Genomic DNA, 55789 nt, shown 5'->3' with positions numbered 1-55789 from the left:
CACGTGGCCATCGACAGCGTCAGCTTCGTCGATCTCGGCGACGGCCGCACCAAGGTGGTCACCGACAGCCAGTTCCACACGCCGCAGGAACGGGACGGGATGCTCCAGTCGGGTATGGAGTCCGGGCTCAACGAGAGCTACCGCGCACTGGACGCACTGCTCGCCCGAGGCTGAGACCGTACGCTTCGGCTCCGGTCGCGTGAGCGGAGGAAGCGCGGGGTGCGCCATCTCGTGTCAGGGAATCGGCGGCCGATCCAGGCGCGTCTACCGACGCGAACGGCCGTCCGGCTCGGGACGGTGGCGGCGGCAACCCTCAACAGGTGGCGGTGCTGACAACAGCAGGGCCGCCGGGCGGAGCCGAATGAGATCGCGGCGCGGTTCAGTCCCTGGCCGGGCCGATCCGGCGCTTGCGCGGCTTCAGATGCAGTCCGGGCAGGGGCGGCGCGGGAATGCGCTGCCCCAGGGTGTGGCCCGCGATGTCGGCGAACCGGCTGACGTCGTGATTCTCCCAATCGGCGCGGGCGGCGACGATGTCCTCATGGCTGCGGCCGACGAAGTTCCACCACATCACCAGTTCCTCGCCGAACGGCTCCCCGCCGATCAGCGCGACGTGCGCGCCGCCGGAACTGGTGAGCTGGAGTTCGTCACGGCCGGTGCCCAGGTACAGCAGCGGTCCAGCCACGAGCTCGTCGCCCGCGACGGTCACCTCGCCCTCGATCACCAGCACAGCGTGCTCGAAACGAGGGTCGAGCGGGAGAGCGACATCGGCTCCCGGCTCGAGCCGCACATCGGCGCCGACGATGGGTGTGTAGGCGATGGCGGGCGAGGTCTTCCCGGCCAGCGACCCGATCAGCACGATCGCTCGCAGGCCGGGCGCTTCGACGACCGGCAGTTCGCGATGCTGCTCGAAATGCGGCGCGATGCCGGTGCGGTGGCCCGGCAGGGCGATCCACAGCTGCAAGCCGTGTCCGGCGGGCGCGCCGGGCACGGCGTACTCGGAATGGGCGATGCCGCGCCCGGACGTCATCAGGTTCAGCTGACCGGGTTCGATCTCCACGTCCGACCCGACCGAGTCGCGGTGCCGGATACGGCCTTCGAACGGCCAGGTCACCGTTTGCAGGCCGATGTGCGGATGCGGATCGATGTCCGGCGGCGCGCCGGTCTTGGTGACCGTCGGCGAGCCGAAGTGGTCGAGGAAACACCACGCGCCGACGGTGGGCAGGTCGCGCTGGGGCAGCACCCGTTCGACGTACACACCGCGCACGCCGCCGAGTGGCACCTCGCGGGCCGGATAACGCTCCGCGACCGGGCCGGGGCCGGGCGCGGGTTCACACAGCGTCTCAGCCGGGCGCGGATCCAGGTCACTCACCGATCGACGCCCTTGCCGATCACGTGCTTGTCGTAGTCGGGGTGCTTGTCCAGGTACGCCTTGATGAACGGGCACACCGGCCGGATCACCCGCCCCCGCTCGACGACGTCCTCGATCGCGCTCTTGGCCAGGACCGAGCCGAGGCCCTTCCCGGAGAACGCGCCGTCGACCTCGGTGTGCGTGAACACCGTCTCGTCGTCGCGTTCCTCGTAGTCGGCGAAGCCGGCGAGCTCCCCACCGTAGAACACCTCGTAGCGATGCCGCTCGTCGTTGCGGACGACCTTGGACTCCGAAGCCGATTCGGTCATGGTTCCCTTCTCCTTCCGTGCGCGAACCGGATGCCTGCTGAGAATCGAGACCCGGTTGAACGCGCCGATCGTGGTGGCCACCCAGATGACGACGGACAGCTGGTCATCCGTCAGATACCGGCGAGCAAAAGCGTACTCACGCTCGATGACGTGCTCGTCCGGGAGCGTCGCAGTCACTTCCGCGATCGCGAGCACGGCCTGCTCGAAGGGCGGGTACGTGCCGCCGCGCCGCCAGCCGGGCAGCACCGCGATCTCCTGCTCGGTGGCCCCGGCCGCCAGGGCCGCCCGGTAGTGCACGTCGAGGCAGTACGCACAACCGTTGATCTGGGAGACGCGCAGATTGATCAGTTCGATGATCCGGCGATCCAGCCCCACCGCCGCGGCGGCGGCCCTGACCTCGCTCGCGACGCCGTTCAGTGCGCGGAACGCGGTGGGCGTCCGTTTGTCGATCCAGACGCGATCTCGCGGGGATTCGGGGCTCATATTCATGGGATGTTAGCGGCCGCCGGTGAACGGCGCAGACCGCGCCGCCGGAGAAACGGACTTCGGTCCGGGGAAGCGTGTGGTAGGGAAGAAGTTCGTGGTGGTCCGGGCCCGCAGGCGACCCCGGACCACCGCCGCGCTCATCCGATCTCGGTGAACCGTCGCAGCTGGAACGGTTCGACCAGGACGTCCTGCAACGCCGTCGCCAGGGCCTTCAGGTGCGGCGTCTGGAAGTGCGCGGCCAAGGCGTCCTCGTCGGCCCACTCCTCGAGCAGCACCATCCGGCTCTGGTCGGTGGGATGCAGGTAGAGCTCGTATCGGACGCAACCGTCCTCGGCGAGCGTCGGTTGGATCATGCCTTGCAACAGGTCCTTCAACTCCGCCTCGCGACCCGGCTTGGCGGTGAAGCGGACGTTGAGCGTCAACGTCGACATGAGCGTCTCCTGATCTCGTGGTGGGTTATTCGCGGCCCGCCGACGTGAACGACATGTCCGCGTACCGGGTGCCGGTCACCCGGCTCGCGATCGGCTCCAGTGTCGCCAGTTCGTCGGCGGTGAGCGAAATGGTCGCGGCGGCCACGTTGTCGGCGAGCCGGGTGCGGCTGCGCGTGCCGGGGATCGGGACCACTGCGAGGCCGTGCACAGCGGCCTGTGCGTGCACCCAGGCCAGGGCCACCTGCGCCAGGGTGCTGCCGCGTGCCTCGGCGATGGCCCGCAGCGGGTCGAGCAGTTCGGCATTGCGCGCCGCGTTCTCGCCGGTGAAGCGCGGCATCGTGGAACGGAAATCGCTCCTGTCGGCGGTGCCGGTGAACGATCCGGTCAGGAAGCCGCGACCCAGCGGCGAGTACGGCACGAAGGTCACACCCAGCTCCGCCGCGGCGGGCACCACGGTGCGTTCGACGTCCCGGGAGAACAGCGACCATTCCGACTGCACGGCCGCGATCGGGTGCACCGCGTGCGCCGCCCGCAGTTCGGCGCCCGTCACCTCGGACAATCCGAGCGCGCGCACCTTGCCCTCTCGTACCAATTCCGCCATCGTGCCGACCGTGTCCTCGATCGGCACGGCAGGGTCCTTGCGGTGCATGTAGTACAGATCGATGGTGTCGACCCGCAGCCTGCGCAGGCTGCCCTCCACCGCGGCGCGGATGTAGGCGGGGGAGTTGTCGAACCCTCGGAAGGCCGGGTCGTCGGCCTTGCGGACGATGCCGAACTTGGTGGCGATCACCAGCCGGTCGCGCTCGGCGCCGAAGAAATCGCTGAGGAATTCCTCGTTGTGCCCGGAGCCGTAGACATCGGCGGTGTCGAACAGAGTGACACCCAGTTCCAGCGCCCGATCCAGGGTCGCCCTTGATTCGGTGAGATCGCTGGGCCCGTAGAACTCGCTCATGCCCATGCAGCCCAGACCCTGCGTCCCCACCTCGATGCCGCTGGTTCCCAGGGTGGTGGTGGGCAGGCTGTCCGTGCTCGTCATAGCTTGATTCCTTCGCTCTCGTGCGCGGTGACCATGGCCGGGGGAGCTGTCTCGACTTTGCCCTCGTACAGGGCGATCTTGTGGTCCAGCACGGCCAGGGTCTGACGGAGTTCATCGATCTTGGCGAGTACCTCGGCGCGGGTGTCCCGGAACATCTCCAGCCGCTGCGGGAGCGTGGCGTCTCCCGCCCGCACCAGCTCGGCGTAGCGGACCATGTCCGCCACCGACATGCCGGTCGTGCGCAGCCGCCCGATCAGCGCCAGCCATTCGAGATCCCGGTCGCTGAACCGGCGCTTGCCGGAGTGGTCCCGGCCGATGTAGTCCATCAGCCCGATCCGTTCGTACCAGCGCAACGTATCCCGGCTCAGCCCCGATCGCTCGGACACCTCGCCGATCGAATACCGCGGCAGCTCCCGGTCGTCACTCGCGGTCACCGGAAACGCGGTTTCACTCATGACTTCACTCGCTGACGCTCGTTCACTGCACTCGCCCTTCTCGTTGAACACTGACGACGCTAATCACCTGGAGTGCACTCCAAGCAAGACCCATTCTCCGGTTGTTTCTCCCGGCTGTCGCCGTCACCGCGAGACCGGCTTCGCGTCCTGTCGCGCGACGGTGTCGACGAAGTCGGCGACCAGCGGGGCGATCTCCGGGAGGAACTCCTCGAGCGCGAAATGGCCGGTATCGAAAACGTGCAGATCGGCGTCCGGTAGGTCGCGGAGATAGGCGTGCGCGCCCGGATCGGGAAAGAAGGCGTCGTTTCTTCCCCAGACGATCAATGTGGGTGGGCGGTGTGTCCGCAGCCAGCGCTGCCAAATGGGGTAGAGCTCGACATTGGAGTGGTAGTCCAAGCCGAGCGCGATCTGTGCCCGCTGCCGCTCGGGGCGGTCCAGGAAGTACTGGTCGAGCACCCATCCGTCGGGTGCGACGAGTTCGGAATCGGTGGTGCCGCCCAGGTATTGGCTCTGGGTCACCGGCAGGGTGAGGATCTGCCGGATGTTGTCCTCGGCGCCGGGCACGCCCGGCCGGTTGGCGACGGTCTGGCGCGCCAGTTCGGACAACCCTTCGGCGTAGGCGTTGGCGTTCTGGATCACCAAGCCCGCGATGCGGTCCGGTTGCCTGGTGGCCAGCCGGAACCCGACCGGGCCGCCGAAGTCGAAGACATACATGACGAACCGGGTCAGGCCGAGCGCCTCGACGAAACCCTCCAGGACGTCGGCGAGCGAGTCGAACGAATAGGGGAAGTCGGCGGGCGCCTCGGTGTGTCCGAAGCCCGGGTAGTCCGGCGCGACCACGTGGTAGCGGTCGCCGAGCGCATCGATGAGCCTGCGGAACTGGTGGGAAGCGGATGGGAATCCGTGCAGCAGGAGAAGCGTGGGCGCGTCGGCCGGTCCGGCCGTGCGATAGAAGACGCGCACGCCGTCGACCTCGACGAACCGGTGCGAGATCCGGGCGATGTTCACAGGACCACCTAAACGAGAAGAAGTTTGCATTAAGATCGTGGCAGGCCTGACGGATCGACGCAAGGGAAAGCTGTTCGATGGCAGAGGAGATCAGGCCCGGTGCGGTCCGCCCGGGCGGAAGGACGGCGCGCACGAAGCGGGCCGTGCTCGCGGCGACGCTGACGGAACTGGTCGAGAACGGCTACGCGGGAACAAGTCTGGAGAAGATCGCGGCGCGAGCCGGCGTCGCGGTATCCACCCTGTACCGGCGCTGGGGCGGCCTGGATCGCGTGATCCTCGAGGCCGGGATGGATGTCGGCACGGGCATCGTCACGCCGGACACCGGGGACTTCGAACGCGATCTCATCGACTTCGCCCGCGCCGTGGTCGAGGTGTATCGGAATCCGGTGGCGGAGCACTGGCTGTACGCGATGGTGGTGGCCGCGACCAGGGATCCGTCCGCTCGCGCCACGTTCTCTTTGCTGTTCGAGAACCGCTTCGCGGAGGTGGTCGTCATCGTGCGGCGCGCGCTCGAACGCGGTGAGGTGCACCCCGACACCGATCCGGCGGAGGTGATCCGGTTGGCAGCCGCTCCGATCTACTACCGCATGCTCGTCACCGGCGAGCCGGTCGACGACGCGGTGGCCGAGCGCGCGGCGCGTACGGCGGCGCTGGCCGCCCGGGCGGGGGTGCTCCGGGCGGACTGACGCGCGCCGGTCAGCTGCTGTAATCGGGCAGCTGCTGGACAGCCCATTTATTGCCGTCCGGATCGGCGAAGTAGGTGAACCGCCCCCAGGCGAGGTCCTCGACCGGCGCGGCGTCCACACCGGCGGCGATCAACTGCTGGTAGGCGTCGTCGGCGCTGGCGACCACGATCTGCATGCCTCGGACGCTGCCGGGTTCCGCGTCGGTGATGCCCTCACCGAGACAGATCGAGCATCCGGAACCGGGCGGGGTCAGTTGAACGAAGCGCAGGTTCTCGTTCACCCGGTGATCGTGGTCGGCGTTGAAGCCGATCTTGGTGTAGAAGTCCTTGGCGCGGTCGACATCGGTCACCGGAATGGCGACGAGTTCGATTTTCCAATCCATCCGGCGAGCATTCCATCGTGCACCGACAAAGTCCCGGATTCCGGCCTACCCTGGGCACATGCCTGGAAAGGACATCGACCGGATCAGGGCTCGTTCGGCCTGGGCGACGGTCAAGGAAAGCCCGGTGATCACCGCGATAGCGGTCGCGCCGTTCGCGCTCGCGCTCGGCGTGGTGTGGTGGTTGTTCGGGGGACTCGCCGCGTTCGCGCTGCTGCTCGTGCTCGGCGCGGTCGTCGTGGTCGGCGGCAGATTACTGCGCTGACCGCGCGTTTGGATCGCGTGCGGTCAGCGCGGGACGTGGAATTGCACCAGCTCTCCGGTACCCGGATCGACGTCCGCCCAGTCGCGGTCGAAGCGCAGTACCGCGAGCGCCGAAGTCGGAAACTTCCGGCTGAGTTCGACCGCGGGGACGCTGTCGCGATTGCTCGCCAGCTCCCAAGCCGTCCACGGCATGCCCGGCGCGTGGCCGACCACCAGCAGTGTCGCCACGTCGTCGGCGCTGAGGCGGACCAGCTCGATCAGCGTTTCCGGCGTGGCCTCGTAGATCCCCGGTTCGAAGACCACCGGCGCGGTGATGCCGGTCGCGGACAGCGTCTGCCTGGTGCGGGTGGCCGTGGAGCAGTGCACGGCATCGATCGGCGGCTGGGTCGCGCGCAGCCACTCACCCGCGAGTCCGGCCTCGCGCCTGCCTCGCGGCGCCAGCGGTCGCTCGTGGTCGTCGACGCCGTCCGGATAGGCCGATTTGCCGTGCCGCATGAGGATCAGAGTCCGCGCCATGGAGATACGGTAAGCCCTCCGGGCGAGAGGTCCCGACCACACTCGAGGCAAACTGAAAGCGGCATCACATCACGTGCTCCCGCGGGCGACCCTCGCGGCGGACGTGACGGACGCCGCTCATCTGTCCACCACAACCCCTGGGTGGCCACAGCCCACGTACTTCTTCGAGGATCAGCACAATATGGCCTACGTAATCACGCAGCGTTGTTGCAACGACGCCAGCTGCGTCTCCGAGTGCCCGGTCGACTGCATCCGTCCCACTCCGGACCAGCCGGAGTTCGCGACGACCGAGATGCTCTACATCGATCCCGACACCTGTATCGACTGCGGCGCCTGTGTCGACGCGTGCCCGGTGGAGGCCATCTTCTCCGAGGACGACCTGACCGCTTCGCTCGCGCGATTCCGCGACATCAATGCCGCCTATTTCCAACGGCATCCGCTGGAATCCAACTTCGATCCGATCGTCACGCCCTCGCGTCCGCCGAAGGAGCTGGGCACCCTGCGCGTCGCGATCGTCGGCGCCGGGCCCGCGGCGTGCTACGCGGCGGACGAACTGTTGCGCAGGGCCGACGTGGAAATCGAGATGTTCGACCGGCTGCCCACCCCGTGGGGTCTGGTGCGTGCGGGCGTCGCGCCCGACCATCCGGGCACCAAGACGGTCTCGGGCATGTTCGAGTCCGCGTTCCGCCGCGAGACCCTGCAGTATTACCTGAATGTCGAAGTGGGCACGCACATCTCGCACGAGGAACTGCTGCGCCACCACCACGCCGTGATCTACGCGGTCGGCGCCTCGAGCGATCGCAAGATGGGCGTCCCGGGCGAGGACCTGCCGGGCAGCCACTCCGCCACCGAGTTCGTCGCCTGGTACAACGGCCATCCCGACTACGCCGACCGGACCTTCGATCTGTCCGGTGAGCGCGCGGTGATCGTCGGCAACGGCAACGTCGCCTTGGACGTGGCGCGCGTGCTGACCGTCGATCCGGACGAACTCGCCAAGACCGACATCGCCGATCACGCGCTGGATGCCCTGCGGCAGAGCAATATCCGTGAGGTCGTCGTGCTCGGCAGGCGCGGCCCGCTCCAGGCGGCCTACACCTCGCCGGAGTTCCTCGCGCTCGCGCATCTGAAGGGCGTCGACGTCGTCGTGGAGGAGGCCGACCTGGAACTCGACCACGCCAGCCAGGCGCTCGTGGACGACCCGCAGGTGGAGCCGTCGCTGGCCTTGAAGTACACCCTGGCCAAGGAGTACGCGGGCGGTCGCAGGGCCGAGGGCAACAAGCGGATCGTCTTCCGCTATCTGACCTCGCCCACCGCGCTGACCGGCACCGATCGGGTGGAGTCCATCGAGGTCGTGCACAACGAGTTGTTCGACGACGACGGTCAGCTCGTGGCGCGCCCGACCGACCGCACCGAGAGCATCGAGACTTCGTTGGTGCTGCGCTCGATCGGCTACCGCGGCGAGCGGATCGGCGAGCTGCCGTTCGACGAGCGGCGCGGCGTCGTGCCGAACGAGCACGGCCGGGTCGTCGGCGACGACGGGACGCTGCTGAGCGGCGTGTACGTCAGCGGGTGGATCAAGCGGGGACCACGCGGCGTCATCGGTTCCAACCGCACCGACTCCGAGGAGACGGTGGAGCTGCTGCTCGCCGACTTCACCGCGGGCAAACTCGCAGCGCCGCAGGCCGACCGCGCCGCGCTGAAGGCGCTGCTCGCCGAGCGCCAGGCCGACTTGGTGGACCGGGCGGGCTGGCGAGCGATCGACCAGGCGGAAAAGTCCGCGGGCAAGTCCGCCGGCCGCCCGCGAGTCAAGTTCACCACCCGCGAAGACCTGCTCAAAGCCGCCCGCGGCTGACGACCCAGGACGCCGGTCGGCTCAACCCGCGACCCGACCGGCTCCGATCCCCAGGTCCCGACGTGGCCCAAGCATCGGCTGGAATAGACGAGGACGCCGACCAGGTGGATCTTCTGCGAGAACCGGCCTACTGATTTCGCAGGTACATGGGTAGCTCGTCGGGTACGCCCAAAACCCGAGCGGCACCCCCGCAAGACCTGAACGCAACTGCCGAGCCCCTGACCAGTACGGCCTGAAGACGCGGAGAGGCGGAGCAGCCTACTGATTTCGTAAGTACACGGGTAACTCACCGGGTACGCCCAAAACTCGAGCGGCACTCGACGCAGGACCTGAACGCAAATTCCGCGCCACCCGACTGGTACGGCCTAAATGCCCGGTTAGGCGGGAATGGGCATGATGCGGACCACGGTCGTGGTGGTCCCGCCGACCACGAACCACAGCCGCAACACCGGCTGGCCGGTCCGATCCCCGGGTTCGTACCGGCTGCGCACGCTCACGTGCTGGCGTGCCAGCACCGGCGCCACGTATTCGATCACCGCGCGGTGCGGACCCGCGAGCAGTTTGGGATATTCGACCAGGAACTGTTCCACCGCTTGCCAGTAACAGGCATTGTTGACGTGGTTGTACTGGTCGATATCGGTGGCCCGCACCGGGAACGGTAAGTCGGTGTCCGACTCCGGCGGTGTGGCGTCGGTCAGGTAGGGCCGCCACCGCAGGCGGTGTTCGGTGGACGTGCGGGCGAGGTAGGCGAGGCCCTCGTCGCTGATCCGCGCGGGCATGCCGGTGGACTCGCTGATATTGATCCAGAAGCCCTCGGTCTCGATCAATCCGCCGTTGCCGCTGGTGATCCGCACACGCATATTGGTCCACCGGGTGGACATCGCCGAGCACCACCGCAGCAGCTGCACGTCGTCCGGCCACAGGATCGGCCGGATGACGTCGATGACGGTGCGCCGGACGATCCAGTTCGGGTCCGACCGGTGGAAGAACGTGCTGTGCAGGTTTTCCCAGGCGATATCTTGCAGGTAGCGGGCGACGGCGTCGAACCGCAACCGGTCGTAGGGATCCACATCGCCAGCCCGGATGGGCCACGCCGAAGCAAAGCCCATGCCCTCCTCGGGAAGCGGGGCGAGTGGCTGATCGAGTGACACTTGTGCTCCTCGCGCTGCACGGTGTGCCGCGTTTTCTTCGTGCGGTGCTGTTGTGACGACTTTACGGGGCGTACGTCACACCCTCGCGTCGAGCCGTCCGTACCTCCTTAATAGTCCGTCTGCGGGGATCTGGGCCAGCAAAAACGGGGTCTTGCGCGCGCGAGAGAATCCGACGCACGGTCGCGGCGGCTCGGCGGGCGTGAAGCATGGCCGTGCGCGGGGTCAGTACCCCTGGTACGCGCCGCCCGAGTTCACGGCAGCGACACCCGGGACGTTGCCGAGCGAACCATAGCGGTCGATCGAGTACCGCACGCCGGCGATGATGTTGTCGACCGGGTTCCAGACGTCGTCGTGGCCCGGCGCCTTGTACGCGTTGAACGTGCTGTCGATGGTCTGCATCAGACCCTTCGACGGATGCCCGGCCACCCAGTTGCTGTCCCAGCGGTTCTCCGCGTATGGATTGCCCGCGGATTCGTGCTCGATGATCAGCGCGATGGCCCGCTCATCGATCTGCGCTGGGTCGTATCCCATCGCGATGAGCTTCTGCTTCGCCTCGGCGATCCACTGCGCGACGTCACCGGTCGGCATGGGCCCCGACGGCGCGGACGAACTCGTACCACCGTGATACGGCGTGCTCGACGAGGTGCCGTGCGGCGACCCGGAGTTGTGGTGCCCCGACGTCAGCTGGCTCGATTGGTGCGACGACGGTGCGGCGACGGGGGTCCCCGATGCGGCGGCCGGTGCGGTGGCGGCGGGCGTGGTGGGGGCCGCGGGCACGTTCGCGCTGGGCTCGCCGAGCCCGGCGAACGCCGCCTCCAGTTTCCCGGCCGCGCTCTCGACCTGCGTCTTCGCTTGGTTCGCCACGTCATCGGCGGTCTTCAGGGCGTTGGTCAGCTCCCACGTCCGCGAGGCCGCCTGTAGTGCTTCCTGGAAGACGAGCCCTTCGACGTCGGCTTTGTCCGCGTGCGAGCGCAGATAGTCGATGCGCGTCTTGGCGTCCACGGTGCCGTTGGGCGCGACGTCGAACGGCGGCGTCTGGTTCAGCGCGTCGTCGCGCAGGCTCAATACCTTGGCTTTCGCTTCGGCGAGGTTCTGCACCTGGGTGGTGAGCGCCGTCTTCAGCTCGAGCAGGGCGGCGCTCACCGCGGAAGCGCGGGTCTTCTCGGTCTGCATCCTGGCGTTCGCGGCGTTGCCGGCGGAACCGGACCACTGCTCGGCGTCGGCGAGTGCTTTCGTGTCGTCCGCGCCCTTGCCGACCGCGGTGTCCAGGCCCTGCGACATCCGTTCGGCGAGCGCGCCCGCCGCCGTGAGCTGCTCCGGCCGCCAGTTCTCGACGTCTGGGATGCTGAGCGTCATGGCACCTGGAGTCCTATGGTGCGAAGTTTCGCCGCGAAGTCGTCCTCGACCAGCTCGTACTTGCCCGCCGCGTTGTGCAGGTTGTCGGCGATCATGCTGAGCCGCGAGCCGATCCGCTCCAGGCAGCGGTGCGCGGCGTCGTTCGCGCGCTGGGCCGCAGGGCCGAACTCGGTGCCTGGCAGCGCCCCGACGACGGCGCCGAGACTCTCGCCGCCGCCGAGGTCGGCGACCGAGGTGGCCTCCGTACGGAGAGTCTGCGCGAACGAGCGCAGCGCCGCCGGATCGACTTGCATCGTCGTCGCAGGTTGCGATTGGTTTTGCTCGACCATGAATCCCCCTTCCCTCCCGACCGCGAGGTCGCGGCCAGCATAGCAAAATCGGGCGTCCGGACGGGCGTCGTCGGACCGCGCCGGTTATGTTGTCGGTGTGGCGCCGGCCGCGGATCAGGCCGGTGCGAGGACAGAGAGGTCGGCACATGCGCGCAGCCCAGGTCAGCAAGCTGGAAGGCCCGGAAGCGATCCGGATCGTGGATATTCCGGAGCCCGCGGCTTTCCCGGGCGGGGTCGTGATCGACGTGCACGCGGCCGGTGTGGCCTTCCCGGACGTGCTGATGACGCGCGGCCTCTACCAGATGAAACCCGAACTGCCGTTCGTCGTGGGCGGCGAGGTCGCGGGCATCGTCCGGGAAGCGCCCGAGGACGCGCACGTGCGACCGGGTGACCGGGTGATCGCGCTGACCATGCTGGGCAACGCGCTGGCCGAGACGGCCGTCGCGCCCGCGCAGATGGTGTTCCGGCTCCCCGACAACGTCTCGCTGGAGGCGGGCGCGGGCATTCTGTTCAACGACCTCACCGTGCACTTCTGCCTGCGTACCCGGGGCAGGCTGGCGGAAGGTGAGACGGTGCTCGTGCACGGCGCCGCGGGCGGCATCGGCACCTCGACGCTGCGCATGGCGGCGGCGCTCGGGGCAGGCAGGGTGATCGCCGTGGTGAGCACCGAGGCGAAGGCCGAGGTCGCGCGCGCCAACGGGGCCACCGACGTGGTGCTGACCGACGGCTGGCTGGCGGCGGTGAAGGAGCTGACCGGCGGCCGCGGCGTCGACATCGTGCTCGATCCGGTCGGCGGCGACCGCTTCACCGACAGCGTTCGGTCGCTCGGCTCGGCGGGCCGGTTGCTGGTAGTCGGCTTCACCGCAGGGGAGATCCCGACCGTCAAGGTCAACCGGCTGCTGCTGAAGAACGTGGAGGTGACCGGCGCGGCGTGGGGCGAGTGGGTGATGTCGCATCCGGGCTATCTGCAGGAGCAGTGGGCCGAGGTGGAACCGCTGCTGGCCTCCGGCAAGATCGCCCCGCCGGAGCCGGTGCTGTACCCGCTGGACAAGGCCGCGGAGGCGGTCGCCTCGCTGGACAACCGGACGGCCACCGGCAAGGTCGTGGTCACCCTGCGCTGAGGCATTCCGGCCGCGTCATGAAGCTGTCCAACCGGGTACTGAACCGGACCCTGCTGGCTCGCCAGCATCTACTCGAGCGCTCGCGTTTGACGGTGCACGAGATGTGCGACCATCTCGTCGGGTTGCAGGCGCAGGATTCGCTGCCGCCGTTCGTCGCATTGTGGAGCCGCGTAGCGGATTTCGATCCGGCGACGGTGTCGGACGCGCTGGAGGACCGGTCGTTGGTCCGGATCACCCTGATGCGCGGCACCATTCACCTGGTCACGCCGCCCGACGCGGTGCGGATCGCGCCGCACATACAGCCGGAACTGGAGAAGGTGCCGTTCCGGAATGGTTTCAACTACGGCGCCATGGTCGGACTGGATCCGGAGGAGGTGCGCGGACACGGCGAAGCCGCGCTCGCCGACGAGCCGATGTCCGCGGCGGACCTGCGCGCCCGCGCCGCCGAGTTGTACCCCGACCGCGACCCGGGCGCGGTGCTGCAGACCTGGCTGTACCAGCTCCCGGTGTTGCAGACCCCGCCGCGCGGCAAGTGGAAGGACAACAGCAGGCCGATCTGGTCGCGGGTCGAGCCTTGGTTGGGTGCGCCGCTGGACCCCTCGTATCCCTTGGCGGAGTTGATCTTCCGCTATCTGCGTGCTTTCGGGCCTGCGAGCACCATGGACATGCAGACCTGGTCGAAGTTGCTCGGGATGAAGCAGGCCGTCGCGGAACTGGGCGACCGGGTGCGCACCTACACCGACGAGCGCGGTCGGACGCTCTACGACATCGCCGACGGTGAACTCGCCGATCCGGACGTTCCCGCCCCGGTGCGGCTGCTCGGCTGGTACGACAACGCCTTGCTGTCGCACCAGGATCGGACCCGCATCGTGCCCGACGGCGCGGCCCCTCCGCTGCGCGCCTTCGCGGCTCAGGTCTCGCCGGTGCTGGTCGACGGCTTTCTCGCGGGCATGTACAAGATCTTCACGAACGCGGGAACCGCCCGGCTCCGCATCAGTCCGACCCGGAACTGGACCGGGGCGGAGCGCGCGGATGTCGAGGCGGAGGCGCATGCTCTGCTCGCCTTCTTGGAGGCGGACAAGCAGGGCAGCGTGGAAATCCTCGACGCGCACGCCGGCCTGCGTCCCTGACCGGGGTCGCTCACTGCTCGCGGGCTGGTCGGTAGGCGGGCGCTTTGATCGTCCCGGTCGGGCTCAACGTGCGCAACAGGGGCAGCGCCCGGCGGGACACCACGGTGGAAAGAACGATGACGCTGTGCGAGCGCACCACCGAGGAGGTCCGGTCGATGCTCAGCAGCACGGCCTGCAACCCCGCGTGCGAGTCGGCCCCGATCCGGCACAGCACGTCGCCGGTGCCGGTCGTGGCGTAGGCCTCCAGCACGCCGGGGATGGCGTCGAGCTCGGAGGCCACCGCGTCCAGCGCACCCTGGGCTATCTCCAGCGTGACGAAGGCCTGCACGTCGAACCCCGCGGCGGTGACATCGATCTGCGGGTCGTAGGAAGCGATCACGCCGGACTCCTCCATGCGCGCGATACGGGACTGCACGGTGGCCCTTGCCACTCTGGTCCGCCGGGACAGTTCGAGAATGCCCGCCTTCTGGTACTCGTGCATCGCGGACAGGATGGCGAGATCGAGTTCGTCGAGCTTCGCCGATGTGCGCGCCATGCCGGCCTCCGTTCGCCGCACCGGGCTCGCTGCCCGGCCCGCTCATGCTATTCAAATTGTCCAGCATGGCCCGCTACTTCCTAGCCGAATTCGCCACACTGACTACCGGAAATCGGCGCTGTTGCCTAGCCGACGGAACCGGCGATTTCCTTGGAACATGACCATCGAGCACCTGCCGGACACCCGGTCCGGCGCCGTTCCCAGCGACGGCGAGCTGCGCACGCTGGTGGGGCTGGTGGACCACGACAACAGCGGTGACCCGTTCCCGGTCATCGGGTGGGACGCTCTGGTCTGGGCGGTGGGCAACGCCACCCAGACCGCGCACTTCCTGGAATCCGCCTTCGGCATGCGGTTGGAGGCGTACTCCGGTCCGGAGACCGGCAATCGCGACCACAAGGCATTCGTGCTGCGTAGCGGTGCGGCGCGTTTCGTGATCACCGGAGCGGTGCACCCGGACAGTCCGCTGGCCGCCCATCACAATCGACACGGCGACGGCGTGGTGGACATCGCGCTCGAAGTGCCCGACGTCGACCGCTGTGTGGCGTGGGCGCGCACCCACGGCGCCACCGTCCTGGTCGAACCGCACGACGAGACCGACGACTTCGGCACGGTCCGCTCGGCCGCGCTGGCTACCTACGGCGACACCAGGCACACCCTGGTCGACCGTTCCGGCTATTTCGGGCCCTACCTGCCCGGCTATGTCGCCCGCCGCTCCAACTACCAGCGGCGCGACGGAGCGCCCAACCGGTTGTTCCAGGCGATCGATCACGTCGTGGGCAACGTGGAACTCGGGCGGATGGACGAGTGGGTCGAGTTCTATCGGCGCGTCATGGGTTTCACCAACATGGCCGAGTTCGTCGGCGACGACATCGCCACCGAGTACTCGGCGCTGATGAGCAAGGTCGTCGCCAACGGCAACCATCGGGTGAAGTTCCCGCTCAACGAGCCCGCCGTCGGCAAGAAACGCTCCCAGATCGATGAGTACCTGGAGTTCTACCGCGGCCCCGGTGTCCAGCACATCGCGCTCGCCACCGGCGACATCCTCGGTTGCGTGGACGTTTTGCGCCGGGAGGGTGTCGAGTTCCTGGAGACGCCGACGGCCTACTACGAGGATCCCGAATTGCGCGCCCGCATCGGCCGGGTCCGCGTCCCGGTCGAAGAACTCCAGCGGCGCGGCATCCTCGTCGACCGTGACGAGGACGGCTACTTGCTGCAGATCTTCACCAGACCGCTCACCGACCGCCCCACGGTCTTCTTCGAACTCATCGAACGCCACGGCTCCCTCGGTTTCGGCAAGGGGAACTTCAAAGCTCTGTTCGAGGCGATCGAACGCGAACAGCAAGCCCGCGGCAATCTGTAATCGGAGCCCGCGCCGCGACGGCTCGCCCGGCTGTCGCGGGCAGCGCTGCCCGGCCGTGTTCGCCGGACGGTCCGCCCGGAGCGCAATCGGTAGAGTTCTTGCCATGCGGATCAAGTCGGCGGTCGTGACCGCGGCAGCCTTGGTGCTCGCACTGGCGGGTTGCGGTTCGAGCGGAGACTCCGAGGACCCCGGTCCGTCGCGGCCTGCGCCCAAAGTGGTGGCCATGGGTCCGTTCGTCGGGGAGTGCGGGCACGTGACCGACGACGAGGTGCGCGCTCTTGGCGGGCTCGGCCGGATCTCCGGCGTCTTCCGCAATGCCGTCGGCTGCAATTGGCAGTCGGCCGGCATCGGTTCTGCCAGTATCACTTTCGCTTCCTATCGAGGGAGTCCGATCGAGCGTGAGCGGGCGTGGGTGACCGTGAACGGCCGAGCCCCCGATCCGATAAAGGTCGGTGGGCGCGAGGGTTTCGCCGCCTTGGATCCGAGTGGACAGATCTGCGACCTCGCCGTGCAACTCGGTGACGACTTCTTCGAATGGTCGACGAACATCGGAAATTTCAGCACGGGCTCCGGCAACCCGTGCGACCGCAGCCGTGCTCTCGCCGAGCTGACTCTGCAGCGGATGCAGTGAGGGGGAGGGCATGAACGTGCGACGAGTCCTGCGCGGGCGAGGCGCGGTGGCCGCCGCGGCGGTAGCGGTGGCGCTGTCCGTGGGCGGCTGTAGTCAGGTGGTGCCCGGTTCGCCGCAGCCGGTGGGCGGAAGCCAGCCGGTCAACACCAGGCTGGACAAGTTGCTGCGCGAATGCATGATCCTGTCCGAGGAGCAGATCGGCAAGGCCGTCGGCGAGGGCGTCACGGTCAGCGAGTCGTTCTTCGGCGCGGTGTGCATGTGGGATCTGATCGGCGCGCCCGGCGGCAACGGGATGGCCACGCTCAACTGGTACGAGAACGGGACGCTGAGCAACGAGAAGCAGACGAACAACAAGCTCGGCTACGAGACCACCAACATCACCATCCAGAGTTCGCTGGCATTGCAGATACGCAGACCGAAGGACCCTGATTCCTGCGGCGTGACGGCGAGTGCGCCGGACAACGGCGTGATCGGCTGGTGGATCAACTACCGCCCCGGCTCGGCGCATCCCGACCCGTGCGACGCGGCCAAGAAGCTGATGGAAATGACCTTGAACCTGGCCAGGTAGACGATCTTCGAACCCACCCACTTTGACCCTGTGTCCCGGCCACGGGTATCGTGGACCGCTGTGCCCGGAAGCATGCGGGCAAGTTCGTGCGTGACCGTAGGCCAGCGAGAGCGGCCGACGAATCCAGCGTGCCCGGAATAAGGGCTCCGCGCCGCGCGCGACACGCCCGACCTCGGGACGCGAGAAACGTGGCCGGACGTGCGAGTGAAAGCTCGATGACAGCGGCGTGAACGACGGGCCTCGAAGTGGAAGCTTGTCTCCACGAAGGGCCCCGGGAACGCCGCGAACTTAAAACAGACACCAAGTCCACACACCGCGTTAACTAATAAGGAAAGCCGGTCTATGCCAACCATCAACCAGCTGGTCCGCAAGGGTCGCCGCGACAAGGTCGCCAAGACGAAGACCGCGGCCCTGAAGGGGAGCCCGCAGCGTCGTGGCGTGTGCACCCGCGTGTACACCACGACCCCGAAGAAGCCGAACTCCGCGCTGCGCAAGGTCGCGCGTGTTCGCCTGACCAGCTCGGTCGAGGTCACGGCCTACATCCCGGGCGAGGGACACAACCTGCAGGAGCACTCGATGGTGCTCGTGCGCGGCGGTCGTGTGAAGGACCTCCCCGGTGTTCGTTACAAGATCATTCGCGGCTCGCTCGACACCCAGGGTGTGAAGAACCGCAAGCAGGCCCGCAGCCGCTACGGCGCCAAGAAGGAGAAGAGCTGATATGCCACGCAAGGGCCCCGCACCCAAGCGTCCGCTGATCAACGACCCGGTCTACGGTTCGCCGCTGGTCACTCAGCTGGTCAACAAGATCCTGCTGGACGGCAAGAAGTCCACCGCCGAGCGCATCGTCTACGGTGCGCTGGAGCAGGCGCGCGAGAAGACCGGCACCGATCCGGTCGTCACCCTCAAGCGCGCGCTGGACAACGTGAAGCCGTCGCTGGAGGTGAAGCCCCGCCGCGTCGGTGGCGCCACCTACCAGGTGCCGGTCGAGGTCCGTCCGGGCCGCGCCAACACTCTGGCCCTGCGCTGGCTGGTCAACTTCTCGCGTGCGCGCCGGGAGAAGACCATGGTCGAGCGTCTGGCCAACGAACTGCTCGACGCCAGCAACGGCCTCGGCGCCTCGGTCAAGCGCCGTGAGGACACCCACAAGATGGCCGAGTCCAACCGGGCCTTCGCGCACTACCGCTGGTGACGTCTGCCCGGCCCGTCGTCTGGGTCGGGAGGCACAGCCGGAGGCGGCACTCACCGGCCGCTTCCGGCGTTGACATAGAGGCGACCACAGGGTCGTCCCCGATAATCCCAACTAGCTACGAGCGGGGAAGATTTCCGTGGCACAGGACGTGCTCACCGACCTGAACAAGGTCCGCAACATCGGCATCATGGCCCACATCGATGCGGGCAAGACGACCACAACTGAACGCATCCTCTTCTACACCGGCATCACCTACAAGATCGGTGAGGTCCACGACGGCGCTGCCACGATGGACTGGATGGAGCAGGAGCAGGAGCGTGGTATCACCATCACCTCCGCGGCTACCACGTGCTTCTGGAACGACAACCAGATCAACATCATCGACACCCCCGGGCACGTCGACTTCACCGTGGAGGTGGAGCGGTCGCTGCGCGTGCTCGACGGCGCCGTCGCGGTGTTCGACGGCAAGGAAGGCGTCGAGCCGCAGTCCGAGCAGGTGTGGCGTCAGGCGGACAAGTACGACGTGCCGCGGATCTGCTTCGTCAACAAGATGGACAAGCTCGGTGCGGACTTCTACTTCACCGTGCAGACCATCAAGGACCGCCTCGGCGCGAAGCCGCTGGTCATCCAGCTGCCGATCGGCGCGGAGGACACCTTCGAGGGCATCATCGACCTGGTCGAGAACAACGCCAAGGTCTGGCGCGGCGAGACCAAGCTCGGTGAGCAGTACGAGGTCGTCGAGATCCCGGACGAGCTGAAGGAGAAGGCCGAGCAGTACCGCCAGGAACTGCTGGAGACCGTCGCCGAGTCGGACGAGGCGCTGCTGGAGAAGTTCTTCGGCGGCGAAGAGCTGACCATCGAGGAGATCAAGGGCGCCATCCGCAAGCTGACGGTGACCTCCGAGCTCTACCCGGTGCTGTGTGGCTCGGCGTTCAAGAACAAGGGCGTGCAGCCCATGCTCGACGCGGTCATCGACTACCTGCCCTCGCCGCTGGACGTGGAGGCCACCACCGGCCACGTGCCCGGCAAGGAAGAGGAACTGCTCACCCGCAAGCCGAGCGCCGACGAGCCGTTCGCGGCGCTGGCGTTCAAGATCGCGGTGCACCCGTTCTTCGGCAAGCTGACCTACGTCCGCGTGTACTCCGGCAAGGTCGACTCCGGCGCCCAGGTCATCAACTCGACCAAGGGCAAGAAGGAGCGTCTGGGCAAGCTGTTCCAGATGCACTCCAACAAGGAGAACCCGGTCGGCGCGGCCTCGGCCGGTCACATCTACGCGGTCATCGGCCTCAAGGACACCACCACCGGTGACACCCTGTGCGATCCGCAGAACCAGATCGTGCTCGAGTCCATGACCTTCCCGGACCCGGTCATCGAGGTCTCCATCGAGCCGAAGACCAAGTCCGACCAGGAGAAGCTGGGCACCGCGATCCAGCGTCTCTCCGAAGAGGACCCGACCTTCTCGGTCAAGCTCGACCAGGAGACCGGCCAGACCGTCATCGGCGGTATGGGCGAGCTGCACCTCGACATCCTGGTCGACCGCATGAAGCGCGAGTTCAAGGTCGAGGCGAACGTCGGTAAGCCGCAGGTGGCCTACCGCGAGACGATCACCAAGCCGGTCGAGAAGCTCGAGTTCACGCACAAGAAGCAGACCGGTGGTTCCGGCCAGTTCGCGAAGGTGATCATCGCGCTGGCGCCGTTCGTCGGCGAGGACGGCGCGCACTACGAGTTCGAGAACAAGGTCACCGGTGGCCGCGTGCCGAAGGAGTACATCCCTTCGGTGGATGCCGGTGCCCAGGACGCCATGCAGTACGGTGTGCTCGCCGGCTACCCGCTGGTGAACCTGAAGGTCACGCTGCTCGACGGCGCCTACCACGACGTCGACTCGTCGGAAATGGCGTTCAAGATCGCGGGCGCGCAAGCGCTCAAGGAAGCGGCTCGCAAGGCCGGTCCGGTGATCCTCGAGCCGATGATGGCGGTCGAGGTCACGACGCCCGAGGACTACATGGGCGACGTGATCGGCGACCTGAACTCCCGCCGTGGTCAGATCCAGGCCATGGAGGAACGCAGTGGTGCCCGTGTCGTCAAGGCGCTGGTTCCGCTCTCGGAGATGTTCGGTTACATCGGTGACCTGCGGTCGAAGACCCAGGGCCGGGCGAACTACTCCATGGTGTTCGACTCGTACGCGGAGGTTCCGGCCAACGTGTCGAAGGAGATCATCGCCAAGGCGACCGGCGAGTAATGGCTCCCGGGCGTTTGTAAACCCTTTCCCCGTTGTCCGCGGGGATGACCCCCGCACTGCTGCAATTGCACGCACCAACAAGTCCAGGAGGACAAAGAAGTGGCGAAGGCGAAGTTCGAGCGGACGAAGCCGCACGTCAACATCGGCACCATCGGTCACGTCGACCACGGCAAGACCACGCTGACTGCAGCGATCACGAAGGTGCTGGCTGACAAGTACCCGGATCTGAACGAGAGCTTCGCGTTCGATCAGATCGACAAGGCGCCCGAGGAGAAGGCTCGTGGTATCACGATCAACATCTCCCACGTCGAGTACCAGACCGAGAAGCGCCACTACGCGCACGTCGACGCGCCGGGTCACGCCGACTACATCAAGAACATGATCACCGGTGCGGCGCAGATGGACGGTGCCATCCTCGTGGTCGCCGCCACCGACGGCCCGATGCCGCAGACCCGTGAGCACGTGCTGCTCGCCCGTCAGGTCGGCGTGCCCTACATCCTGGTCGCGCTGAACAAGGCCGACATGGTCGACGACGAGGAGATCCTCGAGCTCGTCGAGATGGAGGTCCGCGAGCTGCTGGCTTCGCAGGAGTTCGACGAGGACGCGCCGGTCGTGCGGGTCTCCGGTCTGAAGGCGCTCGAGGGCGACCCGAAGTGGGCGGAGTCGGTGCTGGAGCTGATGGCCGCGGTCGACGAGTCGATCCCGGACCCGGTTCGTGAGACCGACAAGCCGTTCCTGATGCCGATCGAGGACGTCTTCACCATCACCGGTCGTGGCACCGTGGTCACCGGTCGTGTCGAGCGTGGCGTGATCAACGTGAACGAGGAAGTCGAGATCGTCGGCATCCGCGAGAAGACCACCAAGACCACCGTCACCGGTGTCGAGATGTTCCGCAAGCTGCTGGACCAGGGCCAGGCGGGCGACAACGTCGGTCTGCTGGTTCGTGGTCTGAAGCGTGAGGACGTGGAGCGCGGCCAGGTCGTCGTGAAGCCGGGCACCACCACCCCGCACACCGAGTTCGAGGGCCAGGCGTACATCCTGTCGAAGGACGAGGGCGGCCGCCACACCCCGTTCTTCAACAACTACCGTCCGCAGTTCTACTTCCGTACGACTGACGTGACGGGCGTTGTGACCCTGCCCGAGGGCACCGAGATGGTCATGCCCGGTGACAACACCGAGATGTCCGTCAAGCTGATCCAGCCGGTCGCCATGGACGAGGGTCTGCGCTTCGCGATCCGCGAGGGTGGCCGCACCGTCGGCGCCGGTCGCGTCACGAAGATCATCAAGTGATTCGCTGAATCGCTGAGAACGGCGCCGCTCCGAAAGGGGCGGCGCCGTTCGCGTTTTCGGGGGCCTTCGGTGCGGAGCTGCGCCCGACGATACGAAGGTACCGATCAATAGGCGGCAAGTGAGCGCGATCCACGCGGCGCTCCACTGCCTGCGGTGGCGGCGGATCTTTCCACAACCGCGGCAATCGCAACGCTGTGCGGCGGCAATGATCCGCGCTCTTGCGGTCTATCGCGACAGCTTGTCGAGGACTGGAAGGGCGAGTGCGCTGAAGAGACACGGATTTTCTCGGAGCCAGTCCTCATTCATCTCCTTGGTGTACTTACGGCTGTAATAGCCGTAGTGATGCAGGATGTGAATGGGTTCGGTATCAGCTTGATAGCCATCGGGTAGAAAAATGCGCTCCCACTCCCGCCAGTGCAAGGGGAAGACTTTGCTCAAGGGCGTCATAGCCGGGGCCTCGGCCCGCACAACATCCGTCCAGCGATAGACGATGGACTGGTAGACGCCGAGGTCCTTCTCCGGCATCGCGAGCAAACTGTCGAGCATGTTCACCGAAATCGGATGCGCTCGTGGCAATCCGACCACACCGAGGTAAACGATCTTTTCGTCCTCGAACAACAACACATCCGGCAGGTCATCGAGATCGCGCACCGTCAAGGTGTCCGTGTCGAGCACTATGCCGCCGTATTCCGCTAGTGCCGCGAACCCGACGAGATCGGATCGATGGGCGACGAACTGCATCGACTCGTACAACTGGGCATGCCGGCCTGACATCAGCGAATCGAGCCGCAGCGGCCGGACCTCGACATTCGAGATATCGAGCAGTCGATCGAAAAATGGGTTGTTCACCGGACGCTCGTCGACAAGGACAACCACATCCCCCGAGGTATGCACGGCTGCCGACGCAACCGCGAGATAATTCCCGAAGTCGAATTCTTGACCGGACCAGTACAGGAACACCGTCACGTGGCGATCGTAGGGTTCGGTGCTTCTATCGGGTAGTCACGCTTATGAGTGACATGAAATGGGTTCCCGGACTCCCTTAACGTGGCGATGTGGCCGCTCCCGTTCCTCCGCCCGCTTTACGTCCCGGTGATGCTGTCGGTATAGCGACTCCGTCCAATAGCATTGTGACCCCCCGTCGTCTGGAGCGGGGAGTACGAGCACTTACCGCACTGGGCCTGCGCCCTGTGGTCGGTCCGTTGGCTCTGGCCCAGCAGCCGTCTGCGGCACGGCGCGCCGAGGAGCTCAACGGATATCTGCGCGATCCGCAGATCCGCGGCGTTTTTTGCACCATCGGCGGCTACACGACCAACGGTGTGCTCGACTCGCTCGACTATTCTGCGCTGCGCCGCGATCCCAAAGTCGTAGTGGGCTATAGCGACATCACGGCACTGCTCCTCGCGGTGCTCACGCGAAGCGAATTGATGACCTTCCACGGTCCCACCGTTCTGCCCGAACTCGGCGAGTACCCGGCACCGTTGCCCTACACCGCGTCCAGCTTGATGCGCGCTGTCACGTGCCCCGAGCCGTTGGGTTTGTTACCTCCCTCGCCGGTGTACACCGATCAGTTCCACGCCTGGGACGAAGCCGACGATCGACCGAGAGATCTGCGCGCCGTCGCGGGATGGCGCTGGTTGAACTCCGGCGATGCCACCGGTCGCCTGCTCGGCGGGAACCTGGAGACCCTCTGCGCGCTCACGGGAACCAAGTACCTCCCGTCGTTCGCCGGTGCGGTGTTGGTCTGCGAAACCGCGAGCTCTCAACCCGATCAGATCAGTCGCGATCTGAACCATCTGGCGATGGCCGGTGTGTTCGACGACCTCGCGGGTGTCCTGTTCGGTCGGGCCTTCCGGGTACCGCGCGAGTTCGATCAGCGGTTGGACGAAATCGTCCTGGAACTGTTCGCGCCGCTCGGCGTTCCGGTGGTGACGCGCATGCACATCGGCCACGGGGATCCGATGCTCACGTTGCCGCTCGGCGCACGTGTCCGGCTCGACTCCGTGCGGCGGACCATCGAGGTGATCGATGCGCCAGTTCGTTGACAAGCTTCTAGCAGCGCACGGCTTCGAACGAATCCTGGATGTGCCCGCAGTGCCGACTGGCAACCGGAGCGGCGTCCGGTTACCGATGCAGGTGAAGACCAACAGTGGCACATGGCAGCTCCGTGCCTTCGGCACCGATTTCAGCCTGATATCCCGGCCATGGCTGCGGGTCGGCATGTTCCGGTGTTATTCCATGGGATGGGGGTTCGTCGACGAGCGCAGCAACGCCGATCTGCTTCTGGCGGAAGCGTTTCTGGCCGAGCAAGAGCAGGCCGAACAGTTGGGGCGCCGACTCTGCTTCGAGCTGTCCCCGTTGCGAAGCCGATGGCAGGTGGATCGAAAATGGAATCTGCACCGGCTACGGTTGGCGGCCGCACGAGATGCGTGAGTACGAACGTCTTCTCGCCGAGGCCCAGATCATCACACCGACGACCTACACCGCCGGTCTCCCGGTCTGGCGTGAGCGCGGGCTCGTTGCCGCGCGGCTGCTGATCGATCGCTACACGCAAGAAGTGTCCGAGCATCTCGGCAAGCCGCTGTTGGTAGAGCACCCGTTCACTCTGCCCGCCGCGCCATACCGGGCGATCTTCGAGGAATACCAGAACATCTATCGCGCGGAGGTTCCCGATATCGGCCAGGCGGTGCTGCGCCCCGACAACATGCACGCCAACGTGGATCTGCTGCGACGCACCGCTGGGCCGGGACCGGTGATCGCGACGGGGGGTCTCCTTCGCAGCATGCGGCGCGGCGCGTCGCCGCTTTTCCGGGACCGGTACATGTGGCCGGCCGTACAGCTCAATCAACTTGTTCCGCCAAGTGACAGCCGCTCTGTCTTGGACGTTCATCAGTCGGTGCTCGAACGAACTTTTCGAGCTGCCGGGCTACCGGTGGTCAGTGTCCAAACCGACGCCTTGAGCAGCTATGGACGCACCTGCTACCTCACCGTCTCATGCCTGCCGGATGGGCGTCCGACAGTGTTGTCGACGTCCTACATCATGTCCGATCGTTACCGCTCGGCCCTCGGTGGCAGTGACGACGTGATCGACATCGGATTCACCGGCAAGGTAATCGCCCTGATCGCACTGCATCATTGGGACAGTCATGGGCTACAGCTCCCGACCTCCCTCGCGCCGACGCAGGTCGGCGTAATCACCGATGGGGAGATTCCTTCGATCGACGCGGCGTACCAACAGTCAGGGCTTCGCGTGTCGATCCTTCGCACCCGTCAGCGACAGCGCGCCGAACGCCGGCTCTTTCGCATAGGCGTCCCGGTGCTGGTCGGATTGCACCGTGATGGGGGAGTTCGGCTGACCAGTCGCGCCCCCCTGAAACGTGAGCAGTATCGGACGGCACCTGCACCGCACCTGTTGCGAGATGAGCTCGCCGCCTATGACGATCGCCTGTTGTCGCGTGCACAACGCCGTTTCGACCGTGGGCTCCGCGATACCGCCCTGCTGCGCGGGATGTGCCGATCATGTGCCACATCCGCACCGGTATTCGGCTGGACCATCCCGGACCGGTTGCGCGAATGCGGCGACTGCGGGCTTCCGGGCCGCGAAGCGCTGGTGGCACCAAGTGGCAGGTTCTACTGAGAAGGCAGGATGGAACAAATCGATCGCCGCGCCTGGAATCATGAATACGAGTCGGGCCGATGGGACTATCTCGGCGATACCCGTGAAAAGATCCGTTATCGCACCCTGGGTGAAGAGATCGAGAAACAAGGTGTCGCGCCTTCCGTGCTCGATCTCGGCTGCGGTTCTTGCCTGCTGTACCAAACCCTCGGCGGGGCAGGGTTCGCGGGCCGCTATCTGGGTGTCGACTGGGCGAGGTCCTCCCTGCCTACGGGTCCCTGGCCACCCGGGCACGGCGTAATCTGCGCTGATATCTGCGACCTACCGGTCGCTGGGCATTTCGACGTCATCGTGTGCAATGAAGTGCTCTATTACCTCCCATCTCCCGTGACGGTGGTGACTGAACTTCAGAATCGCTTGACGCCGGGTGGGATCATGCTGATCTCCCTGTTCCAGCCGAAATTCAGCCGGTTACCGGAGTGGAGTCGGCATATCGATCGACTGGGTGCGGCGCTCGCCGACGCGAATGGCTATATCGGGCGGCGGATCGTCACCGCCGCGGGCCGCACCTGGCACCTCTACAGCATGCGAAGGATCTCTCGATGAGCTTGACCGAGACCACCGAATACCTCCGTTCCGCCGATTGTCCTGAGGTCGGCACGATCGCGATCGACGGGCAAGTCATCGAATACCGTCGGCCGAGACCTCTCGCGACCGCTCTCGAGTTGATATTCGGTCAGCGCATCTACGATGTCGATACCGCGCCGCGGGTGATCATCGACGGCGGTAGCTGGCTCGGGGTCAGCATTCTCCGATTTCGTACCCTCTTTCCCGGCGCGCGGATCATCGGCTTCGAGCCGGACCCGGAGATCTTCGCGGTGCTGCAGCGGAATCTGCGGCAGAACGACGCGACCGACGGCGTGACTCTCGTACCGGCCGCCCTGGCCGGCGTCGCGGGCCCGCGGAATTTTGTCGCGACCGGCAGCGACAGCGGAAGTATGCACGCGAGAGTATCCGGGCAGCGAATGACGGTCGACTGTGTGCGCGCCTCGAGCTATGTCACCGAGCCGGGCACATTGTTGAAGTTGAACATCGAAGGCGCCGAGTGCGAAGTGCTGGAGGAACTCGGCGATCAGCTGAGTTTCGTCGACCAGGTGCTGGTCGAGTACCACGGTTTCGCCGAGTTGCCGCAGACTTTGCACCGGATCCTGTCCGTGCTCGACGGCGCCGGTCTGACTTACATCGTCAGCCACTTCAACGAGCGCAACCGGGCCTGCGTCCCGCCTTTGCGGATCATGCCCGGCTACCGCTACTTCCTGCTCATATACGCCCGGCGCATGACCGGACCAATACCCCAGGGGGAACCGCGATGACCAAGCTGTTCAGCGACCATCAGCCGATGTTCGTAGAGGTGGAGACCACTACCTATTGCAATCGCCGATGCAGTTATTGCCCTAACAGCATTTTCGATCGTGGCCTGCGCAAGAATGAAGTGCAGATGTCGGAGGACCTCTTCTACAAGGTGGTTCACGAACTCGGGCAACTACATTTCTGCAACCAGTTCAGCCCGCACAATTACGGTGAGCCACTGGCTGACAAGCGAATGCCTGACCTGCTCGCAATGGCCCGTCGTGAGATGCCTGCTGCCCGGATCGCCCTGTACACCAACGGAGACTTCCTCACGCCGAAGTTGTACGAGACCATCGAGCCGAACGTCGACGCGTTGGTCATTACACAGCATGGTGAACGCATGCCTTCGGGCGTCGCGGAGCTGTTCCAGATCCATGGCGGCGCACCGCCGAAAACCCGATACAAAACAGCTTCCCAGATCCAGGCGAATGCTTCGAACAGGGGAGGGCTCATCCCGATGCAGGCAACGCTCAGAAAGGCTTGCGGTGTAGTGATGAATGAATTGCATATCAATGCGCACGGCCAGCTTATCCTTTGCTGCGAGGACTATCTCGCACGCAAGGTGTTCGGGAACATCTCCGACATGTCCATCGCCGAAGCATGGTCGATGCCGGAACGCCTTGCGGTGCATCGGAACAACATCCAGGGAGACTTCGCGCTCCCGAGTTGCCGCAGCTGCGGGTTCGGGAGAACCTTTTGATGCCCGGCTCGTCGTCGTACGGAACGCAGTCGATAGATCTCGTTGTCCAAGCCGACGATCTGGGCGCCAGCCGATCGATAACCGACGGGATCCTGTCCTGCTTCGCCGCCGGAGTGGTCAGCCGGTCATCGATCATGGTGCCGGGCCCGGATGCGGATCGAGCTGTACGGCTCGCAGCCCGGGCCGGACTACCGCTCGGCGTGCATCTCACCTTGGCTTGTGAATGGGACTATTGGCGGTTCTACCCGCTGACCGAGGCCCGTAGTCTGCGTGCTGCCGATGGAGCGTTTCTTCCACACGTCGCGCAGTTGCACGGGCGCGCGGATCCTGCTGAGGTGCGGGTGGAGCTCGCGGCTCAGGTCGAGTGGCTGAGAAACAGCGGCGTAGAGCCGATCCAGATCGATTCGCACATAGCGGTTTTCGACGAAGAACTGCTTCGTGAATTCCGCTTGCCCTGCCGAGAGCTGGATCCGCCGGATTCGATTTGGCATCTTTCGCATCAGCCCGTGGAGGACAAGATCGCCAACTTGGTGACCCACGTCGAAGGCCTGACACCGGGGCGGCACATGATCATCGCCCATCCGGCCAACGATGGTCCGGAACTGAGAACGTTTTGCCCCAGTACCTCGCGCCGGTACCGGTGGGCTCGCGATATCCGTTTGTCAGATCTCGCTGCGCTGACCGATCCACGGTTCCGTGCCGTGTGCGCCGAAAACGGCGTCCGCATCGAAGGCACGCCGGACCCGGCCGAGCACGGTGACGCACAGTCTGCTCGGATTGCCCGGCAACAGCACAGCGCGTAGCGGAGGCCAGCCGAACGGATCGAGCGGGGCGGCGGCTGCCCGCAACAGGTCTTCCTTGTTGCCGACGATCGCGCAGGCTATCTCGCCATGGTGTTGGCGAATGGTGTGATACTCGGTGCCCACAGGAGCTATTCGTTCGTGCATCTCAGCGATGCGCGACACCATGGCGGTGAGTTCGGCGTCCACCGTCACGACGTCGATCTCGGTATCGATCTCGAACTGCACCGGTTGAGTGGTGCGAAGATCCGGGCGCTTCGACAGCACCCGACGCTCCTGCGAGATCGGGGCGCCATCCCAGGGCACTATCCCGCCGGGAGGCAGATCGACTCCTGTGAGCAGATATATGACGACACTATGGGTAACGATCGCGACGCGCGCCGAGGGAGAACAGCTTTCGATAGCCTGGCATGCGCGAAGCCGAACCGCCTCGGCGCTCTCGGCGGTCTCGGGGGGATCGCCGAGCAGCAGCGCATTCAAAGCAGCGTGAAAAGCCGTTCTGTCCCACGGCGCACCGTCGGTGCGGCACGACCACTCGTGTAGCTGTGGAGCCACGGTCATCGGCACGCCGAGCTGTTCTGCCAGCAGGTGTGCCGAATGCATGGCGCGGGTCAACGGGGAAGAAAGCACCTCCGTCACATCGTGGGCCGCTAGCCTGCGCGCGGTCCCACGCATGCGATGGACGCCCATCGCACTCAGCGGGGCGAGATCCAGCATCGCCCCGCGCCAGCCGCGGTCCGAGACCGCTTCCCAGTCCGTCCACCCGTGGCGAACCAGCCAGACCGGATTCATCGGCGCGTCAGCACCCAGGTCTCACGAAGCGTGCCGATACCGACAGGACGATCGCTGTAATCGTCGCAAACCTCGACGAGGTCGAAACCGTGGGCTGCGGCGGCCGACAACAAGGTGTCATGCGGAAACCACCGCTGCACATGGTGGATCTCGTGCCGGTGGTACGCGCCGTCACCCTCGATGAACAAGCTGATCAAGAACTGCACGCGCCGCTGGTCCGGGTCATAGCGATTGCGCCAGACGTAGGCGAACTGTCCGAGATCATCGCCGTAGTGACTGTTACCGAAGATTTCTGCCAGCTTGTGTTCAGTGTTCACGTCGAAGAGGAACCGCCCGCCAGGACGGACCGCGCCGGCGGCGAAGCTGAAAAGCGCGTCGAGACCGTCATCCGCCACGAAATAGTTCACGCTGTCGAAGCAGCAGATCAGCGCGTCGAAGGTAGTTGGCGGCGCGCCCGGTCGTGAGAGGTCCTGCTGCCACAGCAACGTCCCCGGTTCCAGACTGGACGCGGCCCGGCCGAGCATCGCGGCGGAGCCGTCGACACCCGCAACCGAGAATCCGCGCGACTGCAGCAGCCGCATCATCGTTCCGGTGCCACAGCACGCGTCCAGTACCTGGGCGGAGGGCGGGATCCGGCGCTGGATGTAATCACACCAGGACTCGTAGTCATTGCTCGCAGTCCACCGGTCGTAGACTTCGGCCAGCTCTTCGTATTCGGGAACGGTCAACGGCGCACCTTCACCATGAGGTTGACGCCCCGTTCCGCCCACTCCGGACGTTCCGCCGCCGCGAGCTCGACCTCGAGCAAGGCGTTGAGATAATCATCGTCTTCGAGTCGTTTCGAGATCGCGCTGAGTTCACCGTACGGGTACCCGAAGTCCTCGCTGCCGGGCAAAGCCATGCAGGTGACGCCGAAGACTCCTTCGACGGTGAAACCCGCGCCGATGGCGAGGTCTCGAAGCTGTTGCGCGGAGTAGACCCGGAGGGGCGGTACGTTCGGCGCCCACTTGACGATTCCGGTACGCAGCAGCTCGCGAATTTCCTCCGCGTCGGCGCCGTCGCGGTTGATCTTCGAACTCACGGCGTTCGACAACGAGTGACTCATGAGTAGGCCGCGTCCCCCCGGCTTGAGTACCCGGTAGAAGGTGTCGAATGCGGCGGCCGGGTCATCGAGGAAGCTCAGGACACCGTAGGTGCTGATCAACGCGTCGTAGCCGGCATCAGGCAGCTCTGGCGCACCGTGCAGATCACATTCGGTCAACCGAACCGAGGAGACACCGGCTTCGGTGATGTTCCGCTTCGCTTCTTCCAGCATCGCCCGCGACTTGTCGGCCACGGTGACTTCGACATCGAACTGTTCGGCGAGCCAGAGTGCCCATCGGCCGGTGCCACCTCCGGCGTCGAGAACGTGATGGCCGGACTCCACCGAGAGGTGACGACGCACCAATTCCTTGATGAGTTCGTCGGCCAGCTTCCAGTAGCTGGCCTCGTAGAATCCTTCGACGTTCCCGGCATAGGGCTCGAAGAAGGAATCGAATTCGGTCTCGGACATGAGAGTCATCGAAATCAGTTTCCTTTCAGAAGTAACGACGGCGGTGCGACCAGCGTCGACAAATAGTCGCGATAGGAAATGTCCTGCGGCATCGGCACGGCGTGCACGCCATCCGGCACTTCGACCCACGCTCGGGTCGACCAATCGGCACAGAGTTCGTCCCAGTCCGGTGTGCGTGGCCATCCATGCGGTCGCAGGAATTCCGCGCGGATCGGCTCGGAGACACGCTGATAGCGAATGTCGGCCGACAACCGGACGCGGTCGCTGGCATTCGGCCCACCGGCGTGGACAGTGAAGCTGTGAAACACCACGATGTCCCCGATACGGAAACCCGCTGTTCGCCAACGCTCATCATCGAAGGGGACATTCAGGTACAGCGGGCGAGCACCGGGTAGCGATTCGTCGACAGGGATGAAACCGTCTCGGTGCGAACCGGGTATCAGCCGCAGTCCCTGATGCCGTTCGTCGCAGTCCGTGAACGGCAACCACACGGTGAGCACATCGCTCGCGACATGCTGCACGACGAAGTCCTGGTGTGCTCGCGTCGCGAAACTACTCTCGGCGCCTGCGGAAGCGATGATGCGGACGACCTTCGCCGGATGGCAGAAGACATCCGCTCCCAGCAGGCCGCCTGCCAGTGAGCGCAGCGCGTCGTGGTGGGCCAGACGATGGAACGCCTCGAGCCGCTGCACCCGCGGATAGACTGTCGCGAACGAGTCCGCGGTGAACCCATCGAACTCGGTAGCCGCCAGTGTGGACTCGAGCAACCCGCTTACTTCGGCGACCGCTTCGCGTGCGAGCAAACCCGGAAGATACAGATAGCCTTCACGGATCAATCGTCGACGTAACTCCGCCATACCCTCGGAGACCCGAGAGGGCTCAAGGCAAGACATCGACGCCATGATCCCTGACGAAAATTTGGAAGTCGCGAATGTCGTCCTGGCGAACCAGCCACATCAGGAAGCGCTCGACACCCATCCCGAATCCTGCGGTCCGCATCGGAGCACGCTCCTTCATTGCGACGTACCACGCGTACTGTCGCGGCGACACTCCGTGAAGCTCCAAGGCGGACAGGACCTCCGCGCCGGTTCGATGCCGTTCACCCGCACCGATCACCTCTCCGGGCCCGAAGAGTAGATCGGCGCACAGCGCACGGCCGGACTGCTGGTCGGTTGCCTGATAGAAGGGCACGGATCGCGAATCCCAGTGGGTTATCCACAGGAACTCACCCCGTTGCCGCATGAGCTCTCGCTCCCCGGCCAGTCGAAGCGTCCGCCAACCCGATTCCGGATCGGTGGCCACATACCGGTCGTCGTGATCGAGCAACTCGGCCGCTTCGTCGAACGTCAATCGCTCGAATACGGACTTCCGCCGCAGCAGCTCGTCCAGATGGCCGAGATTCCCATCATTGAATTTCTCGAGCAGATCGCGGTGCTGCGCCAGCAGGTCCCGCACCAGATGCCGAAGGTACTCTTCGACCACTGTGATCACATCGTCGAGGCCACCCGGAATTTCGGCTTCACTGTGGAAGAACTGGCCGAGGTGGGTGGCATCGGATTTTTCGCCTCGGAAAGAGGGCATGATGTAGTAGGAGCCGTTCGGCGACAGGCGGCACAAATATTCGAGACCGAACTGCATCGAGTCGGCCAGGTACGTGTCCACGCCGAACATCGAGACCGAGACCGGGCTGGAGTCGCTGCCGAGCCCCATAGGGGAACTGATAGAGCCTGTGGTTATGGGTAGGTGACCGTTCGATACACCGCGGCCCGACCAGAACTGCGCCGTGGAAACCGTCAGGCAGCTTTGCAGAGCGACCAGTCCCGCGTACCACTCGCTGTCCATTGCTTTGAGATAGTGACTGTCCGGCTCCATCCATGTTTGTGGTGGAACCATATACGAGGCATTTGCCATGGTGTCCGATGCTAGGTGGCGTGCCTCCGGGCCTGAAGTCGCTGTTTCATGGGACAGGATTCGATCATCTCCATGTAGCACTTTCGGGTGACGTGACAGGTCGACCGGCATGGCTTGGAATGAAGCAATGGAAGCGGGAGCCCACGTGGATGTGACCACTACGGCGGTCGGGCGGGACACACTCTTTCGAACGTACGAATCATTCTTCACCAACGTACAATTCTCCGGAAATTTCCGGGTGGTCGTCACCATCGACCATGCTTATGGCATATCCGCCGCCGAGCGGAAGCGTTCGATCGATTACCTGACGGAGCTCCCACAGCGATTCCCTCGGATACGTGAGGTGGTCGTCGAACAGTTCAGCCGCCCGGTTGGCCTTGCGAAGGCATTGTCGGTGTTGATCTCGCACGCCACCGCGCCGATCGGTATCCATCTCGAGGATGATTGGGAAATCTTGGACCGCATCGATGTGGATGGACTGATCGAGCAGCTGGATCGCCACGATTCGACGGCCATCGTCTTCGGAAACGAGCACGTCGCTCGGGGTGGGACGTTCGAGCGGCCCGACGAGCAGGCCGATCTGGGTGAGCTGGTACGCCTGGTAGGCGCCAGCTGGGCGCGTTATCACCTTCCGCTGTGCCCACACCTGCACCGGACTCGAAGGTGGGCGCCCACGGTGGCGAAGGCGCTTGCCGAAACGGATGAACTGCGCTGCCCGGATGATCGCATCCGGGAGCACATCATCGAGCGGGGCGGTTGGGCCCGCCACAATATCCTCTGGACGAAGAAGATCTTGGCTCGAGACATCGGACGGGATTGGCTGTCCGCACGAGCTGGACACAAATCTATCGTTCCCGAGCACGACCACCACCAGCTGGCGAAATTACCGCTCACCTTGCCGGAAGAATTGCCGCGGGCCCGATCGGCGGCTCTCGCGCGGCAAAGCGCGTCGATCATGCCGGAGGTCTCCACCCGGTTGCGCGCCGCCGCCGACGATGACGGCGAATTCAGCTATCCCATACTGCTCGAACGTGGCGATGGGGCGCTGGTCTGGGATGTCGATGGCAGCAGCTACTTGGATTTCGTCTGTGGGCGAGGGTCGGTGACGCTCGGGCACAACCACCCCGCGGTGACCAACGTGATTCGTGATCGCGTCGCTCGCGGGACAGCGTTGTCGCTGCCGACGCCTTCTGACCTCGGGGTAGCGGAACTCGTACTGCGCTCGATGGGATCGACCGGCGCCGTCCGGTTCTTCGACGCTCGCGCCGGGGCGCTGCGATCGGCGCTCGAACTGGCACAGTGGAGCACGGGGCGGTCGCACGCAGTGATCGCCGGGCCACGCTGGAGCGCAACGACTTCCGACGCGTACCGATATGTTCCACTCGATTCCGCCGGCTCCGAGTTGCGACTGATCGAAGCGATCCGCGCCGATCCGCCGGCCGCACTGCTGCTCACCGCGTCCCTGCGACATCCGATTTCGAGCGAGCTGGCGGAGCACGTCCAGGCGGCGTGCGCGGATGTCGACGCTCTGTTCGTCCTGGACGAGACGTTCACCGGATTTCGAGTCGCTCCTGGCGGCCTGCGCGGCTCGCTCGGCATCCGGCCCGATCTTTGCGTCTTCTCCTACGGTCTTGCCTCGGGCCTGACTCCGGCCGCCCTCGCCGGTTCCCTGGAACTGATGCGAAGACTCGAGGATCTTCCTCTGATGCGAACCGAACCCGGCGTCAGCCTGCTCACCCTGGAGATAGCGAAGGCGACGCTCAGGGAGTATGCGCGGGCTGACTATTACCAACGGTTGACGACGCTCGGCAACGCCCTGATCGAAGGAATCAATACCGCCGCAGTGACAGCCGGCCTCCCTGCTTTGCTATCCGGCTATTCTGCGGCCCCGCGCCTCACGTTGCCCGGGCCGTGGGCAGAGCGTTTCCTCACCGCGACCGCCCGACGTGGACTTCTGTTGCGTCGAGGCATCAACTTTTTGACCGCGGCGCACTCGGAGACCCAGATCGATTTCGCAGTGGACGTGGTGGCCGAGACCATTTCAGCGTTCGCGCCGGAGCTACGTGCATCTGCCTGGTGATCTCGCCGATCGGCGATGTCGCACCGCGTGGCGCCATGCTGTCCGCCGCAACCGGCGGTGGAGAAATTTCGAGAGATGGAGAGGAGGTAGGGGAATGACTGCACAGGAACCCAAGTTCGTGACGGTCGACATCCGCGCGCTGTCGGATGATCAGCTCGATGACATCGTCGGCGGCACCGGCTTGTCCGCGGCCGGACCGATGAAGTCGCCGATCCCGGTCTGAGCGATCGAGCTCTGACCGGTAAGCGTCCGACTGTGGGCACCTGGTTCGCTGGTGCCCACAGTCGGTCACAATTGCGAAGATACGAAGACGTGGGGTACCGATGCTGGGTAACTCGAACGAACCGGAAACCACGCTGGAGCGTTTGTTCGAAGAAATTCTTCGTGTGTCCGGTGTGCGCGAAAGGGATAATTTCTTCGATCTGGGTGGCACGTCTATCGAAATGGTCGAGTTGCTCGACCGTATCCGTGATGAGTTCGGCATCGACCTGATGTTGGTCGATCTGCTCCAGGATCCCTCGCCACGGGGCATAGCAGCCCGATTCGTGCGGTACTGATGCCGTGCGTTCTGTACCGCATGTAGGTGAGGAACTGATGCAAGGTACCAGAGGGGCTTCCAGCGGCAGGTGGGTCCCTGCGACTTTCGCCCAGCACGATGCGTTCACGGCGGCGAACGGCGCGGGGGCATACCGCAATTTGGGAACCTGCTACCTGCTCGCAGGGTCATTGTCGGTCGACCGCTTGGCCGTAGCCTTGCGCGGATTCGTCGATGCGCACGATGCACTGCAGGTCTGTGAGTTCCGGGTCGATGACGGTGTGCTGACGCAGGTTATAGCGCCTCTCGCCCCGGAGGAGCAAGTGGTCGAGCTGGTTTCGGTACAGGCCCAGAATGCCCGCCAGTTCGAAGCCTTCGCCAGCCGCCTCTACACCGCAGACTTGACCACGATTGATGATCGGGCCGGGGCCCGGCGCTTCAGATTCAGACTCCTGCGGTATTCCGATGACTACTTCGCGTTGCTCGTCACCTTCCAGCACCTTATATTCGACGGCAAGTCCTTGGATATCTTCGCCGCCGAGATCTGGCATCGTTACGCGGTTCCGGCACCCGCCGACCTGCCCGGTTCCTCGTTCTCGGCTGCCGCGACGCGGCAGCAAATCCGCTGCTCCGACGACATCCTGGAACGCAACTCCCGTTGGTGGTCGCGAGCGCTCGAACCCGGCCGCATATCGGGCTGCTTCACGGATACCGCCGACCCGGACAAATTCGGCGATCCGAGTGCCTATGAGACAGCCACGATCGAATTGGGGCACAGCCGGCTGCTGCGCTGCCGACGACAGGCGGCGGACCGCAATATCACCATGCCTCAAGCTGTTTTCGGTGCCCTCGCGCAAGCAATCTTCGATTCCACCACGGCAGACGCACTGAACATCTGGACTGCGGTAGATCTGCGACGCGCCACCGAACGGGAGACCGTGGGAATGTTCAGCAGTATGGTCCCGATCCGGATCGAGCGGGGTGGGCTGTACGACTGCATCCGGCAGACGCAGTTCGGCATTGTCGATGCCATGCGGCACGCCGAAGTCCGCACCGCCGACAAGATAGCCGCATTGACCGCCGGGCGGGCCGATCAGCGGCCACGAGGTATCGATGTCTACTGCAACTATCAGCGCATCAGCTCTGCACCCGCGGACCGTTTCGAAGACTCGAGCCTTCGAGTGGTACGGGATGGGCTGGACGGACCACCCGGGTTCCATCGAACAGCTGCCGCCGTGCACCTCTTCGCGGCTGAATCCGACGACATGCTCTCGCTGCATTTGAGCTTCCATCTGCCCCGAATCGCCGTCAGCTGCGCGGCAGCTGTCGCCGGTCGCATGCGGAACGTAGTTGCCGACTGTCCTACAACCTAGCGCCGTTTTGGAAAGGCACCTGATGCTGAGACCATACGTCTGGAACCCGTGGGAGACCGCGACCGCCGTGCCGGACCGGCCCGCGGTCATCGTCGGCAGCGACGTATGCACCTTCGGTGAGTTGACCTCCCGCGCCGACGCACTCGGTCGCGGACTGGCGGCCGCAGGGATCACTGGTCCCGCGGTGCTCGCGACCGATCTTCCGACGGGCCCGAGGCTGTTCGCGACAGTGCTCGCGGCGCTGCGCTACGGTTACGGTCTGCTGCTGCTGGACCGGGGATACATTGATGTCGCCACGGCAGACGAGTTGAGGGCGAGCACCGGAGCTTCGGTGCTCATCACCGACTCGTCCGGTAGCTCGAGGCGGTCATCCACCATTGTCGACGACGATCTGGTAGCCGTGCGAACGGCCTCCGCGGCATTCGACTTTGCTCGAATTCCGGCGGGAAGGCTGATCTTCACTTCTTCCGGCACCACTGGAGCGCCTACGGCGCTCGCTGGGACCCTGCCGAGACTGCCATTTCGCGGCGTCGCGGTCGAACAAAAGTACGGCGCTGGACTGTCCTGGGGCCCGCACCTCATGACCAATCCCGCGTTCCACCTCGGGACATTGGGTCCAGCCCTGTACGCATTGCAGGCGGGCAGTACTGTCGTGGTGCAACAGCACTGGAGCGCTGAGCTTTTCGCCGCGCTTGTCGATCTGCATGCCGTTGACACCACCATGCTCAGCCCGGACCGGTTGGTCGATCTCATCGAACGGAGGGTCGCTCCGAAACGGGCGCTGTCGGTTGTATTCCACGGTGGTGACATCTGCACGATCGGCGTGAAGCGAGCCGCGATGTCTCTTCTCGGTCCTGTTCTCCACGAGTACTACGGCACCTCGCGCGGCACACTGACCGAGATCACAACTGCGGAGTGGCTGGCGAACCCCGGCTCCGTCGGCAAACCATTGCCCGGAGTGAACATTCGGATCATGCGCCGCGGCTCTGAAGTACCGGCCGGGCAGATGGGCGAGATCTGGGTTCGCCCGCGAGCCTTTCGCGATGTGGCCGGAGTGGAGGAATACCTGCGAACCGGGGACGCGGGCTACCTCGACGAGAAGGGCTACCTCTTCGTGCTGGGACGTGTGTCGGACACGGCGGATCTCCAGCATGCTGTTCTGGAACATCGCATAAGGGCGTTGCCCCTTGTGACTGATGTAGCACTGCTGCCGTCGGATCCTCCGGTCTGCTATGTAGAGACCGGTCAGATGGAGCAGAGGCCGGAATTGACGCGCGCGATCAGGGCCGTGGCTCGTAGGGCTGGATTGGCGGAGCCGCGTGTGGTCGTGGCGGAGGCCGGTAGCCTGATCAGGACCATGAGCGGCAAACTCCGCCGATCCGCACTTTCACACGCCGGCCCCGATGTCGACGAGGCTGGCGAATTCCCCTCCTTGCCGGGATAATTCAGCGGGTGATCCGGCTTGCACCACTTGGCCGCCGCGCAGCACGAGTACCTGGTCGGCCTGCTCCAACACGGTAAGACGGTGCGCGATCACCACAACCGTGACTCCCGACTCGCGTAGTCGGGTGAGGATGCTTCTCTCCAACTCCGGATCCAACGCACTGGTCGCCTCGTCCAAAATCAACAGGCCCGGGTCGCGGGCGACCGCGCGGGCCAAAACGATCCGTTGCCGCTGGCCGCCCGACAAACCATGTCCCGCAGGACCGACCAACGTCTCATAGCCCATTGGCATGCCGCATATCTCGGTGTGCACGCCCGCGATATCGGCCGCGCGGAAGATGTCGCTATCCGGCAAGTCGTGGGCGCCGAAGGCGATATTGTCGCGAATCGACCCGTTGAACAGATGCGCGGCCTGGTTGACGTAGCCGATTCGGCTGCGATACGACGGTCGGTCCAGCGTAGACAAATCGGTGCCGTTTACGGTGATTGTGCCCCGGGTCGGTATCGATAATCCGGCCAGAATCGACCCTAGCGTCGACTTTCCCGAGCCCGATCGACCGAGCACGACCACGAACTCGCCGGCGCGGATCGAAAGGTCGATGCTGCTCAGTGCGTCTCGCGAGGCGGCGCTATAACGGTATGACAAGCCGGTCGCGGCGAGGCTGTGCGGACTGGTGCCGGCATCGAACCGCCTACCCATCGGCTCCGACGGCGCTCGCCAGATTTCCTCGAGCCGCGCCAGCGTCGGCCGGGCAGCGGCCAACTGCGCTGCGGCGTCGAAGACAGCTTGTAGCGGCACGAACAGTGCTACCGTCAAGGTTACGAAGCCGAGCGCGGCGCCGAGCGACAGTTGGCCTTGCGCCACCCGGAACATCCCGATGAGCAAGACAATCAGCGGCGCGGCGAACTGAACGGTGCGACTCGACGCGCTCATCGCCGACAGGTCGCGCCGGGCGCTCGAACGCGTGTTGATCTCCTTGACCAGCAGATGTGACCAGCGCTCTGCCGCGCTTCCCTCCACTCCTGCGGCCTTCAGCGTCGTCACGCTTTCGAGTAGGTCGGTCAGGGCGTCCTGGGTCATCGTCTGCCGTTCGAGTACTTCCGAACTCGCGACGACCTGGTGTCGCCACGTCAGAGTGAGCAGAAGGATTTGCAACGACACCAGCCCGACCGCGACGAGCGCGAGTCCCGTATTCGACACGAGAACCGCTACCGTGTAGGCGACCACGAGAAAGCAGTCGAAGACGGCCGCGACCGCGGTGACACCCAAAGCCTGGTTGAGCAAGCCGGCGGAGCGGACTCGCAATGCGAGATCGCCGGAATTGTGGGTCGTGAAGTATTCGTACGGCAGCGTAACGAGGTGCTCCACGAGACCCCACGTCATGTGCTTCTCCAGCGCCGCCTGAACTCTGATGACGGCCGCGCTGCGAATCAGTTGCATACCCAGGTACAGACCGCCGAGCCCTACTCCGACGCCGAGCACCGCCCACAGGGAACCGGTCGCCGACCCCGGTAGCGCCGCTCCGATCAGATAGCTGGTCGCCATCGGAAGCACGAATTGAAATGCCATCAAGGTCAGGGAGAACGCGGCGAGCTTGCCGAGGTCGGCGCCGCGCGGAACGAAGCGGGCCAACGTACGCCATGGCCGGGATTCGCTGGAAGCGAGCACAGCCGCCGTTTCCGCGGTCGGCGGTACCGTCGATGCCTCGAATTCGAGGGCTACGCCGGTGAATGCCTCACTCACCGACGCTATGTCCAGACGCCGGCGCCCCGCCGCGGGATCGACGATATCGATGTGATTCTTGTCAGCCGCTTCCAGGACCACGAAATGATTGAAGTTCCAGAACAGGATGGAGCCCGGTGCCAGCTGTCCGAGGCCATCCAAATCGGTGCGGACGCCGCGGGCGCCGAGTCCGAATCGGCGCGCCGTGTCCAGCAGCGCACGTGCCGAGGTGCCGCTTCGCCCCGCCGCCAGTTCCGCCCGCAGCGTCTCGAAATCGACGGCCAGGCCGTGATAGCCCAGGGTCATGGCCAGGCAGGCCGCGCCGCAGTCGGCCACCTGCGTCTGCAGGCACACCGGCACTTTCCGCCGGCCGCGGCCACCCTGCGCAAGCCGGCCGAGCCACTGCGTCGAGTCGTTCCACATCTTCCGCACGGTGATCGGCTTCGTCGTTGCGAGAACCGGTCCCGCGTGATCGGCTCTGCGGTTCTGCGCCATCGCCTCGGGGCGAAATCTGGGATTATCGGACAAGGCACTCGATCGCTTTCGTCGCGCCGCTCATCCGGCGACTCCCTGCCTTGCGTCGGTCGCGAAACGAACCATCATCGCGACGCGTGTCAACTGTGCCTTGTTGCCGACATCCAGTTTCAGGCGAATCCGCTTCACGTAGGTGTTGACGGTGTGCTGGCTGATGCCCAGTATCCGGGCGATCTGCTGATGCGTGAGACCATCAGCGATGTAGTTCAGTACCTGCTCCTCGCGCTCGGAGAGCCTGGGTTTGTCGAGGCTGGTGACGTCGCGGCGATGCGGTTCGCGCGCAGTGTGTCCCGCGACCCGCCGGACTGTCTCGATCACCAGCTCCGCCGAGGACGATCGGTCGAGTGCGGCGGCCGTATCGGGAAAACGGGGATGATTCGATAGATGGTCGCACACTCGATCACCGACGAGTAGCACGACCGGCGCCAGAAGTGACATCATCGATATGTTTCGTGACAATTCCGGGTCGGGCGATGCGCCGATACACCCCACCACAAAAACGTCGGGACGTGCGACTTGTCCGTTTTCCTCGCCGGCGCGCACGGTGACCTTTATTTCGCCGTCGGCGGTAAGTGCTTGCACCAAACCTTGTACGTAAATCGGCATTCGGTCGACCACATCGACTCGTATCATCGGATCCCACCCCTTACTTGTTCTTTCCGCCGTTCCGTCGAACGGTTCATATCCTCGGCGCGTGACCTACCAGCGAGGTGTATCGCCCGAGTTTCGGTGACAGGTAACTCGCTCAGCGCTCCACCGATCCGGTAGCCGGCCGGATCGGGGCCGATGCGCGGACAGCGCAGTCCGCCGACGTTACTTGCGGGTCACTCGTCCGACGCGTCCAGCTACCTGATGAGCTGGAATCGTGACACTCATGCGTGCTTCCCCCGTCCCGGTCCACCCACTCCCATTGGACGGACGCGAAGTCGATTGTGCTTCAGCAGGACTCACCTACTGGCGACACCGTACCGTCAAGTCTCGACCGGTACAAGCCCGCTGTCGGCGCTCGGGCAGGATGGTGTCGCGCGTACCGGTTCTCGCCACCTGGCGGTCGCAGCACCTGTCCGGGCACTCGTTGGTCCGGTACTACGGTTGCTTCCCGACAAGCGAATGCCGGTCGTATACGGTCGAATCCACCGCCTCGGTCAGAGCTCATGCCCTGCTCGCAGCCAACGAAGGTAGTCCATGACGGCGCGCTCGGTATCGTAGGCGGGTGTATAGCCGACATCCCGGCGTAATCGCGAGATGTCGACCGGCAAGTCGCGCTGCGGACCATACGGATCACGGCCAGGACGCAGCGCGATACTGATGTCCGGCACCAGGAGTCGCAACACGTCGGCGATGTCGCCATTGGTCGTCACCTGTCCCGAGGCGATGTTGTACAAATTCTCGGGCAGAGTGGAAGCCAGCTGCAGCAGCATGATCGCCCGGGCGCAGTCCTTCACGTAACACAGATCGAGACCGTTGTTCGCGTAACAGTCCGTCGGCGCCGCGCGTACGGGCGTACGGGCGACGGCGTGGACCAGCCGCGGAGCCGCCGTCAACGATGAACTCGCACGGCCCCGCGGGCCCCACACCGTTGCGATTCGATAGTTGACCACACCGAGACCTGTTGTCTGCTCGACGTATTCGGAGACGATTTCGGAGATTCGTTTGAAGGCCGGGACCGCATGCTGATATGTGACGGGAAGCGCTGCGTGCTCGTCGGTCCGGCCCGTGCCGCCGCTCGCATAAACTCCTGCACTACTCGCGATCCCGATCCGCGCCACGCTCCGATCCGAACCGACGCGCAGGACATTCAGCAAGCCCTCGATCGCCTTGGATGCCGCGTCGATCGGCGCCCCGTCCGGCGGCCACGGAACTGATCGGGCCAGGTGCAGTATCCCGGTCACACGGTGCCGTCGTGCCGCATCGGCCAGTCCTCGCCGGTCCAAAACGTCAGCGATGCTGACGAAGATGCGCTTTCCCAGGTGATCGGCCAACTCGGCGGGTACCTCGCCGGGATGACGTTGCACGAGGACACACGCGACATCGGCTTCGGCGAATGCCAGCGCCGTGTGCGCCCCGATGAAGCCGAGCCCGCCCGTGATCAATACGGTCACGGCGCCGCCACTGACGCTTCGGTCAATTCTCCGACTATCGAGTAGTACTGCAATACAGAGAATTCCGGTTCGCGAGTGACCTTCCCGATGGCGAAGACATGGCCGGAACCCCGCAACTGCTCCAGGACGATGTCGATCGCCATCCTCGCGACGGCTGCTCCGGGACAGTAGTGCGGACCGGCGCCGAAGGCCAGGTTCGCCCGTTTCGGACGATCGCGGACTTCGAGCGGTTCCGGGACCGCGGAAGGGTCGACGTTCGCAGTCGCGAGAAGGAGCATCACCCGACCGTCCGCACCCAGTTCGTGATCGCCTATCGTCATCGGACACCGCGTGAATCGCGAAACATAGCGAAAAGGCGTGGCGAGCCGGATGGCCTCTTCCCTGATCACCGGGATGGGCAGGCTCCGCAGGTGATCGGCATCGATGATCTCGACCAGCGCGCCCATTACACCGATCAGAGGCTGATACGAGCCGGTCACCACCTGAGCCAACGCCGCCGTGGCCGCTTGCGGACCCGAGTCGATATCTCGCCAGATGTCCGCGACCGCGGAGATGAATCGTGATCCGCCGACACCGATGGCATGCTCCAGCCAATCCCGCATTTCCTTCGACGCGGCCAAGGCTTGTTCCGCGCGTTCGACGTCGATGCCGGTGCTCGCGATGCTCCGCATGATTCGTTCACCGAGTTCGGTGACTCTTCGCGCTTCGTCGATCGATACACCTATCGACCGCGCCAGGACGAGATGCGCGTACGGCACCGAAACGTCTGCTATCCAATCGAACCGCGTGCCGACCCGTCCCGCCAAGAGCGCCGACAGATCACGTCTCAGCGCGGCCCGTACCTCATCTGCCGCCGCACCGGCCAAGCCGGTGATCAGATGAGCGCGAATCCGCCGATTGTACGGTCCGTCGGAGAACGCGGGCCACAGACCGAGGAATTCACACAACCGGGTGTACACCGGACGCACCTCGATCGGTAAGCGCGCGACCAACTCCGATATATCGCGGGTACTCCACAATCGCCGGTCCCGGAGCAATTCCCGGACATCTTCGGCCCGGAACACTTGGACGGCATCGGATGCCTCATGTCGGCCGAACCGCGTCGTTTCCGCGATTCCGCACAGGCGGGCAGCGAAATCCGGTTCGCTCGAATCGCCGATATACATGAAAATCTCCCCCTCTCAGCGTATTACTCAAATGATCCAGCGGCGCCGCGTGGCCAGCCAGTTCAGCGCCACCCGCGCCTCATCGCGCTGGAAGGCGCGCAACCTTTCCATCCCGGGTGCTGGTTGCCCAGCGGCCCGGGCGAAACGTCCTGCCAGCGCGGCGAGGACGCTGTCCACTGCCGCCGGATCAGCGGTGATTCCTGCCGGAGTGCTCGCGAATACGGTTTCGGGCTCCGGCATGCCTTCGACGGCGCCACACAGCGCGAAGATCAGTGTGTCCACCCACCCCTGCCCTCGGGCGGCCCAAGCCCAGTCGACGAAGAAGACGCCGTCTGCGGCCAGAATTATGTTGTCGGAGCGAAGATCCGAGTGGAGCAACGCCGAGCCCGCCACGGCATCCGGGAACTGCGCCTCCAGTTCGGTCAGCGTATCCAGATGCCGGAACCAACACGGATCCAGCCAATCCGGCGGATCGGCCATCGACCGCCAGCCCGGCCAGTTGCTCAGCGGTCCTCCCCATGCCGGGAGATCGGAAACCGGGCTGGGCGTGCATGACTCGGAAAGGATTGCGATCGCATCCAGGACCGTGCTGGTGTCCGAAGTCGTCCAGGGGACCGGGACGGTCCGTCCCGGTTGGTCGGTGAACAACAGTGCGATCCAGCCTCCGGCTTGGATGGTGGTGAGCAGTCTCGGTACCGGCAGGAATTCGGGCAATGCCGCGGCTACTTCCGCTTCCCGCAATACCAGTCGTACACTTTCGGGATTTCCGGCGGTCGGGATCGCTTTGACGAAAGCTCTTGTGCCGCTGTCGAGCAGAAGCCGGGCAGCGATTCCCTGGGAGAAGCCGCCATTCTGACCGGCCACGCGGATCACCGACCCGCCGAGGAACTGCTCTACCTGCGCGCGCATCTCAGCCGCACCCTCATACCATGATGCGCGATTTTTGTCCCCCCCTGCCATGTCAGCCCACCGGTTCCAATCGAGGGAAGAGCGCGTCCGGCTTTTCCAGTCTTTGTCCCGCCAAGTCGTCGAGCCATGTCGCTGCCTGTGGGGACGTTCGATCCGGACCCTCGAAGCAGCGCAGTATGGCGGCGCCGGGGTCCGGCAGATACGGCAGGATGAGTCCGCCCAATTGTCTGACCGCTGCCGCCAGATAGAACAATGTCAGGTCCAGTTCGGCGTCGTCACCCGTTTTCGCCAGGTTCCAGGGCGCCTTCTCGTCCACGTACGCGTTGGCCTGCCGGACGAGTTTCCAGATCGCGGCGAGGCTTTCCCGGTAGTCGTAGCGCTCGGCAGCGGCGAGGCTGGCAGCGGCGCTGGCCACTACCTCGTCGGCCAGAGCCTGCTCAGCTGACCCGGCCTGTCCCGGAGCGGGAACAACTCCGTCGCGATAGCGACCGATCATGCTGGTTACTCGGCTGACCAGATTGCCGAGACCGTTCGACAGGTCTGTGTTGTGCCGGGCGATGAGGCGTTCTTCGCTGAAGTCCCCGTCGCCGAACGGTGTCAGCTCGGCCAATAGATAGTAGCGAACCGCATCGATTCCGTATCTGTTCACCAAGTCGATGGGGTCGACGACATTTCCGAGCGATTTGCTTAATTTCTGCCCATTTGCCGTGACATATCCGTGGACCACGAGATCGGTCGGCAGTGGAAGTCCGGCCGACAGCAGCATCGCGGGCCAATATACCGCATGAAAGCGGATGACTCCCTTGCCCAGGAAGTGTATCCGTCTCGCCGCTTTGTTCCAATAGGTTTCGAATTCTTCCGCGTCGCGACTCCAGCCCAACGCGTTTATATAGTTGGTCAGCGCATCGATCCATACATAGATGACCTGACTGCTGTCGCCCGGTACTTCGATGCCCCAGCCGTGTGCCCGTTCCATCGAGCGCGAGACGCTGATATCCGCCAGTCCGCTGCGAATAAATCCAGTTATCTCGTTCTGTCGCGTCTGTGGAAAAATCTTTATGCGTCCCGATTCGATCGCATCCAGCAACTGATCCGCATAGCGGGACAGGCGAAAGAAATAGTTGCTTTCCCGGACGAGTTCGGGAACGGTTAAATGCTCGGGGCACTTGCCGTCGACCAGTTCAGCGCGATCGTAGTACTGCTCGCAGCCGACGCAGTAGAGTCCCTCGTAGTCCTTGGTGTACAGGTCGCCGTTGGCTGCGATCCTGCGCCATATCTCTTGCGCACCGGCGTGGTGGTCCGCTCTGGCGCTGGTCCGGATGAAATCCCGGACCTCGATGTCGAAGCTCTTGATGAGCTCTTCGAAATAAATGACGTTTCGGTCGACCAACTCCCGGGTCGACATCCCCTCCCTTTCGGCCGCCAGTACGTTCTTGAGGCTGTTTTCGTCGGCCCCCGTCAAGAAAAAGACGTCATCACCGTGCTGCGCCATGCTCCGAACATATGCATCGGCTTGAACATACTCCAACGCATGTCCCAGATGCGGTCGGGCATTGACGTACGGAATGGTCGTCGAGGCGAATACCGTATCTCCCACGGGCGTAACGATACATCCTGGCCGAACGCACGTGTAGCTACGCGCTCGGCGATCCGCGGAGGTTGCCACACTGTCGGCGGCGTCCGCGTTTCCTGGGCCGAAGATTCGACGGCTACCCGGATACGTTTCTCGTGATCGGCGGCGGACGCTCGCTCAGCAGGCATAAGCGCGGCCGACGGCCGGTTCGCGCTCCGTCTGCGGGAGTTCGCGCAGGCAGCCGAGCGGGACGACGCCCTCGCTGCTCAGTTGCACGCCCGTGCCCTGGGCGGGGTGCACGCAGGTGAGGCCGGTCGTCGCGATGCGGCAGGCGTAGTCGCCGAAGGTGATGGTGCTGTCGTACGGCAAGGTCCGGCCATGACCGTTGATGAAAAGCCCTGGATCGCCGCGAAATTGGCCCACCGTCAACCGGCGCCCCGTGTAGGTCACGTATCCGCCGAACCATTGGCCGTAGCCCTCGCCCGGCGCTGGCACCGGTTCCTTCAGTTCGACCGTGCAGTCGAACCCGTCCATCCCCAACGCTTTCCCCGTGATGCAACTGATCTTGCTGGTAGGGCTGACGAACGCGATATCGTCCCGCAGGTCGGTCACCGGACCGCCCTCGATCCGGGCCGAATGGAAGCCGGCGAGATCAACCGGCGTACCTTGCCGAACCCAAGCGATCCGATCTCGGAGTTCCCCGTCCTTCTCCGGTGCCGCCGCCGCCCTCGACGACGACGCCGTCTGCGACGCCCCTGCTACCGGCTGCGGCCTTCCCGCCGTGGTCTGCGCGCAGCCGCCCAGCAGCAGCACCAAGCTGATCGCAACCATCCACCGCATGCTGCTCACAATATCGCTGCCTCTCAACGAAATTCACCTTCGCAAGCCGGACGCTCAACACTGGCTGCTCCCTACAACTGTGCGGTGGTGATTACGGGGGTGCGGGGGAGTCCGCGGTGGTGACGAGCAGGCGGTGCAGTACCTGCGCGGGCGGTGCGGCCTCTGCGGCGTTGAGGACTACGTCGGTGAATGCCTCGGCCAGAGCAGCGGCGGGGTGGAATCGCCCGCGATCGAAGCTGCGGCCGCTCAACTGCGACCGCCATTCCTGGAAGCCGGACACCGTGCGATTCAACGAGCCCTTGTCCTCCGGGTTCAGCTGCGGCATATACGCCCTGACCAGCACGCGCTGTGCGGCGGCGCGAGCGCGAAAGCCGCCTGCTCCGTCGAGCGCTCTGCCGAGCTCGCGCACGATCGACGAATACACGGGCCGTCTAGCGCATCCGGGGGCGAGCATGCCCGCGTTGTCGGCTGTGGTGACGGTCTGCTGTAACCGCTCCGGGTCGGTGGCAGCGCCCACCGCCAGCACGATGCGTGCGGTGAGCATCTCCTCGGACGCGACCGAGGAGCGCTTCTCCAGGGAATCAGGAGCGTTCTCGGAGTCGCCAGGTGTCGCGCCCGAATCCCATTCCAGCTGCGTCGTTTCGCCGCTCGCCAGTTCTTCGATCCCAATGGCGCGCAGGACGATTTGCGGGTATCGCGGCAGCACGTCGTCCACTGCGGCGACGATCTCGGTCAGTACCTGGACCGCGACGCCCGGGGTCTCGAAACCGAAGGCGCGCACGCCGTGGCGGTCGGCGAGTTCCCGGGCGAGGCGGGCTGCGACCGACTCGGCGGAGGCGTCCACTTTCCGGTTTGCTTTCTCGTCCTTCCGATCCGGTCGTGCGGGAGAGCGGCCCGGCGCGCGCGGCGGCGAACCGGGTGTCCCCGCGTCCGGGGCGGAAATCCTCGGCGGACGCGCTGTGATGGGCCTGGACCATGGCGTACTCGGAGCCGTGGCGCCGGTCTGCTTCGCCACGCCGGCCCGGGGCGTCACGGCGGTCCGATTCGTGGCGGCAGGCTTCGTCCACGGGGAAGACGGCCGATTGCCCTGCGTGGGACGCGTGGATGCGGTTTCTGCCCGATGAGCGGGTTGCGCGCTGAAGCCGGGTGTATGCGGCTGTTCGGTGCCGCGGTGGTCACGGCCGTGCGGATTGCCCTCGGTCCCGCCCTGCTGCCGCCTCGGGCTCGAACCGTCCTCAGGTGTGCCGGGAGTACCGGCAGGGGCGCTCGACAAGTCAGGTGACCGAGCGGTCGCAGGCGTGGTGACGGGAGTTCGGTGGGCCGGCGGGGCCGCCGTCGAGGCCGCGGTGGGCAGAGGAGATCCTGCGTATGGCTGCGCGGCAGTAGGTACGTCCGTAGGGTTCGGGCTGAGCCGGTGGGTGGGGGTGGCCTGCTCTCCCAGCGGGATCGATACCGGATCTTTCTGGAACGCGTCGGCAGTGTCACGGATACGCTGCCCGACGGCCCGATCGTGATTCTCAAAGTTTTCGGCGAGGTTGCGCAGATCGGTGCCTGCCTGCTGGAGCACTTCGACGAGGCTGTTCAAGTCGGCCATCGTTCGTTTGTGCTCCGGAACGTAGGATTCGGCGAACGCGCGGCCGGCGTCGTCCTTGCCCCAAGGCTCGCCTTCCTCGGCCAAGGCCGCGCGCAGTTTTCGCACGGTGGCCGCCACGTCCGCCCCGATCAGGTCGAACTGCGGCGCGTGCTCCCGCAGCCGATCCGGATCGACCGAAAATGTTTCGCCCACACCGTCTCCCTATGTACTTGCAGACATTGTCCCGGAACCGCTGGTCGCATACCCGCCTGTGGTGAGACTCCCGCCGCCGGGCCGGGACCCCATGACGGTTGCCCCAGAAACCACCGTCTGGTCTATCGGCTCGGTATGGGATAAAGAGGCTACTTTTGGCGCAGTACTTTTCGAATTGGTTGCACTCCCGACTGTCCGTCGCGCTGGGTATGGTCAGCATTCCCTTACCGGCCGAATTCCCACTGCCGGGAATGGTGGGTGCGGTCCGATATGTCTGAATGATCTCGCAGCGAATATGAGGGTGCCGGGAGGCAGGCTGCGATGGATGCTAGCGGTTTGCTGGCCGAGGTGCCTTCGGCTGTGCGCGAATTGGTCCTCGGCCACTGGCCGGAGACCGACATCGATGGAATGCGTCGTAACGGGGACGCGTACCTGGTGGCTGCCGGTGAGTTGAACGACTCCGCCGACCGATACGAGGGCGAGGCCGGGCGTACCGAGCAAGCCGTGCAAGGCGCCACGTCGACGGCACTGGCCGACCGCCACCGTGTCGTCGTTAAATCCATGCGCGATCAGGCAGCGGTGTGCCAGAGCTTGGGAAAGCAGTGCCACGACGTCGCTGATTCGAGTGTGCAAACACAGCATCTGCTGCTCGCGATGGGGATCGCCCTCGCCGCCCAATTGGCCTACGATGCCCTGCTGTTCTTCCAGGGCGGGGGCGCGAAGGCGCTGATCGACCGGATCGAGGCCGAGCAGGCGATGGCCGCCGCGGCCGCGAGACTCACCGCGGAGGTAGGCGAACGAGCGGTAGCGGGCGCTGCGCAGCGGGCTGCGCTGCACGGTGCGGTGCACGCGGCGAAAGTCGGTCTCCTGACCAGTGCCGCGATCAGCGGCGGCGCACAGCTGTGGGACCTGAAAGACGGCGTGCGCGACAAGTTCGACGTGGGCGCCTTCCTGGAAATGCTCCTCGGCGGTGTGGTCGGTGGTGTGGCGGGTGCGGAGGTCGGCCGCAGACTCGCGCCGCGCGTGCTGGGCTGGGCGCGCGGCCGAGCGGTCAGTCAGCGCGGTCGGCTCGCTGCCCATATGGGCGGCACGATGTTGCTCGGCGGCGCGGGCGGTGTGACCGGCGGTCTGGCAGGCGCGGTGCCGTCGGTGTTGATCCACATGGACGAGATCCACAGCCTCGGTGACCTGTTCAAGATGGTTCGCGAAGCCGCGATCACCGGCTTCGGCAGCGGGTTCGTCGGCGCGGCGGGTAGTGCGATCCGAGTCCACACCGCAGGCCGTACCGCGATGCGTTCGGAAGGTGACACCCCTCGACTCGGTCTGCGCCACTGGGAATTCGCCTCACGCATCAATGAGCTGTTGAGTTCCGGTGAACCACCGCGAGTGGAGACCATCGAACGATTCAGCACCGAGGGCAAGTCGGCGAGAGTGGTAGAGCGGCTCGTCTTCCACGACGGCACCGAAGTGATCCACAAGGTGGTTTCCGATCCGCTGCACGCACACGCGGAATTCCTGAGCTCGCTGGTCGGCGACGCGGTGGGCGCACGGGTGCCCGCGGTGCACGTGATCGGCGACCACGTCTACATGGAAGTGGTGCCCGGCACGGTGGCGGCGGACACGTATCCGCGAAGCGCGTTCCCGCAGGACGTCGTCAGCGGTCCTGCCGGAATGCGCCAAGGTGTCATGGACGTGCTGATACGCATACCGGACCGCAATGGCGACAACTGGATGGTGGATCCGGACGGCAACGTATGGGGGATAGACCACAGTCGCGCGTTCGAGAACTTCACCGACGCGCAGTATTCCGTCGGCCCCTTCGCGGAGAACTTCTTGCGTTACGGGGACACCAACGAGATCTTGTGGAACGACCACGCTCTCACCCGCCCGGAGTTGCTGGAGATCCGGCAGCGTGTCGAAGAGTTGAGTCCGGTGTTCTACGCCGCGGGTCATCGGGACTGGTACGACGGCATGCTCCAGCGGATGACCGCGTTGGAGGAACATGCCGCGGGTGGTGGTGACGCCGGGCGTGGGGTTCTGCCGCCTGTGTCACCGCAGTCTCCCGGCTCGGCGCCGGGAATCACCCCTGGTGACGGCCGGGCGGTGTCGGTCACGCCGCGACAAGACCGGCCGCCCGGCGCTGACGCATTTGCGGGCAACGGGAGGCCACCCACACCGCGCGGCCAGGTCGACGGCTCGGCGGTCGCGCCACGAGGCCGCCGGGACCAGCCGCCGGCGCTACCACGGAATGCGGATGGTCCGCTCGTCCGGCAGGAGGAACTGACGCCGCGGGTCCCGGTCGACGAGACGTCGGACGGACGGCCGGTCGGGGACGATTCGCGTGTTCCGGACGAGTCGAGGCCGCGTCCTCCAGTCGATGAGACAGATCCGGCCGGGCGGCAGTCGGCAGCGGATGAGGCTCCGGCGACACACGAAGAGCCGACGCCCCACACGCGGACCGACGAACCGACGTATGACGGCCCGCCGACACGACCGCAGCCGCGCGTCCAGCTGCACGAGCAGTCGGTGAGCCAGGACCGGTACACGCTCGCGGGTGCGCCCCCGCCGGCCGGGCTCACCGGGCACTACCGTCATCCCGATGGTGGCTACGTCGACGTGGTGCTGACCGGCCCTGAGGGCGCGCGGATTCCGCTGCGACTGATTCCCGGCCAGGAATACGTTTTCGGACGCGGCCAAGGCGCGCTGCTGGAGCAGGTCGCGAACGATCGGGTGTCACGCCGTCACGCGACGCTCAAGGTGGACGATCAAGGCCACGTCATGCTCCGCGACGAGAATTCGATGAACGGCACTTTCGTCGACGGCAAGCAATTGGCGGGCGGGCAATGGGTGCGCATCTACGACGGGCAAGAGGTGCTGCTGAGCCGGGACCTCGAACTGGGGGTGACATTCGAGCGGCAGACAGCCGAAGTCCGGTTGTTCGGGGACGACGGGCCCACGTTCACGCTGCATCGTGGCCGAGAGGTGGATCTCGGTCGCGGCCTCATACACCCTGAGGCGACCGGCCGAATCACTGTGTCGAGCCGCCACGCGACCATTGGCATGGACGAGGACGGCCGCGTGTGGATCCGGGATGCGGGCTCCACCAACGGCACCCGGGTGAACGGCGACCTGCTCGCCGAAGGCGAGAAGCGCACTTTGGCACCGGGCGATGCCGTGCGATTCGGCGGCTACCGCGGGGAGGCGCAGTTCATTCCGCTGGACGCCGCGCTGGACGCCAGCCCGGTGCACGTGCGGTTCGGCGTCGGGACGGACGCGACATCCGTGCGGCTGGAACCCGGTAGGCCGGTCATCATCGGCACCGGCGAGAGTTCGCCCTTCGCATCCCAGTTGCGTGGCATCCGCGGCATCGGGGAGCAGCACGCGACGCTCGGGCTGGACCACGACGGTCGTCTGTGGATCAGAGACCACCGGGGGTCGGAAGGGGTATGGATCAACGGGGACAGGATCGCTCCGAACCAGAGGGTGACACTGTCCGAAGGCGACAACGTGGGACTCGGCCCGGACTATGTCGGGACCGCTCGTATCGGCAGCGAGGAACCCCCGCAACTTCCGCCGGCCGAGCTGCGCTTCGAGCAGCGCAGACAGAAGCTCCCCATCCGCCTCGAACCCGGCCAGGAGGTTTCCGTCGACGTCAGTGCGCTGAACGGCCACGCGATGGTGATCGGCAGGCCGGGGCGGCAGGTGATCGTCGGACGTGACCTGGATGGCGGCATCTGGGTGCTCGATCGGGTTCACGACGGCTGGAACCCGCTGCGGGTCAACGACGAGATCGTGCCGGAGGGCCAGAAACGCTACCTGAACGCCGAGGACGAGGTGAAGTTCGGGGACGTGTCGACACGGCTGCGATTCGGCGAGGAACCGCCGCTGGAGCTGCGGTTGTCCGACGACGAAAACGTGCCTCCGCTGACATTGCGGCGTGGTGAACAGGTTGTGCTCGGGCGCGGGACCGACTCCCCGCTGTCGGACCAGTTGACCGACACATCGGTATCCCGCCGCCATGCCGTCATCTACCGCGACGAGTTCGGAACTCTGTGGTTGCGCGACGAACACTCCACGCGGGGGACGTGGGTCGACAACATCAAGGTCGATCCCGATCAAGGGCCGGTTCGGCTTCGTCCCGGCGATCAGGTCCGGCTCGGTGACTGGATCGGCGCCGCACGTTTCGAGGACGGTTATGGTCAGGCCCCTCCGCGCCCGTTGGCGGTGAAGCTCAACAACTCACTCGGCGACGTGTCGCTGGATCTGGTGCGCGGTGGCGAACCGGTCCTGCTCGGGCGGGACGGGACGGGGATACCCAGCGGGCTTTCGCGCGCCGACCGGATCTCGCGCAGGCACGCCAGTATCGGCACCTACCCCTCCGGCCGCGTTTGGATCCGCGATGAAGGATCTACCCACCACACCTACGTCAACGGCGAAGAGATCGCACCCGGCACGAAGGTCATGCTGCATCCGGGGGATCAGGTGCGCCTGGCCGATGTGTACGAATTCACTGTCGCTTATCCTCCCGCCGACGGTGGCGCATTCGTCAACATCATCGACCAGACACCTGAGACCGGGCAGATGGTGACAGATCTCGCCCGAGTGCCCAGCCATATCTACGCGAGGGTCAGCGAGCATATGAACGCCGTGGCCGGTGGCGGAATCGTCATAGGTAATCGCCCCCTACTCCAGTTGCCCGGTACCGAGAGCCTTGCGGGCAGTACCCCATACGGACGCAAGGCCGGAACGAGCTGGAACACCGTCCAGGGCGTGTACATGGGTGGACCGCGCCGGCTGGTGATCAACTCCGGCGGGCGCAGCGGCAGCGAGAACGTGGTCTTCCACGAGTTCGGGCATGCGGCCGACGCGGCGTACGGTACCGGTGGAAGATGGCTCAGCGACACCCAGGAGTGGCGCGACCTGCACGCGTCGATGCTTCAATCCATCGGGAAAAAACATAAGTGGAACGATTACTACAACCGTCGCTGCGAGGCTTTCGCCGAAGCGTTCACGGCGTGGATGCACGGCGACATCAAGCAGCTTCGCAAGTTCGCCCTCGGCAACGACCAGATTGCCCGTCAGTTGAAGGATTATTTTGACCGCGTATTCGGATGATACGAGCCCACCCATGCTGGCAGAAGACGGCGTGACCATCCTGCTGCCGCTGCGTGGCCAGACCGAGGACGGCGTCTTCTACAGCGGCTTCGAGGAGTTCCACCCCGGCGACCCGGGCTACGAAGAAATGCTGCCTGTCGCTCGGGAGAACCCGGTCGCGGAGAAGGAAGAGCCGCAGCGGCCGGTCGATACCGATACCTTGACCCGCATCCTCCGTGAGGCGGGTTTGGACGGACCGACCGGCGAAGACGACTAGCGGGAGCTGCGGCCCCGCAGGAACCACCCAGAGGTGGCCGACAACTACGATCAGTGCCGGCCGACGAAGTCACGGATGAGGGCGCCGGTGCCGTCGGGCTCTTCCACCATGGGTGTGTGGCCACAGTCGAGGCTCTCGATCCGGATGCCCGGGACGCGGCGGTAGTCCTCGTAAGAGTCCGGCTGCCATCGCTTGTCCTGAGAGCCGTAGAGCACCATGGCCGGAACGCCGAGGTCGGTGAGCCGGTCCGGTTCGGACCTTTCCCGCAGGTAGTCGTCCGACGCGGTGGAGGTCGCGGTGAGACTGCGGTAGGTCATGCCGCGCAGGTCGGCGACGAACTGGTCGGGGATCCGCACGTCCCGGGTGAACGCGGAACTCATGGCTTGCCGGAGAACGGCATCCGGGAGCAGCGGCCACAGCGGCTGTCCGATCGCAGGAACGAACAGCAGGTTGCCGACCGGACCGCTGCCGGTGACGGCGTCCAGGCGGGGACCGGAGTCGATCAGCATGATCGCCGACACCAGGTCGTGGCGCTGTTCGGCCAACGAGGTGGCCACGTAGCCGCCGGAAGAATGCCCGACGACGATCGCCTGCCGTACGCCCAGCTGGTCGAGCACGGCCCCCACTCGGCTCGCCTGTTCGGACGTGCTGTAGCCGCTGTCGGGCTTATCGGACTTGCCGTGGCCGAGCAGGTCGATGCGCACGACGTACTGGTCCCGCAAGGCGGGCAGCACCGGATCCCAATAGGCGGTCGAGGCGCCCAGTCCGTGCAGCAGCACCACCGCGCGAGCGCCTGGCGTTCCGTCGGCGACGACGTGGATGTCTCCGCCCGGCAGATGAACCATGTGCTCGTGCGAATCGTCGGTCTCGGCGTTCGCCGCGCCGGTCGTATAGCCGGTGGCCACGGCGACCAGGGCGGTGGCGATCAGCAGCCCGATATGCCGCCACCGATTCGGTCTCGCGGCGGCTATGGTTTCGTCCACGGTTGCTCCTTCGATTGGTTGGGACACCACCACGTTCTGGCACGACTGCGGGCCGCGTATTGAAGAAATGTCAGCGTGCGCGGCTGCTCATACAATCGACGTGTGCCTTGGGACATCGCGCGACCGGCGCGGCCACCCGCCCTGCGCGGCGTCGACATGGCCGGATTCCATGTGCACGGGGACGGCCCGGAGCAGGTGCGTGTCATTCCACATCCGGCGGTCACGGTGATCGTCGAGTTCGGCGAGTGCGGCTTCGAGGTCCGCGACTCGACGGGCCGTAGCCATTCGGGCAGTCTGACACTCGGCCTCGCCGGCACCGTGCTTCCGGTCCGCGTCGACGCCGTCGAATGCGTCCAAATTCGCCTGGAACCGGTTGTCGCCCAAGCGATTCTCGGCCTTCCTCCCACCGAGCTGGGCGGAAGCATCATCGGCCTGGACGACCTCTGGGGTCGTGAGGCGGGGTGGCTGCGCGAGCGCCTGCACGAGACGCCGAGCTGGCCCGACCGGTTCGCCCTGGTCGACACCGCGCTGTCCGCGCGGTCCCGGCACGACCAGCGCGTCGACCCTGAGGTCGCCTGGGCATGGCGGCAGATCAAACTCAGCCGCGGCCGTTTCCGCGTCGAGCACCTCGCCGCCGAGCTGGGCTGGAGCCGTCAACGACTGTGGTCACGCTTCGGCACGCAAATCGGCCTGACCCCCAAACGCGCCGCCAAACTTGTCCGCTTCGACCACGCCGTCCACCGCCTCGTTCAAGGACATTCCCCCTCCCGAGTAGCAGCCGACACCGGCTACGCCGACCAATCCCACCTCCACCGCGACATCCGCGAATTCACCGGCATATCCCCCACCGCCGCAGCCACCGAACCCTGGCTCACAATCGACGACCGAGCCTGGCCGTCGA

General features: G+C 65.4%; 54 protein-coding genes and 1 pseudogene (2 of these 55 only partly in view). 28 read left to right on the top strand and 27 right to left on the bottom strand.

Features of this window, described 5'->3' with window-relative positions:
- On the top strand, positions 1-174 hold the final stretch of the coding sequence (locus tag ACFV2O_RS25480; RefSeq protein ID WP_356968757.1) for an SRPBCC family protein. The gene continues 303 nt to the left of window position 1, outside the view; the window shows 174 of its 477 coding nt (coding positions 304-477); its start codon lies off the left edge, out of view; it ends in the stop codon at positions 172-174.
- 205 nt (positions 175-379) lie between these two features.
- Here the strand turns inward: ACFV2O_RS25480 and ACFV2O_RS25475 are convergent, their stop codons facing one another.
- The 6 genes from ACFV2O_RS25475 to ACFV2O_RS25450 form a co-directional block, all read right to left on the bottom strand.
- Entirely contained in the window at positions 380-1369 is a 990-nt protein-coding gene (locus tag ACFV2O_RS25475) for a pirin family protein (protein ID WP_379253968.1), read from the bottom strand.
- On the bottom strand, positions 1366-2160 hold the full coding sequence (locus tag ACFV2O_RS25470) for a GNAT family N-acetyltransferase (RefSeq protein ID WP_379253967.1): 795 nt from the start codon (positions 2158-2160) through the stop codon (positions 1366-1368). Before ACFV2O_RS25470 ends, ACFV2O_RS25475 begins: the two co-directional genes overlap by 4 nt.
- A 140-nt stretch (positions 2161-2300) precedes the next feature.
- Entirely contained in the window at positions 2301-2594 is a 294-nt protein-coding gene (locus ACFV2O_RS25465) for a putative quinol monooxygenase (protein WP_355080053.1), read from the bottom strand.
- Between the two features lie 25 nt (positions 2595-2619).
- Positions 2620-3630 carry an aldo/keto reductase gene (locus tag ACFV2O_RS25460; RefSeq protein ID WP_379253966.1) on the bottom strand — a complete coding sequence of 337 codons (1011 nt, stop codon included), beginning with the start codon at positions 3628-3630 and terminating at the stop codon, positions 2620-2622.
- Positions 3627-4085: a MerR family transcriptional regulator gene (locus ACFV2O_RS25455; protein WP_379253965.1), complete on the bottom strand. Its 459-nt coding sequence runs from the start codon at positions 4083-4085 to the stop codon at positions 3627-3629. The genes ACFV2O_RS25460 and ACFV2O_RS25455 overlap by 4 nt, the downstream gene beginning before the upstream one ends.
- Positions 4086-4208: 123 nt before the next feature.
- Positions 4209-5093 (bottom strand): alpha/beta fold hydrolase, encoded by an 885-nt coding sequence (locus ACFV2O_RS25450; RefSeq protein WP_379253964.1) that lies wholly within the window; start codon positions 5091-5093, stop codon positions 4209-4211.
- Positions 5094-5170: 77 nt separating this feature from the next.
- On the opposite strand from ACFV2O_RS25450, the gene ACFV2O_RS25445 reads away from it, so the two are divergent.
- The gene (locus ACFV2O_RS25445; RefSeq protein ID WP_355080045.1) at positions 5171-5779 is read left to right on the top strand and encodes a TetR/AcrR family transcriptional regulator; all 609 of its coding nucleotides are present in this window, start codon (positions 5171-5173) and stop codon (positions 5777-5779) included.
- A gap of 10 nt (positions 5780-5789) precedes the next feature.
- Here ACFV2O_RS25445 and ACFV2O_RS25440 read toward each other — a convergent pair whose 3' ends face one another.
- Positions 5790-6161 carry a glyoxalase superfamily protein gene (locus tag ACFV2O_RS25440; protein WP_355080043.1) on the bottom strand — a complete coding sequence of 124 codons (372 nt, stop codon included), beginning with the start codon at positions 6159-6161 and terminating at the stop codon, positions 5790-5792.
- A gap of 58 nt (positions 6162-6219) precedes the next feature.
- Between ACFV2O_RS25440 and ACFV2O_RS25435 the strand changes: the two genes are divergently transcribed.
- Positions 6220-6423 (top strand): hypothetical protein, encoded by a 204-nt coding sequence (locus tag ACFV2O_RS25435; RefSeq protein WP_355080041.1) that lies wholly within the window; start codon positions 6220-6222, stop codon positions 6421-6423.
- Positions 6424-6446: 23 nt separating this feature from the next.
- Here ACFV2O_RS25435 and ACFV2O_RS25430 read toward each other — a convergent pair whose 3' ends face one another.
- Positions 6447-6938 (bottom strand): SixA phosphatase family protein, encoded by a 492-nt coding sequence (locus ACFV2O_RS25430; protein ID WP_379253963.1) that lies wholly within the window; start codon positions 6936-6938, stop codon positions 6447-6449.
- Positions 6939-7119: 181 nt separating this feature from the next.
- On the opposite strand from ACFV2O_RS25430, the gene ACFV2O_RS25425 reads away from it, so the two are divergent.
- Positions 7120-8790: an FAD-dependent oxidoreductase gene (locus ACFV2O_RS25425; protein ID WP_379253962.1), complete on the top strand. Its 1671-nt coding sequence runs from the start codon at positions 7120-7122 to the stop codon at positions 8788-8790.
- 377 nt (positions 8791-9167) lie between these two features.
- On the opposite strand, the gene ACFV2O_RS25420 is transcribed toward ACFV2O_RS25425, so the two are convergent.
- From ACFV2O_RS25420 to ACFV2O_RS25410, 3 genes are all read right to left on the bottom strand, one after another.
- Complete coding sequence (locus tag ACFV2O_RS25420; RefSeq protein WP_379253961.1) at positions 9168-9941, bottom strand: acyl-[acyl-carrier-protein] thioesterase; 774 nt, start codon at positions 9939-9941, stop codon at positions 9168-9170.
- A 222-nt stretch (positions 9942-10163) separates the two neighbouring features.
- Positions 10164-11297: a transglycosylase SLT domain-containing protein gene (locus ACFV2O_RS25415; RefSeq protein ID WP_355080033.1), complete on the bottom strand. Its 1134-nt coding sequence runs from the start codon at positions 11295-11297 to the stop codon at positions 10164-10166.
- A complete protein-coding gene (locus ACFV2O_RS25410) occupies positions 11294-11626 on the bottom strand; it encodes a type VII secretion target (RefSeq protein WP_379253960.1) in 333 nt (110 codons plus the stop codon). Before ACFV2O_RS25410 ends, ACFV2O_RS25415 begins: the two co-directional genes overlap by 4 nt.
- A gap of 146 nt (positions 11627-11772) precedes the next feature.
- Here ACFV2O_RS25410 and ACFV2O_RS25405 point away from each other — a divergent pair, with 146 nt between their 5' ends.
- Positions 11773-12747 (top strand): NADPH:quinone oxidoreductase family protein, encoded by a 975-nt coding sequence (locus ACFV2O_RS25405; protein WP_355080029.1) that lies wholly within the window; start codon positions 11773-11775, stop codon positions 12745-12747.
- A 17-nt stretch (positions 12748-12764) separates the two neighbouring features.
- Positions 12765-13877: a winged helix DNA-binding domain-containing protein gene (locus ACFV2O_RS25400; protein WP_379253959.1), complete on the top strand. Its 1113-nt coding sequence runs from the start codon at positions 12765-12767 to the stop codon at positions 13875-13877.
- A 10-nt stretch (positions 13878-13887) separates the two neighbouring features.
- Here the strand turns inward: ACFV2O_RS25400 and ACFV2O_RS25395 are convergent, their stop codons facing one another.
- Complete coding sequence (locus ACFV2O_RS25395; protein WP_379253958.1) at positions 13888-14412, bottom strand: Lrp/AsnC family transcriptional regulator; 525 nt, start codon at positions 14410-14412, stop codon at positions 13888-13890.
- 157 nt (positions 14413-14569) lie between these two features.
- Here ACFV2O_RS25395 and hppD point away from each other — a divergent pair, with 157 nt between their 5' ends.
- The 7 genes from hppD (at position 14570) to tuf (ending at position 21689) form a co-directional block, all read left to right on the top strand.
- Complete coding sequence (gene hppD / locus ACFV2O_RS25390) at positions 14570-15772, top strand: 4-hydroxyphenylpyruvate dioxygenase (protein WP_355080023.1); 1203 nt, start codon at positions 14570-14572, stop codon at positions 15770-15772.
- Between the two features lie 103 nt (positions 15773-15875).
- Positions 15876-16403, top strand: a complete 528-nt coding sequence (locus ACFV2O_RS25385; protein ID WP_364434744.1) for a DUF3558 domain-containing protein — start codon at positions 15876-15878, stop codon at positions 16401-16403.
- A gap of 10 nt (positions 16404-16413) precedes the next feature.
- Complete coding sequence (locus ACFV2O_RS25380) at positions 16414-16971, top strand: DUF3558 domain-containing protein (RefSeq protein ID WP_355080019.1); 558 nt, start codon at positions 16414-16416, stop codon at positions 16969-16971.
- A 342-nt stretch (positions 16972-17313) separates the two neighbouring features.
- Positions 17314-17688, top strand: coding sequence for a 30S ribosomal protein S12 (gene rpsL, locus ACFV2O_RS25375; RefSeq protein WP_039801925.1), 375 nt, complete (start codon positions 17314-17316; stop codon positions 17686-17688).
- A gap of 1 nt (position 17689) precedes the next feature.
- On the top strand, positions 17690-18160 hold the full coding sequence (rpsG, locus tag ACFV2O_RS25370) for a 30S ribosomal protein S7 (RefSeq protein ID WP_014353063.1): 471 nt from the start codon (positions 17690-17692) through the stop codon (positions 18158-18160).
- A gap of 136 nt (positions 18161-18296) precedes the next feature.
- Positions 18297-20399: an elongation factor G gene (gene fusA, locus ACFV2O_RS25365; RefSeq protein ID WP_379253957.1), complete on the top strand. Its 2103-nt coding sequence runs from the start codon at positions 18297-18299 to the stop codon at positions 20397-20399.
- 99 nt (positions 20400-20498) lie between these two features.
- A complete protein-coding gene (tuf, locus tag ACFV2O_RS25360) occupies positions 20499-21689 on the top strand; it encodes an elongation factor Tu (protein WP_067809956.1) in 1191 nt (396 codons plus the stop codon).
- A 225-nt stretch (positions 21690-21914) separates the two neighbouring features.
- On the opposite strand, the gene ACFV2O_RS25355 is transcribed toward tuf, so the two are convergent.
- The gene (locus ACFV2O_RS25355) at positions 21915-22655 is read right to left on the bottom strand and encodes a glycosyltransferase (RefSeq protein WP_379253956.1); all 741 of its coding nucleotides are present in this window, start codon (positions 22653-22655) and stop codon (positions 21915-21917) included.
- A gap of 89 nt (positions 22656-22744) precedes the next feature.
- On the opposite strand from ACFV2O_RS25355, the gene ACFV2O_RS25350 reads away from it, so the two are divergent.
- The 7 genes and pseudogenes from ACFV2O_RS25350 to ACFV2O_RS25320 form a co-directional block, all read left to right on the top strand.
- Positions 22745-23734, top strand: coding sequence for an LD-carboxypeptidase (locus ACFV2O_RS25350; protein ID WP_379253955.1), 990 nt, complete (start codon positions 22745-22747; stop codon positions 23732-23734).
- The gene (locus ACFV2O_RS25345; RefSeq protein WP_379253954.1) at positions 23718-24122 is read left to right on the top strand and encodes a hypothetical protein; all 405 of its coding nucleotides are present in this window, start codon (positions 23718-23720) and stop codon (positions 24120-24122) included. The genes ACFV2O_RS25350 and ACFV2O_RS25345 overlap by 17 nt, the downstream gene beginning before the upstream one ends.
- Positions 24115-25326 carry a hypothetical protein gene (locus ACFV2O_RS25340; RefSeq protein ID WP_379253953.1) on the top strand — a complete coding sequence of 404 codons (1212 nt, stop codon included), beginning with the start codon at positions 24115-24117 and terminating at the stop codon, positions 25324-25326. Before ACFV2O_RS25345 ends, ACFV2O_RS25340 begins: the two co-directional genes overlap by 8 nt.
- Before the next feature lie 9 nt (positions 25327-25335).
- A complete protein-coding gene (locus ACFV2O_RS25335; protein ID WP_379253952.1) occupies positions 25336-25911 on the top strand; it encodes a class I SAM-dependent methyltransferase in 576 nt (191 codons plus the stop codon).
- Complete coding sequence (locus ACFV2O_RS25330) at positions 25908-26678, top strand: FkbM family methyltransferase (protein ID WP_379253951.1); 771 nt, start codon at positions 25908-25910, stop codon at positions 26676-26678. Before ACFV2O_RS25335 ends, ACFV2O_RS25330 begins: the two co-directional genes overlap by 4 nt.
- Positions 26675-27415, top strand: coding sequence for a radical SAM/SPASM domain-containing protein (locus ACFV2O_RS25325; RefSeq protein ID WP_379253950.1), 741 nt, complete (start codon positions 26675-26677; stop codon positions 27413-27415). Before ACFV2O_RS25330 ends, ACFV2O_RS25325 begins: the two co-directional genes overlap by 4 nt.
- Positions 27316-27774, top strand: a pseudogene (locus tag ACFV2O_RS25320) (ChbG/HpnK family deacetylase); the annotation flags it as partial. The gene ACFV2O_RS25325 and the pseudogene ACFV2O_RS25320, both read left to right, overlap by 100 nt.
- 303 nt (positions 27775-28077) lie before the next feature.
- Here ACFV2O_RS25320 and ACFV2O_RS25315 read toward each other — a convergent pair.
- The 5 genes from ACFV2O_RS25315 to ACFV2O_RS25295 are packed head-to-tail and all read right to left on the bottom strand — an operon-like array spanning position 28078 to position 32470.
- Complete coding sequence (locus ACFV2O_RS25315; RefSeq protein ID WP_379253949.1) at positions 28078-29007, bottom strand: histidine phosphatase family protein; 930 nt, start codon at positions 29005-29007, stop codon at positions 28078-28080.
- Entirely contained in the window at positions 29004-29735 is a 732-nt protein-coding gene (locus ACFV2O_RS25310; protein WP_379253948.1) for a class I SAM-dependent DNA methyltransferase, read from the bottom strand. Before ACFV2O_RS25310 ends, ACFV2O_RS25315 begins: the two co-directional genes overlap by 4 nt.
- Positions 29732-30559, bottom strand: a complete 828-nt coding sequence (locus tag ACFV2O_RS25305; RefSeq protein WP_379253947.1) for a class I SAM-dependent methyltransferase — start codon at positions 30557-30559, stop codon at positions 29732-29734. The genes ACFV2O_RS25310 and ACFV2O_RS25305 overlap by 4 nt, the downstream gene beginning before the upstream one ends.
- A 14-nt stretch (positions 30560-30573) precedes the next feature.
- Positions 30574-31416 carry a phytanoyl-CoA dioxygenase family protein gene (locus tag ACFV2O_RS25300; RefSeq protein ID WP_379253946.1) on the bottom strand — a complete coding sequence of 281 codons (843 nt, stop codon included), beginning with the start codon at positions 31414-31416 and terminating at the stop codon, positions 30574-30576.
- Between the two features lie 22 nt (positions 31417-31438).
- Positions 31439-32470, bottom strand: coding sequence for an asparagine synthetase A (locus ACFV2O_RS25295; RefSeq protein ID WP_379253945.1), 1032 nt, complete (start codon positions 32468-32470; stop codon positions 31439-31441).
- Between the two features lie 145 nt (positions 32471-32615).
- Between ACFV2O_RS25295 and ACFV2O_RS25290 the strand changes: the two genes are divergently transcribed.
- The 5 genes from ACFV2O_RS25290 to ACFV2O_RS25270 all read left to right on the top strand — a co-directional run bounded on the left by ACFV2O_RS25290 (position 32616) and on the right by ACFV2O_RS25270 (position 37902).
- The gene (locus tag ACFV2O_RS25290; protein WP_379253944.1) at positions 32616-34550 is read left to right on the top strand and encodes an aminotransferase class III-fold pyridoxal phosphate-dependent enzyme; all 1935 of its coding nucleotides are present in this window, start codon (positions 32616-32618) and stop codon (positions 34548-34550) included.
- Positions 34551-34644: 94 nt separating this feature from the next.
- A complete protein-coding gene (locus ACFV2O_RS25285) occupies positions 34645-34773 on the top strand; it encodes a hypothetical protein (protein ID WP_379253943.1) in 129 nt (42 codons plus the stop codon).
- 100 nt (positions 34774-34873) lie between these two features.
- The gene (locus tag ACFV2O_RS25280) at positions 34874-35107 is read left to right on the top strand and encodes a phosphopantetheine-binding protein (protein ID WP_379253942.1); all 234 of its coding nucleotides are present in this window, start codon (positions 34874-34876) and stop codon (positions 35105-35107) included.
- Positions 35108-35144: 37 nt separating this feature from the next.
- A complete protein-coding gene (locus ACFV2O_RS25275; RefSeq protein ID WP_379253941.1) occupies positions 35145-36458 on the top strand; it encodes a condensation domain-containing protein in 1314 nt (437 codons plus the stop codon).
- Between the two features lie 22 nt (positions 36459-36480).
- Positions 36481-37902: a class I adenylate-forming enzyme family protein gene (locus ACFV2O_RS25270; RefSeq protein WP_379253940.1), complete on the top strand. Its 1422-nt coding sequence runs from the start codon at positions 36481-36483 to the stop codon at positions 37900-37902.
- Here ACFV2O_RS25270 and ACFV2O_RS25265 read toward each other — a convergent pair.
- The 8 genes from ACFV2O_RS25265 to ACFV2O_RS25230 form a co-directional block, all read right to left on the bottom strand.
- Positions 37846-40119 carry a peptidase domain-containing ABC transporter gene (locus ACFV2O_RS25265; protein WP_379253939.1) on the bottom strand — a complete coding sequence of 758 codons (2274 nt, stop codon included), beginning with the start codon at positions 40117-40119 and terminating at the stop codon, positions 37846-37848. The genes ACFV2O_RS25270 and ACFV2O_RS25265 overlap by 57 nt on opposite strands.
- Positions 40120-40179: 60 nt before the next feature.
- Entirely contained in the window at positions 40180-40764 is a 585-nt protein-coding gene (locus tag ACFV2O_RS25260) for a LuxR family transcriptional regulator (protein WP_379253938.1), read from the bottom strand.
- A gap of 539 nt (positions 40765-41303) precedes the next feature.
- The gene (locus tag ACFV2O_RS25255; RefSeq protein ID WP_379253937.1) at positions 41304-42260 is read right to left on the bottom strand and encodes an NAD-dependent epimerase/dehydratase family protein; all 957 of its coding nucleotides are present in this window, start codon (positions 42258-42260) and stop codon (positions 41304-41306) included.
- A complete protein-coding gene (locus ACFV2O_RS25250; protein WP_379253936.1) occupies positions 42257-43426 on the bottom strand; it encodes a cytochrome P450 in 1170 nt (389 codons plus the stop codon). Before ACFV2O_RS25250 ends, ACFV2O_RS25255 begins: the two co-directional genes overlap by 4 nt.
- Before the next feature lie 27 nt (positions 43427-43453).
- Positions 43454-44335 (bottom strand): phosphotransferase, encoded by an 882-nt coding sequence (locus tag ACFV2O_RS25245; protein WP_379253935.1) that lies wholly within the window; start codon positions 44333-44335, stop codon positions 43454-43456.
- Between the two features lie 52 nt (positions 44336-44387).
- Positions 44388-45932: a methionine--tRNA ligase gene (metG, locus tag ACFV2O_RS25240; RefSeq protein WP_379253934.1), complete on the bottom strand. Its 1545-nt coding sequence runs from the start codon at positions 45930-45932 to the stop codon at positions 44388-44390.
- Between the two features lie 153 nt (positions 45933-46085).
- A complete protein-coding gene (locus ACFV2O_RS25235) occupies positions 46086-46724 on the bottom strand; it encodes a hypothetical protein (protein ID WP_379253933.1) in 639 nt (212 codons plus the stop codon).
- Between the two features lie 115 nt (positions 46725-46839).
- A complete protein-coding gene (locus tag ACFV2O_RS25230) occupies positions 46840-47592 on the bottom strand; it encodes a hypothetical protein (protein ID WP_379253932.1) in 753 nt (250 codons plus the stop codon).
- Positions 47593-48855: 1263 nt separating this feature from the next.
- Here ACFV2O_RS25230 and ACFV2O_RS25225 point away from each other — a divergent pair.
- Both ACFV2O_RS25225 and ACFV2O_RS25220 read left to right on the top strand, forming a co-directional pair.
- Positions 48856-53649: an FHA domain-containing protein gene (locus ACFV2O_RS25225; RefSeq protein WP_379253931.1), complete on the top strand. Its 4794-nt coding sequence runs from the start codon at positions 48856-48858 to the stop codon at positions 53647-53649.
- 13 nt (positions 53650-53662) lie between these two features.
- Positions 53663-53905 carry a hypothetical protein gene (locus tag ACFV2O_RS25220; RefSeq protein WP_355080008.1) on the top strand — a complete coding sequence of 81 codons (243 nt, stop codon included), beginning with the start codon at positions 53663-53665 and terminating at the stop codon, positions 53903-53905.
- Between the two features lie 50 nt (positions 53906-53955).
- On the opposite strand, the gene ACFV2O_RS25215 is transcribed toward ACFV2O_RS25220, so the two are convergent.
- Positions 53956-54888: an alpha/beta fold hydrolase gene (locus tag ACFV2O_RS25215; protein WP_379253930.1), complete on the bottom strand. Its 933-nt coding sequence runs from the start codon at positions 54886-54888 to the stop codon at positions 53956-53958.
- A 102-nt stretch (positions 54889-54990) separates the two neighbouring features.
- Here ACFV2O_RS25215 and ACFV2O_RS25210 point away from each other — a divergent pair, with 102 nt between their 5' ends.
- Positions 54991-55789, top strand: the 5' portion of a protein-coding gene (locus ACFV2O_RS25210) for a helix-turn-helix domain-containing protein (protein WP_379253929.1). Its footprint extends 14 nt past the window's final position; the window shows 799 of its 813 coding nt (coding positions 1-799); its start codon is at positions 54991-54993; the stop codon falls past the right edge of the window.

Source organism: Nocardia sp. NPDC059691 (assembly GCF_042733915.1).
Classification (GTDB): domain Bacteria; phylum Actinomycetota; class Actinomycetes; order Mycobacteriales; family Mycobacteriaceae; genus Nocardia; species Nocardia sichangensis.
This window is presented reverse-complemented; position numbering and strand designations above follow the sequence as displayed.

Coding starts and splice junctions, on each gene's coding strand:
- ACFV2O_RS25335 (WP_379253952.1), top strand. CDS start 25,336: ATGGAACAAATCGATCGCCGCGCCTGGAATCATGAATACGAGTCGGGC.
- rpsG (WP_014353063.1), top strand. CDS start 17,690: ATGCCACGCAAGGGCCCCGCACCCAAGCGTCCGCTGATCAACGACCCG.
- ACFV2O_RS25275 (WP_379253941.1), top strand. CDS start 35,145: ATGCAAGGTACCAGAGGGGCTTCCAGCGGCAGGTGGGTCCCTGCGACT.
- ACFV2O_RS25430 (WP_379253963.1), bottom strand. CDS start 6,938: ATGGCGCGGACTCTGATCCTCATGCGGCACGGCAAATCGGCCTATCCG.
- ACFV2O_RS25280 (WP_379253942.1), top strand. CDS start 34,874: ATGCTGGGTAACTCGAACGAACCGGAAACCACGCTGGAGCGTTTGTTC.
- ACFV2O_RS25385 (WP_364434744.1), top strand. CDS start 15,876: ATGCGGATCAAGTCGGCGGTCGTGACCGCGGCAGCCTTGGTGCTCGCA.
- ACFV2O_RS25345 (WP_379253954.1), top strand. CDS start 23,718: ATGCGCCAGTTCGTTGACAAGCTTCTAGCAGCGCACGGCTTCGAACGA.
- ACFV2O_RS25325 (WP_379253950.1), top strand. CDS start 26,675: ATGACCAAGCTGTTCAGCGACCATCAGCCGATGTTCGTAGAGGTGGAG.
- ACFV2O_RS25245 (WP_379253935.1), bottom strand. CDS start 44,335: ATGCGCGCGCAGGTAGAGCAGTTCCTCGGCGGGTCGGTGATCCGCGTG.
- ACFV2O_RS25415 (WP_355080033.1), bottom strand. CDS start 11,297: ATGACGCTCAGCATCCCAGACGTCGAGAACTGGCGGCCGGAGCAGCTC.
- ACFV2O_RS25405 (WP_355080029.1), top strand. CDS start 11,773: ATGCGCGCAGCCCAGGTCAGCAAGCTGGAAGGCCCGGAAGCGATCCGG.
- ACFV2O_RS25460 (WP_379253966.1), bottom strand. CDS start 3,630: ATGACGAGCACGGACAGCCTGCCCACCACCACCCTGGGAACCAGCGGC.
- ACFV2O_RS25330 (WP_379253951.1), top strand. CDS start 25,908: ATGAGCTTGACCGAGACCACCGAATACCTCCGTTCCGCCGATTGTCCT.
- ACFV2O_RS25435 (WP_355080041.1), top strand. CDS start 6,220: ATGCCTGGAAAGGACATCGACCGGATCAGGGCTCGTTCGGCCTGGGCG.
- ACFV2O_RS25265 (WP_379253939.1), bottom strand. CDS start 40,119: ATGGCGCAGAACCGCAGAGCCGATCACGCGGGACCGGTTCTCGCAACG.
- hppD (WP_355080023.1), top strand. CDS start 14,570: ATGACCATCGAGCACCTGCCGGACACCCGGTCCGGCGCCGTTCCCAGC.
- ACFV2O_RS25400 (WP_379253959.1), top strand. CDS start 12,765: ATGAAGCTGTCCAACCGGGTACTGAACCGGACCCTGCTGGCTCGCCAG.
- ACFV2O_RS25295 (WP_379253945.1), bottom strand. CDS start 32,470: ATGGCAAATGCCTCGTATATGGTTCCACCACAAACATGGATGGAGCCG.
- ACFV2O_RS25225 (WP_379253931.1), top strand. CDS start 48,856: ATGGATGCTAGCGGTTTGCTGGCCGAGGTGCCTTCGGCTGTGCGCGAA.
- ACFV2O_RS25285 (WP_379253943.1), top strand. CDS start 34,645: ATGACTGCACAGGAACCCAAGTTCGTGACGGTCGACATCCGCGCGCTG.
- ACFV2O_RS25380 (WP_355080019.1), top strand. CDS start 16,414: ATGAACGTGCGACGAGTCCTGCGCGGGCGAGGCGCGGTGGCCGCCGCG.
- ACFV2O_RS25425 (WP_379253962.1), top strand. CDS start 7,120: ATGGCCTACGTAATCACGCAGCGTTGTTGCAACGACGCCAGCTGCGTC.
- ACFV2O_RS25455 (WP_379253965.1), bottom strand. CDS start 4,085: ATGAGTGAAACCGCGTTTCCGGTGACCGCGAGTGACGACCGGGAGCTG.
- ACFV2O_RS25220 (WP_355080008.1), top strand. CDS start 53,663: ATGCTGGCAGAAGACGGCGTGACCATCCTGCTGCCGCTGCGTGGCCAG.
- ACFV2O_RS25250 (WP_379253936.1), bottom strand. CDS start 43,426: ATGTATATCGGCGATTCGAGCGAACCGGATTTCGCTGCCCGCCTGTGC.
- ACFV2O_RS25470 (WP_379253967.1), bottom strand. CDS start 2,160: ATGAGCCCCGAATCCCCGCGAGATCGCGTCTGGATCGACAAACGGACG.
- rpsL (WP_039801925.1), top strand. CDS start 17,314: ATGCCAACCATCAACCAGCTGGTCCGCAAGGGTCGCCGCGACAAGGTC.
- ACFV2O_RS25395 (WP_379253958.1), bottom strand. CDS start 14,412: ATGGCGCGCACATCGGCGAAGCTCGACGAACTCGATCTCGCCATCCTG.
- ACFV2O_RS25315 (WP_379253949.1), bottom strand. CDS start 29,007: ATGAATCCGGTCTGGCTGGTTCGCCACGGGTGGACGGACTGGGAAGCG.
- ACFV2O_RS25440 (WP_355080043.1), bottom strand. CDS start 6,161: ATGGATTGGAAAATCGAACTCGTCGCCATTCCGGTGACCGATGTCGAC.
- ACFV2O_RS25340 (WP_379253953.1), top strand. CDS start 24,115: ATGCGTGAGTACGAACGTCTTCTCGCCGAGGCCCAGATCATCACACCG.
- ACFV2O_RS25410 (WP_379253960.1), bottom strand. CDS start 11,626: ATGGTCGAGCAAAACCAATCGCAACCTGCGACGACGATGCAAGTCGAT.
- ACFV2O_RS25465 (WP_355080053.1), bottom strand. CDS start 2,594: ATGTCGACGTTGACGCTCAACGTCCGCTTCACCGCCAAGCCGGGTCGC.
- ACFV2O_RS25270 (WP_379253940.1), top strand. CDS start 36,481: ATGCTGAGACCATACGTCTGGAACCCGTGGGAGACCGCGACCGCCGTG.
- ACFV2O_RS25305 (WP_379253947.1), bottom strand. CDS start 30,559: ATGTCCGAGACCGAATTCGATTCCTTCTTCGAGCCCTATGCCGGGAAC.
- ACFV2O_RS25445 (WP_355080045.1), top strand. CDS start 5,171: ATGGCAGAGGAGATCAGGCCCGGTGCGGTCCGCCCGGGCGGAAGGACG.
- ACFV2O_RS25260 (WP_379253938.1), bottom strand. CDS start 40,764: ATGCCGATTTACGTACAAGGTTTGGTGCAAGCACTTACCGCCGACGGC.
- ACFV2O_RS25300 (WP_379253946.1), bottom strand. CDS start 31,416: ATGGCGGAGTTACGTCGACGATTGATCCGTGAAGGCTATCTGTATCTT.